The 56,960-nt window shown below is 71.1% G+C and carries 50 protein-coding genes (1 of these 50 running past the window's edge); 30 read left to right on the forward strand and 20 right to left on the reverse strand.

All coding sequences use genetic code 11. From position 1 onward, the window contains the following. Window positions 1-116: 116 nt before the first annotated feature. Entirely contained in the window at window positions 117-557 is a 441-nt protein-coding gene (locus ACIOHC_RS08455) for a MarR family transcriptional regulator (RefSeq protein WP_327273742.1), read from the reverse strand. Between the two features lie 145 nt (window positions 558-702). On the opposite strand from ACIOHC_RS08455, the gene ACIOHC_RS08460 reads away from it, so the two are divergent. Continuing rightward, window positions 703-918, forward strand: a complete 216-nt coding sequence (locus ACIOHC_RS08460; protein WP_351072354.1) for a ribbon-helix-helix protein, CopG family — start codon at window positions 703-705, stop codon at window positions 916-918. Here ACIOHC_RS08460 and ACIOHC_RS08465 read toward each other — a convergent pair. Next, window positions 911-2,365, reverse strand: coding sequence for an NCS2 family permease (locus ACIOHC_RS08465; RefSeq protein ID WP_351072353.1), 1,455 nt, complete (start codon window positions 2,363-2,365; stop codon window positions 911-913). The two genes, ACIOHC_RS08460 and ACIOHC_RS08465, sit on opposite strands and share 8 nt — an antisense overlap. A gap of 219 nt (window positions 2,366-2,584) precedes the next feature. Between ACIOHC_RS08465 and ACIOHC_RS08470 the strand changes: the two genes are divergently transcribed. Both ACIOHC_RS08470 and ACIOHC_RS08475 read left to right on the forward strand, forming a co-directional pair. Beyond that, entirely contained in the window at window positions 2,585-2,908 is a 324-nt protein-coding gene (locus tag ACIOHC_RS08470; protein WP_351072351.1) for a DUF2530 domain-containing protein, read from the forward strand. A 205-nt stretch (window positions 2,909-3,113) separates the two neighbouring features. Then, window positions 3,114-5,594, forward strand: coding sequence for a cation-translocating P-type ATPase (locus ACIOHC_RS08475; protein WP_401842011.1), 2,481 nt, complete (start codon window positions 3,114-3,116; stop codon window positions 5,592-5,594). Between the two features lie 111 nt (window positions 5,595-5,705). Here the strand turns inward: ACIOHC_RS08475 and ACIOHC_RS08480 are convergent, their stop codons facing one another. From ACIOHC_RS08480 to ACIOHC_RS08495, 4 genes are all read right to left on the reverse strand, one after another. Further along, complete coding sequence (locus ACIOHC_RS08480) at window positions 5,706-6,590, reverse strand: DUF5707 domain-containing protein (protein ID WP_389636516.1); 885 nt, start codon at window positions 6,588-6,590, stop codon at window positions 5,706-5,708. A gap of 246 nt (window positions 6,591-6,836) precedes the next feature. Next, the gene (locus ACIOHC_RS08485) at window positions 6,837-7,769 is read right to left on the reverse strand and encodes a hypothetical protein (protein ID WP_401842014.1); all 933 of its coding nucleotides are present in this window, start codon (window positions 7,767-7,769) and stop codon (window positions 6,837-6,839) included. Window positions 7,770-7,958: 189 nt separating this feature from the next. Then, window positions 7,959-11,162, reverse strand: a complete 3,204-nt coding sequence (locus tag ACIOHC_RS08490; RefSeq protein WP_401842191.1) for a sacsin N-terminal ATP-binding-like domain-containing protein — start codon at window positions 11,160-11,162, stop codon at window positions 7,959-7,961. A 422-nt stretch (window positions 11,163-11,584) separates the two neighbouring features. Continuing rightward, the gene (locus ACIOHC_RS08495) at window positions 11,585-12,520 is read right to left on the reverse strand and encodes a DUF3027 domain-containing protein (RefSeq protein ID WP_351081906.1); all 936 of its coding nucleotides are present in this window, start codon (window positions 12,518-12,520) and stop codon (window positions 11,585-11,587) included. A gap of 432 nt (window positions 12,521-12,952) precedes the next feature. Between ACIOHC_RS08495 and ACIOHC_RS08500 the strand changes: the two genes are divergently transcribed. The 4 genes from ACIOHC_RS08500 to ACIOHC_RS08515 are packed head-to-tail and all read left to right on the forward strand — an operon-like array spanning window position 12,953 to window position 16,501. Then, window positions 12,953-14,374, forward strand: coding sequence for an MFS transporter (locus tag ACIOHC_RS08500; protein WP_351081904.1), 1,422 nt, complete (start codon window positions 12,953-12,955; stop codon window positions 14,372-14,374). A gap of 27 nt (window positions 14,375-14,401) precedes the next feature. Beyond that, complete coding sequence (locus ACIOHC_RS08505) at window positions 14,402-14,881, forward strand: DUF2771 domain-containing protein (RefSeq protein WP_351081902.1); 480 nt, start codon at window positions 14,402-14,404, stop codon at window positions 14,879-14,881. 38 nt (window positions 14,882-14,919) lie between these two features. Further along, window positions 14,920-15,654 carry a futalosine hydrolase gene (locus ACIOHC_RS08510; RefSeq protein ID WP_401842018.1) on the forward strand — a complete coding sequence of 245 codons (735 nt, stop codon included), beginning with the start codon at window positions 14,920-14,922 and terminating at the stop codon, window positions 15,652-15,654. Further along, a complete protein-coding gene (locus ACIOHC_RS08515; RefSeq protein WP_401842021.1) occupies window positions 15,635-16,501 on the forward strand; it encodes a 1,4-dihydroxy-6-naphthoate synthase in 867 nt (288 codons plus the stop codon). Before ACIOHC_RS08510 ends, ACIOHC_RS08515 begins: the two co-directional genes overlap by 20 nt. A 32-nt stretch (window positions 16,502-16,533) precedes the next feature. Here ACIOHC_RS08515 and ACIOHC_RS08520 read toward each other — a convergent pair whose 3' ends face one another. Next, entirely contained in the window at window positions 16,534-16,917 is a 384-nt protein-coding gene (locus ACIOHC_RS08520) for a cold-shock protein (protein ID WP_351081896.1), read from the reverse strand. Window positions 16,918-17,126: 209 nt separating this feature from the next. Here ACIOHC_RS08520 and ACIOHC_RS08525 point away from each other — a divergent pair, with 209 nt between their 5' ends. Next, window positions 17,127-17,351 carry a hypothetical protein gene (locus tag ACIOHC_RS08525; protein WP_351081894.1) on the forward strand — a complete coding sequence of 75 codons (225 nt, stop codon included), beginning with the start codon at window positions 17,127-17,129 and terminating at the stop codon, window positions 17,349-17,351. Window positions 17,352-17,484: 133 nt separating this feature from the next. On the opposite strand, the gene ACIOHC_RS08530 is transcribed toward ACIOHC_RS08525, so the two are convergent. Together ACIOHC_RS08530 and ACIOHC_RS08535 are read right to left on the reverse strand one after the other, a co-directional pair. Continuing rightward, the gene (locus ACIOHC_RS08530) at window positions 17,485-18,084 is read right to left on the reverse strand and encodes a cysteine hydrolase (protein WP_351081892.1); all 600 of its coding nucleotides are present in this window, start codon (window positions 18,082-18,084) and stop codon (window positions 17,485-17,487) included. A 98-nt stretch (window positions 18,085-18,182) separates the two neighbouring features. Next, complete coding sequence (locus tag ACIOHC_RS08535) at window positions 18,183-19,427, reverse strand: MFS transporter (RefSeq protein WP_351081890.1); 1,245 nt, start codon at window positions 19,425-19,427, stop codon at window positions 18,183-18,185. A 134-nt stretch (window positions 19,428-19,561) separates the two neighbouring features. Here ACIOHC_RS08535 and ACIOHC_RS08540 point away from each other — a divergent pair, with 134 nt between their 5' ends. From ACIOHC_RS08540 to ACIOHC_RS08570, 7 genes are all read left to right on the forward strand, one after another. Beyond that, entirely contained in the window at window positions 19,562-20,497 is a 936-nt protein-coding gene (locus ACIOHC_RS08540; protein WP_365689757.1) for a LysR family transcriptional regulator, read from the forward strand. Window positions 20,498-20,839: 342 nt separating this feature from the next. After that, a complete protein-coding gene (locus ACIOHC_RS08545) occupies window positions 20,840-21,253 on the forward strand; it encodes a DUF6507 family protein (protein ID WP_401842025.1) in 414 nt (137 codons plus the stop codon). 5 nt (window positions 21,254-21,258) lie between these two features. After that, complete coding sequence (locus ACIOHC_RS08550) at window positions 21,259-23,550, forward strand: hypothetical protein (RefSeq protein WP_365689750.1); 2,292 nt, start codon at window positions 21,259-21,261, stop codon at window positions 23,548-23,550. A 14-nt stretch (window positions 23,551-23,564) separates the two neighbouring features. After that, on the forward strand, window positions 23,565-24,560 hold the full coding sequence (locus ACIOHC_RS08555) for a hypothetical protein (protein WP_351081883.1): 996 nt from the start codon (window positions 23,565-23,567) through the stop codon (window positions 24,558-24,560). 87 nt (window positions 24,561-24,647) lie between these two features. Beyond that, window positions 24,648-26,051, forward strand: a complete 1,404-nt coding sequence (locus tag ACIOHC_RS08560) for a DUF6177 family protein (protein ID WP_365689748.1) — start codon at window positions 24,648-24,650, stop codon at window positions 26,049-26,051. After that, window positions 26,048-26,530, forward strand: a complete 483-nt coding sequence (locus ACIOHC_RS08565; RefSeq protein WP_351081879.1) for a hypothetical protein — start codon at window positions 26,048-26,050, stop codon at window positions 26,528-26,530. The genes ACIOHC_RS08560 and ACIOHC_RS08565 overlap by 4 nt, the downstream gene beginning before the upstream one ends. A 398-nt stretch (window positions 26,531-26,928) precedes the next feature. Next, on the forward strand, window positions 26,929-27,816 hold the full coding sequence (locus ACIOHC_RS08570; RefSeq protein ID WP_365689746.1) for an alpha/beta hydrolase: 888 nt from the start codon (window positions 26,929-26,931) through the stop codon (window positions 27,814-27,816). Window positions 27,817-27,845: 29 nt separating this feature from the next. Here ACIOHC_RS08570 and ACIOHC_RS08575 read toward each other — a convergent pair whose 3' ends face one another. The 5 genes from ACIOHC_RS08575 to ACIOHC_RS08595 form a co-directional block, all read right to left on the reverse strand. Continuing rightward, a complete protein-coding gene (locus ACIOHC_RS08575) occupies window positions 27,846-28,250 on the reverse strand; it encodes a hypothetical protein (protein ID WP_351081875.1) in 405 nt (134 codons plus the stop codon). A gap of 149 nt (window positions 28,251-28,399) precedes the next feature. Continuing rightward, window positions 28,400-31,315 carry a hypothetical protein gene (locus tag ACIOHC_RS08580; protein WP_401842030.1) on the reverse strand — a complete coding sequence of 972 codons (2,916 nt, stop codon included), beginning with the start codon at window positions 31,313-31,315 and terminating at the stop codon, window positions 28,400-28,402. Between the two features lie 81 nt (window positions 31,316-31,396). Beyond that, window positions 31,397-31,642 carry a DUF397 domain-containing protein gene (locus tag ACIOHC_RS08585; protein WP_351081871.1) on the reverse strand — a complete coding sequence of 82 codons (246 nt, stop codon included), beginning with the start codon at window positions 31,640-31,642 and terminating at the stop codon, window positions 31,397-31,399. Further along, the gene (locus tag ACIOHC_RS08590) at window positions 31,635-31,823 is read right to left on the reverse strand and encodes a DUF397 domain-containing protein (RefSeq protein ID WP_351081869.1); all 189 of its coding nucleotides are present in this window, start codon (window positions 31,821-31,823) and stop codon (window positions 31,635-31,637) included. The genes ACIOHC_RS08585 and ACIOHC_RS08590 overlap by 8 nt, the downstream gene beginning before the upstream one ends. A gap of 11 nt (window positions 31,824-31,834) precedes the next feature. Further along, the gene (locus ACIOHC_RS08595; RefSeq protein ID WP_365689742.1) at window positions 31,835-32,686 is read right to left on the reverse strand and encodes a helix-turn-helix transcriptional regulator; all 852 of its coding nucleotides are present in this window, start codon (window positions 32,684-32,686) and stop codon (window positions 31,835-31,837) included. 212 nt (window positions 32,687-32,898) lie between these two features. On the opposite strand from ACIOHC_RS08595, the gene ACIOHC_RS08600 reads away from it, so the two are divergent. After that, window positions 32,899-33,360, forward strand: coding sequence for an ATP-binding protein (locus ACIOHC_RS08600; RefSeq protein WP_365689740.1), 462 nt, complete (start codon window positions 32,899-32,901; stop codon window positions 33,358-33,360). Window positions 33,361-33,497: 137 nt separating this feature from the next. Here ACIOHC_RS08600 and ACIOHC_RS08605 read toward each other — a convergent pair whose 3' ends face one another. Continuing rightward, a complete protein-coding gene (locus ACIOHC_RS08605; RefSeq protein ID WP_365689739.1) occupies window positions 33,498-35,456 on the reverse strand; it encodes a transglycosylase domain-containing protein in 1,959 nt (652 codons plus the stop codon). A gap of 229 nt (window positions 35,457-35,685) precedes the next feature. After that, the gene (locus tag ACIOHC_RS08610; protein ID WP_365689737.1) at window positions 35,686-36,312 is read right to left on the reverse strand and encodes an HAD family hydrolase; all 627 of its coding nucleotides are present in this window, start codon (window positions 36,310-36,312) and stop codon (window positions 35,686-35,688) included. Between the two features lie 119 nt (window positions 36,313-36,431). Here ACIOHC_RS08610 and ACIOHC_RS08615 point away from each other — a divergent pair, with 119 nt between their 5' ends. The 4 genes from ACIOHC_RS08615 to ACIOHC_RS08630 all read left to right on the forward strand — a co-directional run bounded on the left by ACIOHC_RS08615 (window position 36,432) and on the right by ACIOHC_RS08630 (window position 40,479). Then, window positions 36,432-37,442, forward strand: a complete 1,011-nt coding sequence (locus ACIOHC_RS08615; protein ID WP_351081859.1) for an iron ABC transporter permease — start codon at window positions 36,432-36,434, stop codon at window positions 37,440-37,442. Further along, entirely contained in the window at window positions 37,439-38,518 is a 1,080-nt protein-coding gene (locus tag ACIOHC_RS08620) for an iron ABC transporter permease (protein WP_351081857.1), read from the forward strand. The genes ACIOHC_RS08615 and ACIOHC_RS08620 overlap by 4 nt, the downstream gene beginning before the upstream one ends. Continuing rightward, window positions 38,515-39,387, forward strand: a complete 873-nt coding sequence (locus tag ACIOHC_RS08625) for an ABC transporter ATP-binding protein (protein ID WP_351081855.1) — start codon at window positions 38,515-38,517, stop codon at window positions 39,385-39,387. Before ACIOHC_RS08620 ends, ACIOHC_RS08625 begins: the two co-directional genes overlap by 4 nt. 120 nt (window positions 39,388-39,507) lie before the next feature. Then, window positions 39,508-40,479: an iron-siderophore ABC transporter substrate-binding protein gene (locus tag ACIOHC_RS08630; RefSeq protein ID WP_351081853.1), complete on the forward strand. Its 972-nt coding sequence runs from the start codon at window positions 39,508-39,510 to the stop codon at window positions 40,477-40,479. A 206-nt stretch (window positions 40,480-40,685) separates the two neighbouring features. Here ACIOHC_RS08630 and ACIOHC_RS08635 read toward each other — a convergent pair whose 3' ends face one another. Then, entirely contained in the window at window positions 40,686-41,801 is a 1,116-nt protein-coding gene (locus ACIOHC_RS08635; protein WP_351081851.1) for a hypothetical protein, read from the reverse strand. A gap of 75 nt (window positions 41,802-41,876) precedes the next feature. Here ACIOHC_RS08635 and ACIOHC_RS08640 point away from each other — a divergent pair, with 75 nt between their 5' ends. Both ACIOHC_RS08640 and ACIOHC_RS08645 read left to right on the forward strand, forming a co-directional pair. Next, window positions 41,877-44,336, forward strand: coding sequence for a helicase C-terminal domain-containing protein (locus ACIOHC_RS08640; protein ID WP_351081849.1), 2,460 nt, complete (start codon window positions 41,877-41,879; stop codon window positions 44,334-44,336). Between the two features lie 176 nt (window positions 44,337-44,512). Next, entirely contained in the window at window positions 44,513-46,156 is a 1,644-nt protein-coding gene (locus ACIOHC_RS08645) for a DNA repair helicase XPB (RefSeq protein WP_351081847.1), read from the forward strand. Window positions 46,157-46,390: 234 nt separating this feature from the next. On the opposite strand, the gene ACIOHC_RS08650 is transcribed toward ACIOHC_RS08645, so the two are convergent. Further along, window positions 46,391-46,537, reverse strand: coding sequence for a hypothetical protein (locus tag ACIOHC_RS08650; RefSeq protein WP_365689732.1), 147 nt, complete (start codon window positions 46,535-46,537; stop codon window positions 46,391-46,393). Between the two features lie 29 nt (window positions 46,538-46,566). Here ACIOHC_RS08650 and ACIOHC_RS08655 point away from each other — a divergent pair, with 29 nt between their 5' ends. Next, a complete protein-coding gene (locus ACIOHC_RS08655) occupies window positions 46,567-46,788 on the forward strand; it encodes a hypothetical protein (RefSeq protein WP_365689731.1) in 222 nt (73 codons plus the stop codon). Between the two features lie 100 nt (window positions 46,789-46,888). Here the strand turns inward: ACIOHC_RS08655 and ACIOHC_RS08660 are convergent, their stop codons facing one another. Next, entirely contained in the window at window positions 46,889-47,080 is a 192-nt protein-coding gene (locus tag ACIOHC_RS08660) for a hypothetical protein (RefSeq protein WP_351081843.1), read from the reverse strand. Between the two features lie 393 nt (window positions 47,081-47,473). Here ACIOHC_RS08660 and ACIOHC_RS08665 point away from each other — a divergent pair, with 393 nt between their 5' ends. The 6 genes from ACIOHC_RS08665 to ACIOHC_RS08690 all read left to right on the forward strand — a co-directional run bounded on the left by ACIOHC_RS08665 (window position 47,474) and on the right by ACIOHC_RS08690 (window position 54,038). Beyond that, window positions 47,474-49,615, forward strand: a complete 2,142-nt coding sequence (locus ACIOHC_RS08665; protein ID WP_351081841.1) for a UvrD-helicase domain-containing protein — start codon at window positions 47,474-47,476, stop codon at window positions 49,613-49,615. 251 nt (window positions 49,616-49,866) lie between these two features. Further along, window positions 49,867-50,427 carry an RNA polymerase sigma factor gene (locus tag ACIOHC_RS08670; RefSeq protein WP_351081839.1) on the forward strand — a complete coding sequence of 187 codons (561 nt, stop codon included), beginning with the start codon at window positions 49,867-49,869 and terminating at the stop codon, window positions 50,425-50,427. Further along, complete coding sequence (locus ACIOHC_RS08675) at window positions 50,424-51,242, forward strand: zf-HC2 domain-containing protein (protein ID WP_401842039.1); 819 nt, start codon at window positions 50,424-50,426, stop codon at window positions 51,240-51,242. The genes ACIOHC_RS08670 and ACIOHC_RS08675 overlap by 4 nt, the downstream gene beginning before the upstream one ends. Next, window positions 51,239-52,072 carry an ABC transporter ATP-binding protein gene (locus tag ACIOHC_RS08680; protein ID WP_351081835.1) on the forward strand — a complete coding sequence of 278 codons (834 nt, stop codon included), beginning with the start codon at window positions 51,239-51,241 and terminating at the stop codon, window positions 52,070-52,072. Before ACIOHC_RS08675 ends, ACIOHC_RS08680 begins: the two co-directional genes overlap by 4 nt. Beyond that, window positions 52,069-53,466, forward strand: a complete 1,398-nt coding sequence (locus tag ACIOHC_RS08685) for a hypothetical protein (RefSeq protein WP_351081910.1) — start codon at window positions 52,069-52,071, stop codon at window positions 53,464-53,466. The genes ACIOHC_RS08680 and ACIOHC_RS08685 overlap by 4 nt, the downstream gene beginning before the upstream one ends. Continuing rightward, window positions 53,463-54,038 (forward strand): hypothetical protein, encoded by a 576-nt coding sequence (locus ACIOHC_RS08690; protein ID WP_351081833.1) that lies wholly within the window; start codon window positions 53,463-53,465, stop codon window positions 54,036-54,038. Before ACIOHC_RS08685 ends, ACIOHC_RS08690 begins: the two co-directional genes overlap by 4 nt. Window positions 54,039-54,135: 97 nt before the next feature. Here the strand turns inward: ACIOHC_RS08690 and ACIOHC_RS08695 are convergent, their stop codons facing one another. Continuing rightward, window positions 54,136-54,825, reverse strand: coding sequence for a copper homeostasis protein CutC (locus tag ACIOHC_RS08695; protein WP_401842042.1), 690 nt, complete (start codon window positions 54,823-54,825; stop codon window positions 54,136-54,138). A 249-nt stretch (window positions 54,826-55,074) separates the two neighbouring features. On the opposite strand from ACIOHC_RS08695, the gene ACIOHC_RS08700 reads away from it, so the two are divergent. Then, on the forward strand, window positions 55,075-56,960 hold the 5' portion of the coding sequence (locus tag ACIOHC_RS08700; RefSeq protein ID WP_401842045.1) for a heavy metal translocating P-type ATPase. The gene runs 403 nt beyond the window's last position; 1,886 of the gene's 2,289 nt are visible here — the first part of the coding sequence; its start codon is at window positions 55,075-55,077; its stop codon lies off the right edge, out of view.

A 56,960-nucleotide genomic window follows, 5' to 3' on the forward strand; every position in this document is an offset into this window, starting at 1 on the left:
TCGCCACCCCCACATTCCATGGGGGCGCGCCCCTTGTTTTTTTGTGGGGGGGGGGGGGGGGGGGGGGGGGGGGGGGGGGGGGGGGGGCCGCGGCCCCCCCCCCCCCCCCCCCACCGCTACAGGTGGGCGAGCTTCTCCAGCACGGGCGCCGCCTTGCGCAGCGTCTCCCACTCGTCCTCGTCCAGGCCCTCGGCGAGGGTGGTCAGCCAGGCGTTCCGCTTGGAGCGGCTCTCTTCGAGCATGGCTTCCGCCTGCTCGGTCTGGCTGACCATCTTCTGGCGACGGTCATCGGGGTGCGGTTCGAGTCTGACCAGTCCCTTCGCCTCCAGCAGCGCGACGATGCGAGTCATCGACGGAGGCTGCACATGCTCCTTGCGGGCCAGCTCACCGGGCGTGGCCGAACCGCAGCGGGCGAGCGTGCCGAGCACCGACATCTCGGTGGGGCTCAGCGACTCGTCGACGCGCTGGTGCTTCAGGCGTCGGCCGAGCAGCATCACGGCGGAGCGTAGGGAGCTCACGGCGGCCGCACTGTCGCCGTCGTGGATCAGGTCAGGCATGTTTATTAGGGTAACTCATTACCTACCCTAAAGACCATTCGTGTTACACGCGCGAGAGGCAGATCACCTGATCGATCACCCGAACGAGTGAGTCGGCTCCGGAAAGTGACGCGAAACGACCTCCTGGGCCGTAACCCTGCTTGCCATGGGATCGACTGTGCTCAGCCTGCGGATAGACGGTGAGCTGCTCGACCGGCTCCGGCAGCATGCCGCCAAACGCGGAATGAGCGTCCAGGACTATGTGGTCCGGACGCTCATTCGCGATGACTTCGACGAGCGCTTCAAGGCGGCCGTCGACGAGACGGAGAAGTTCTACGGCCCGGAAGGGACCGCGGGAGTCAGGGCGGAAGGGGTCACGTGAGGCCGAGGGCCGGCATCGCGTAGTAGAAGACGAAGACCGCCGACACCACGTACATGGCGAGCGGCACCTCGCGCCAGCGCCCCGCCACCACCCGCAGCACGGAGAAGGCGATGAAGCCGATGCCGATGCCGTTGGTGATCGAGTAGGTGAACGGCATCATCAGCATGGCCAGGAACGCCGGGATGGCGAGCGTGTAGTCGCTCCAGTCGATGTCGCGGACCGAACCCGAGATGATCAGGAAGCCGACCGCCAGCAGAGCCGGGGTGGCCGCCTGCGACGGGACCATGGTCGCCAGCGGCGTCAGGAACAGCGCGGCCGTGAACAGCAGACCCGTCACGATGCTCGCGAGACCGGTGCGGGCCCCCTCGCCGACACCCGCGGTGGACTCCACGAAGCAGGTGCCCGCGGAGGCGGAACTCGCACCGCCCGCGGCGACCGCGATGCCGTCCACGAACAGCACCTTGTTGATGCCGGGGAAGTTGCCGTCCTTGTCGGTCAGCTTGGCCTCGTCGCCGACACCCAGGATGGTGCCCATCGCGTCGAAGAAGCAGGACAGCAGCACGGTGAAGACGAACAGGATGCCGGTGAGGACGCCGACCTTGTGGAAGCCGCCGAACAGGCTGACCTGGCCGAGCAGCCCGAAGTCCGGGGTGGAGACCGGGTTGCCCGGCCACTGCGGGACGGTCAGGCCCCACGCCTCGCCCGGCAGGCCGGCGATCGCGTTGATAATCAGCGCCACCGCCGTCATCGCGACGATGGAGATCAGGATGGCGCCCGACACCTTGCGGACGATCAGCGCGAGGGTGAGCAGCGCGCCGAGGACGAAGACGAGGACCGGCCAGCCGTTGAGGTGGCCGTCGCCGCCGAGCTGAAGCGGAACGGTGGTGTGCGCGGCGTCCGGTATGCGGGAGACGAAGCCCGAGTCGACCAGGCCGATCAGCAGGATGAAGAGACCGATACCGATCGCGATGCCCTTGCGGAGCGACTTCGGTACGGCGTGCATCACGCGTTCCCGCAGCCCCGTCGCGACCAGCAGCATGACCACGATGCCCGCGAGGACGACCATGCCCATCGCGTCCGGCCAGGTCATCTTCGGGGCGAGCTGGAGGGCGACGACCGTGTTGACGCCGAGCCCGGCGGCCAGCGCGATCGGCACATTGCCGATGACACCCATGAGGAGGGTGGAGAAGGCCGCGGTCACCACGGTGGCGGTGACCAGCTGACCATGACTGAGGTAGTGATCGTTTATGTCTTTCGCGCTACCGAGAATGATCGGGTTCAGCACGATGATGTACGCCATGGCGAAGAACGTGGCGAATCCGCCGCGGATCTCACGTGCGACCGACGAGCCCCGCTCGGAGATCTTGAAGAAACGATCCAGGCCGCCGTGCGGCTGAGGGGCCGTGGAGGGGGTGGAATCGACCGGAGCGGTGGCCGAGGGGGACATGTATGACCTCAGTCGTACGTAGAGGGAGTTAAAAGTGGTCAGCTTTGGACTTTCACACGAATAAATCGAGACATCCGTAAGCAGATTCAGTATGAATACATAAGGCGAAGATCGCTATCTCCGCGCGTAGACCCTTGGGCCGACCGGCCCGACGGCCTTATTCATGCCGCCCTTACGGGCTACGGGAGGGCGCGACAGGGCGCGCCATACACTGAGGCCATGGCGAAGTGGACACCGAAGCACGAGGCACCCGAGCCCCTGGAGGGGCCCGTCGTCGCCACCATCACCGGCGGCACGATCCTCTGGTTCGTCCTCTTCCTGGTCCAGTTGCCGTTCTACGGCTGGTTCGACGATCACGGACACCTGTGGTGGGTCTGGACCTGCCTGGCCGGTGCCGGACTCGGCCTGATCGGCATCTGGTACGTACGGGGGCGCGACGCGGCGCTCAAGCGGGCCGCCGCGGCGGCCGGGGCCGAGGCCTCCGACACCTCCGCGCCGGGCGCCGGGACGGACACCGGAGGCACGTCCGGCGCCACGGCCTGACCGACCGGCCCCGCCCGCACACCCTCCGGCGCCGCGCGCACACCGTGCGGCATCACCCGCCGCCGCCCGGAACCGCGCTCGTAGCGCCCCGCGCCGGGGTCCGCATACCACCGCAGGACCATTCGCCTCCGTTCCCCTCCTCCCCCGGTCTGATCTTCGGACCCCCAGTGGGTGAATCGGACCATCCACCCGTACCGTCGGAACCATGACGCAGCGGGCACCCCATTCCTCCGGCGAGCAGACCCCCGAGACTTCCGGCTCCGTCGGCCTTCCCCGGCCGGCCATGATCGACGCCGGATCCGAACTCGACCCGGTCCACCCGATGAAGCTGCCGGCCGCGGCCCTGAGCACCCGTGGGCTGACCGCGGCCGAGGTGGCCGAACGGATCGCCCGCGGTGAGGTCAACGACGTACCCGTCCGCTCGTCCCGCTCCGTCCGCGAGATCGTCCGCGCCAACGTCTTCACCCGGTTCAACCTGATCATCGGCGTGCTCTGGCTGATCATGCTGTTCGTCGCGCCGATCCAGGACAGCCTCTTCGGCTTCGTGATCATCGCCAACACCGGCATCGGCATCATCCAGGAGTGGCGGGCCAAGAAGACGCTGGACAGCCTCGCGGTCATCGGCGAGGCCAAACCCACGGTGCGGCGCGACGGTGTCTCGGCCGAGATCTCCACCTCCGAGATCGTCCTCGGTGATCTCGTCGAACTGGGACCCGGGGACAAGGTCGTCGTGGACGGCACGGTCGCCGAGGCCGACAGCCTGGAGATCGACGAATCGCTGCTCACCGGCGAGGCCGACCCGGTGCTGAAGCAGCCCGGCGATCACGTGATGTCCGGCAGCTTCGTCGTCGCGGGCGGCGGATCGTTCGCCGCCACGAAGGTCGGCCGCGAGGCCTACGCCGCACAGCTCGCCGAGGAGGCGTCCCGCTTCACCCTCGTCCAGTCCGAGCTGCGCACCGGCATCTCCACCATCCTCAAGTACGTCACCTGGATGATGGTGCCGACCGCGATCGGCCTCATCATCAGCCAGCTCGTCGTGAACAACAACGACTTCAAGGGGTCGGTCGCCCGGACAGTCGGCGGCATCGTCCCGATGATCCCGGAGGGCCTGGTGCTGCTCACCTCGGTCGCCTTCGCGATCGGGGTCGTACGGCTCGGCCGCAAGCAGTGCCTGGTGCAGGAGCTCCCCGCCATCGAGGGACTGGCCCGCGTCGACGTCGTCTGCCTGGACAAGACGGGCACCCTCACCGAGGGCGGCATGGACGTCACCGAGGTGCGGATGCTGAGCGGTGCGGACGACACCTACATCCACCGCGTGCTGGGCGCCCTCGGCGCCTCCGACCCGCGGCCCAACGCCAGCCTGCAGGCCATCGTCGACGCCTACCCGGACGGCGAGGAGTGGCGGTGCACGCAGTCGCTGCCGTTCTCCTCGGCCCGCAAGTACAGCGGTGCCGCGTTCGACGAGGGCGGCGGCCGGGCGTCGGCCTGGCTGCTCGGCGCGCCCGACGTGCTGCTGCCCGACCAGGACCCGGCGCTCACCGAGATCGAACAGCTCAACGAGCAGGGGCTGCGGGTGCTGCTGCTGGCGCGTGCGCAGGGCGCGCTCGAAGGGCCGGACATGGCCACCGGGGCCGTACCGAGCGCGCTGGTCGTACTGGAGCAGCGGCTGCGGCCCGACGCCGGGGAGACGCTGGCCTACTTCGCCGACCAGCGGGTCGCCACCAAGGTCATCTCCGGCGACAACGCGGTCTCCGTCGGCGCGGTCGCCGGAAAGCTCGGCCTGCCGGGCGCCGAGAACACCCTGGACGCCCGTCGGCTGCCCACCGACCCGGACGACATGGCCACGGCCATGGAGGAGAACGCGGTCTTCGGCCGGGTCACCCCGCAGCAGAAGCGGGACATGGTCGCCGCGCTCCAGTCCCGCGGCCACACCGTCGCGATGACCGGTGACGGCGTCAACGACGTGCTGGCGCTGAAGGACGCCGACATCGGTGTCTCCATGGGTTCCGGCTCCGAGGCGACCCGGGCCGTCGCCCAGATCGTGCTGCTCAACAACAGCTTCGCGACACTGCCGTCCGTCGTCGCCGAGGGCCGCCGGGTGATCGGCAACATCACCCGCGTCGCCACCCTGTTCCTGACCAAGACCGTCTACTCGGTGCTGCTGGCGATCCTGGTGGTCTGCTTCCAGGTCGACTACCCGTTCCTGCCGCGCCACCTGACCCTGCTGTCGACGCTGACGATCGGCGTCCCGGCGTTCTTCCTCGCGCTGGCCCCCAACAAGGAACGGGCCCATCCGCACTTCGTGCGCCGCGTCATGCGGTACGCGATCCCGTCGGGCACCATCGCGGCCGTCGCCACCTTCGTGACGTATCTGTTGGCCCGGCAGTACTACTCCGGTACGGATGCGCTGGGCGCGGAGACCAGCGTGGCCACACTCACACTGTTCCTGATCTCGATGTGGGTCCTGGCGATCATCGCCCGTCCGTACACCTGGTGGCGGATCTGCCTGGTGGTGGCGATGGGCGTGGCGTTCCTGGTCGTGCTGGTGGTGCCGTGGCTGCAGAACTTCTTCGCGCTCAAGCTGGTGGGAGCGACGATGCCGTGGACCGCGGTGGGGATCGCCGTGGTGGCATCGGTCGTCCTGGAGTACGCCTGGCGGCTGGTCGGCCGCCGCTTCCCGGCGTAACGCCCCGCCCCTCGAACGCGAACGGGCCGTGCCCGGGAGGACGGAAGCCCCCCCGGCACGGCCCGGAGCGTTACGCGGTGGTGCGCGGTGGCACCTGTGCGTACGGAGGTACTACTTCACGGCGACGAAGTCGCCCGCGGCGTTGACGGCCGGGGTGGTGGACGTACCGGCGAAGCTGTAGCGCCAGTAACCGTCGACCGTGGCCTTGGACGTGGTCTTCAGGTTGCCGGTGCTGTTCGTCTTGATGGTCTTGATGGTGGTGTAGGTGGAGCTGGTCTTCTTGCGGAACTGGAGCTTCACCGACTGTCCGGTGTAGCCCTGGTACTTGAAGGTCTCCCAGTTGGCCCGCGAGAGCTTGCCGGTGATCGTGATCGTCCCGCCCTTCTTGACGGGCTCCGGGGCGGCGTTCACCGTCAGCTTCGACAGCCGCTGCACGCGGGCGGTGCTGTAGAAGTCGGTGTAGGCGATGTCGTTTCCGTTACCGGCGAGCGCAGCCGCGGTGACGTGCCAGGTGCCGGCCAGGGAGTTCTTGTACAGGTCGTAGCGCGGGTAGATCGTGAAGGTCAACTTGCAGGTCGAGGTCGTCGCGTTGACCTTGGTGCACTTCGCCTCGTCCTCGTTCGGCAGGATGGCCCCGTCGATGGTGTTCTCGGAGGACGGGTCCGTGCCGTGCCACAGGTCGACGTAGGCGTCGGCGACACCGGACGCGTGCGACGCGGTGACCGAAACGGAGATCGTCTTCGCGGCCGTGGTGCCCAGGACGATGTCCTTGCCGCCGTTGACGACGACCTTCGAGATGACGGGTTCCGCCGTGGCCGCGCGGGTGGCCGCGGCGGCCTTCGACGATCCCTTGGCGGCGGTGCCGAATACCTCGGCACCCGAAGTCGGCTTGTGCAGGTTCGCAGCAGAGTGGTCGCCCGCCTGGGCGGCCGGAACGGCCAGAGCGGACAGGGCCAGGGCGCCGGAGACGGCAGCAACAGTGGCACGAATGCGCATATGTTTCCCCAGTGGAGAAAGGGGCCCCGCGGGTACGTGGTGCGGCCCGGGCGGGGCTCGTTGGGTCTGAGAGTCTGCTGACTCGAAAGACCAGACCTCTTACGCATGTGAAGGGTTGTACGCAAAGTGGAGTTCTTGTGTGTCGTCCCGCGGTGAGAAACGCGTCGACCCACGCGGAGGGCCGTGCCCGGGGACGGAAACCGTCCCCGGGCACGGCCCGAAGTGGTGCATGTGGCGCGACGGAAATTACTTCACGTCGACGAAGTCACCCGCGGCCGAGACGGCCGGGGTGGTGGACGTACCGGCGAAGCTGTAGCGCCAGTAACCGTCGACCGACGCCTTGACCGTGGTCTTCAGGGTGCCGGTGCTGCTCGACTTGATCGTCTTGATCGTGGTGTACGTGGAGCTGGTCTTCTTACGGAACTGGAGCTTCACCGGCTGCGTGGCGTAGCCGTGGTATTTCAGGTCGTCGAAGTTCGCCCGCGACAGCTTGCCGGTGACCGTGATCGTCCCGCCCTTCTTCACGGGCTCCGGAGCGGCGTCGACCGTCAGCTTCGACAGCCGCTGCACACGGGCCGTGCCCAAGCCGTCCTGCAGCGCGAAGCCGATCTTGCTGACGTCGGGGTTCCTCGGGTCCTGGCCGTTGTAGTCGACGGCGAAGCCCATCGCCTTCCACGTCGTGGCGTCGGCGTTGCCGATCAGGTCGACCTGCGGCCAGATGGCGATCTGGCCCTTGCAGGTGGCGACCGTGGAGGAGACGGCCTTGCAGGTGGGGGCGGCATCGCCGTAGAGCTCGTTCGTCGGGCCGTCGAACGAGCCGCGGTAGAGCTCGACATCGAGCGCGAAGTCCGAGGCGAAGATGTTCACATCGGCGGCGTGCGTCACGGTGAACGTGGTCGGCACGGTCTTCGTGGCGGTGGTGCCCACGGCGATCGGCTTGCCGCCGTTCACCGTGAACTTGGAGAAGGTGAGGTCGAGCTGACCGGGGGTGCTCTCGGCCGCGAGGGAGCGCGCGCCGGACTCGGCGCCGGAGCCGGCAGCGGCAGTGGACTGAGCGGCACGCGCGACGTCACTGACGGTCGAGCGGTGCGTGTCGTCGGCCTGGGCCGCCGACGGAATGACAAGGGCGGAGAGAGCCAGGGCGCCGGTCACGGCGGCCACGGTGGCACGAATGCGCATGTTCATTCCCCAACAGGAGAAGGGGCCCACGGAGGTCGTCCGCCAACAGGCCCAAGATCGTCTGTGAAGCCTGATGGCTTCAGCAGGAGAGACCACCGGGACATGTGAACGGTTGTGCGCCTGTTGGGGATTTCTCGTGCAATCGCCCCGTGCTCCGGCACGGATGCACTTCGGCCCCGCACCGGCCGGTCAGTCGAACCAGCGGTCCCGGGCCAGTTCCTCCGTACGGGACGGGTCCTCCAGCAGCGCCGCGACCTCGAAGCGGCGCGGCCACTGACCGGCCGCCCAGGCCAGCCCCGCCGCGACCCCTTCCAGCGTGGCGGCGTGCACGGTCCCGTCGGGGGTGCGGCGCCAGTCCAGTTCGACGCCGCCCGCGCGCAGTTCGGCGTGTTCGAGGTACGAGTCCGGGGTTCCGGCGCCGAGCAGCACCCGTACCGAATCCGGCACGCGGTGCTCCTCGCCCTCCGTCGTCACCTCCGCCTCGACGCTCTCGCCGAGCCGCCGCACCTGGAAGAGCTCGGCCAGATCGGCCGCGCGCGTCGGGGCGACCGGCAGCAGCGGAAGCCCGCCGGTGAGCGGAAGCAGGTCAGGGGCGTCCGCGATCACGGCGTCCGCCGCGTCGACCACCCGGGCCTCGCCGTCGACCACGGCCCGCAGTTCGTCGGGGAGCGTGACCTGTTCCGGGTCGAGATCGGCCAGCGCCGTGTACAGGGAGTGCAGTTGTACGGGGCCGACCTCACGGTCCTCGTCCGCGAGCCGGCCGAGGAGTTCGGCGGCGCCGCCGGGCTCGTCGAGGAGTGCGGCCACGGACGTCCGTACGCCGAGGGCGCGCAGCACCTGGGCGTCGTCGAAACCGGTCGCGTCGGCGGAGTCGTACAGCCCGGCCAGCCGCGGGTCGCCGGACGCCGCCCGCAGACCGGCCGGGCGACGGCCGTCGAGCACGGGGTGGTCGCGCAGCCACCAGGCCGTGTACGGGCGGACGGACTGCGTCGTGCCGTCGGGCAGCAGCACCCGCACCGGCTGGGTGAGCGCGTCGCGCAACGGCGGCTGGGCGAGCAGCGCGAGCGCCTGCGGCCAGGCGTCGTCGTCGACGAGGTCCAGGTCGCGGACGGCGACGAGTTCGGTGGCGACCGGCGGCACGGGCGAATCCGGCAGCTGGTCGAGGACGTCCTCGCACCACACGTCCACGGCGTCGAGCAGACCGGCGTCGTCGGGCTCGGCGAAATCGCCGTCGCGGGGCTCCAGTTCGTCCGGGTCCAGGACGACGTCGGCGGCCCGCACCAGGGCGAAGGTGGCGAGCACCCCGCAGGCGGTGAGCGGCTGCGCTCCCCAGCGGTCGGTCAGTTCCTGGTCGCAGAGGGCGAGTTCCCCCTCCCGCATGATGGCTGCGAACGGACTTCCGGGCAGCACGAGTTCACCGGCGGGCGCCGGCTCGCCGTCCTCGTCGGGAAGGGCGAGCGCGCCGAGCCAGGGTTCGTCGCCGGGTGCCAGTTCGGCGTCCCGTACGAGGGTGAGGACGGTCTCGGCGAGTTCCTCGGCGTCCAGCGCGTCCTCGTCCCAGATCTCGCCCACGTCGAGCGATCCGGCGACGGCGGCCCGCACCTGCGGGGTCGTCAGCACGGCGCGGGGCGTGGCGGGCAGGGCGCCCAGCTTCTCCAGCAACGGATGAGCGGCGTCCGGGTGGGCGACCTTCAGACCGAGCCGGGCGAGGCGCTCCAGGACCGGGCCGGTGAGGGCGTCCGGGAGCGGGAGGAGGACCTGGCGGGGGCCGATGGCGGTGCGAGGGGAGGCCGGGGTCCCGGCGTCCACCGCCTGCGCACCGGCGAGTGGGACCGGCAGGCCGGACAGACGGTCCGGGTCGATGCCGGACAGGCTGTCGTACAGCCGCCGCCACCAGCCGGGGTCGCGTTCCAGCCCGGCGAGCCGGTCGATCGCCTCGGTCAGCGGGACGCGGGCGACACCGAGGGTGCGCAGTTCGCTGCGGCGCTCCAGTCCGGCGGGCAGCAGGCACGGCAGGACCTCGGCGAGCACCCGTACGGTCTCGGCGCCGACGCCCTCCAGCACTTCGGCCTCAATGGGGCGCAGCGCGGTGGGGGCCGCCTCGCGGATGCCGCCCGCCGCCGCGTCCCAGCTGTCCCACCCGTCCGCTTCGGCGGCGGGGTCGCGCGGGGCGGCGGGTTCCAGGAACGCGATGCGCGGCAGCCGCTCCAGGATCGCGCCGCGCAGGGCGCCGTCCAGTTCGCCCTTGCCGAGCGGCCCGGGGACGAGGTCGATGGTGTCGATGGACAGCGGCTGCCAGCCGGCGAGCAGTTCGGCGTACGCGTCGGCCGCGCGCTGCACCAGGAAGTCGGTGAGCGGCCCGGGGGCGGGGTGACGGCGGGTGGTGTCGAGCGGCAGCGACGCGATGAGCAGCGCGGGGATGCCGAGGGGTTCGTCGGTGGGGGTCGGCGCGTGGACGACGGGGGCGGTGCGGGGGCGTACCGGGGCGCCCTCCGCGTCCACCGGGACCGCCCAGGTGACCGACCAGTGCGGGCGGAGCCGTTCCTCACGGGGCCGGTCGGCGAGCAGGGCGGGCTCGACGGCACCGTGCCGGACGGCGGTCCGCCAGCGGTGCGTGCCGTGCGCGGAGTCCTCGACGTGGGTGTACGGGCCGTGCTGCGAACGGCGCAGCGTCCGCACGGCGTCCGGGGTCTCGATCACGACCTCGTCGAGACCGCGCAGGGTGAGCAGGAGCGCGTCGTCGACCGCGGTGAGCAGCCGGACGACGAGGTCCTCGGCGCCGCCGTCGCGCAGCGGAAGGACGACGACGGTGTCGTACCCGTCGGGTGCGGTGCCCTCGGCGGGCAGCGGGAGCCGCAGCAGTGGTACGTGGCCGTCGCGGCGGCGGAGCTCGTCGCCGAGGCCGGGACTGGCGACGGCCGCCCGTGCGGCGAGGTCGCGGGCCTCGGCGAGGGACCAGCGGACGCCGCCGTGCCGGCCGACGACGGCGGGCTCGTCGCTCACGGCGAGCACGGCGGCGAACCCGACGCCGAACCTGCCGACGGCGCCCTCGTGGCCCTCGCGCTTGGCGGAGGCGCGCAGGGTGGAGAGCGATTCCACGCCGGTGGCGTCGAGAGGGGCGCCGGTGTTGGCGGCGGCGAGTACGGCGGGGGCGTCCGCGGTCGCCGCGTGCAGGGTCAGGCGGAGCCGGCCGGGGACCTGTGCGCGGGCGGCGGCGTCGGCGGCGTTCTGGGCCAGCTCGACGACGAGGCGGTCGCGGTAGCCGCCGAGCGCGAGGTCCTCCTCGGCGTTGGCGTCCTCACGGAACCTGGCGGGGCCGGCACCCCAGGCGTCGAGCACACCGCGTCGCAGCCGTGCGGTCCCGAACGGATCGGCCCCCTCGGTCGCATTCATGCTCACGCTCTGACTCCGCTCTTCTCCGGTTACACGTTGCTCGTGCCGCCAAGTGTGCGCCTGAAGGTACCGGGTCCTCTCACCGGACGGGGCGCCGCGAACGGCACTCCACGCGGGGGATGGCGCATCTGCCCCACTCAGGGGGCCGGGTTCCGTCCTCGAACGCCGGACGGACCGGGGTGCGGGCCGACCAGGGGCCTCTCGTCCGGATCAGCCCGGATGGGCAAAGGACCGTCCTCACGCGCCGGGGTGCTCCCCCGGCCGAGGCCGCCCTTGCGGGCCGGGGCGTCCCAGTGCGGGGACGGCCGGATCGGGCCCGTCCGGCGATCGTGGACGGAACCGGTGCGCCGGGGGGGCCCGCAGGCTCACCCGGAGCGCGCCGGAGCGCCCCGCAGCCCCGCGCAATGCGCACCGCGCCCCGCTCAGGAGTGACCGAGATCCTCCGTGGGGGTGTCCGCTTCCGCCGGGACCGAGCCGGAGTCCCGAGCCGGGCGCAACGGGTACTCGTCGACCTGCATCGTGTCCAGCGCGTGCGGCGCCGGCTTCGGCGGCTTCGGCATCACCGCCGCCTCCGAATGCCCGCCGCACCCGTACGACAGCGACACCACATGTCCGTCCGCCGGACCGAACTCGTTCGCGCACACCCCGAACGCCTGCTTCAGCGAGCCCGCCAGCGGCACCAGGAACGCGCAGGTCACACACGAGGCCGGGGCCGCCTGGGCCATCGGCGTCTTCGCGCCGAACGCCTCGTCCCACCGGTCGGCCGCCGCATGCAGCCCGTACCGCGAGAGCACCCGCGCCCGCCGCATGCCGAGCTCGTCCGCGACCGCCGCGATCGAGCCCCGGCTCGTCGTCGCGGGGCGCGTCGTCAGTTCCGCGTCCTCCACGTCGACGAGGTCGGTCATCTCCTGCGACATCTCGGAGACCGCGGAGTTCGGCGGCGGCTCGTCCTCGCCGGTGTAGCCGGGCTCCAGGCGGATGTCGTCCGCCTCGGTGGGCAGCAGATCGCCGGGCCCCATGTCCCCGGGGCGCAGCCGCTCGCTCCACGGCACCCACTCGGGGGCGAGGAGCGCGTCGCTGCCGGGCAGCAGCACCGTCTCGTCGAGGGTGACGTTCTTCGCGCGGGAGGCGCGCGCCACGGTCACCGCCCAGCGCCAGCCCCGGTAGCCCGGCTCCTTGCACTCGAAGAAGTGCGTGACGACCCGGTCTCCCTCGGAGACCACGGCCACATGCTCACCGACGACCCCCGGCGCGGCTGCTTCCTCGGCCGCGGCGCGGGCGAGGTCTACCGCCTCGGCGCACAGACGGTCGGGGACAGGGGTACGGGCCGTACGGCTTCGCGTCGTCGCAGCATTCACAGGTCTCGCTTCTCTCCTACGCCAGTCTCACGAGTGCGCCAGCACATCCATCGATTTCGGCCATGACGGATGGGGGCGGAGCGGACCTGGGGGCCGCGTCGACGTCCACACCCGTTGTGCCTGCCTCGGGCGCACCTTCTGCCATCCATTCTGCGGGATCGCCGATAGGCGCGCGGCCGAGGACAACCGCCGGTGGCGCGCTACGCACGCTACCCTCTCTGCCGCCCCCCGCCCACCTGCCCGTCCCAAACAGGCCGTATCCGGCTCCGGGGCCGGGCGGGGACCGCCCCGGAACGCCCGACGGCCACCGGTCGGTTCCACCGGGCCCGCCCGGCCCGGACCGGGCGGAAGACTGGCCCGACAGGGCGGAGTGTGTCCGTGCCCCGCACCGGTCCCGGTTCGTCGGTGTCATGACTGGGGCACTATGACGAAGTGACTTCCGCCAGGTCGCACAAGGATTCCGGCCCGCTCCGCAGGACGGGCCGGACGATCGGTCGTGCCCTGCGGACCCCGTTCACCGGCACCGCGAGAGGAATCCGGAAGGCGACGCACGCCCACGGTGCGGGCGAATCCGGGCTCGGCAAGCTGATCGAGCTGCACGCCGTGAACGGCGCGGGCGATGTGATGATCACGATCGCGCTCGCCTCGACGGTGTTCTTCTCCGTACCGACGGACGAGGCCCGCGGCCGTGTCGCGCTCTACCTCGCCGTCACCATGGCGCCCTTCACCCTGCTCGCCCCCGTGATCGGCCCGCTCCTGGACCATCTGCCGCACGGCCGCCGGGCCGCGATGGCCGGCGCGATGCTGGCCCGCGCGGTGCTCGCGCTCACCATGGCGGGCGCGGTCGCCACCGGCGGTCTGGAGCTGTATCCGGCCGCGCTGGGCGTCCTGGTCTGCTCGAAGGCGTACGGGGTGGTGCGCAGCGCGGTCGTGCCACGCCTGCTGCCGCCCCGCTTCTCCCTGGTGAAGGCGAACTCCCGGGTCACCCTGGCCGGGCTCCTGGCGACCGGTGTCGCCGCCCCGATCGGGGCGGGGCTGCAGACCATCGGCTCCGGCTGGCCGCTGTACGGCGCGTGCGCGATCTTCGTCGGGGGAACCGTCCTCGCCTTCACGCTGCCGCACAAGGTCGACTCCGCCAAGGGCGAGCGGAAGGCCCGGCTGGTGCTGCCGCAAGGCATGACGGCCGCCCGGCCCGCGACGAAGCGGAACGGAAGGGGCGGCGGCGCGGGGCGCCGGGAGAGGAACGGGGAGAGGCGGCCCGGCCTGCGGTCGGTGGGGCCGTCCGTGCTCAACGGGCTCCAGGCCAACACCGCGCATCGCGCGCTCTCCGGCTTCCTGATCTTCTTCCTGGCGTTCCTGCTGCGCGAGCAGCCGCTCTCCGGGCAGAGCGCCGCCGTCTCGCTCGGCATCGTCGGCGTGGCGGCCGGTGCGGGAAACGCGATCGGTACGGCGGTCGGCTCCTGGCTCCGGGCGCGCGGCCCCGAGGCGATCGTCGCCGCGGTGCTGGCCCTGGCCCTGGCCATCGCCGTGCTCGCCGCCCTGTTCTTCAGCACCGTCATGGTCGCCGCGCTCAGCGCGACGGCGGGCTTCACCCAGGCCCTGTCGAAGCTCTCACTGGACGCGATGATCCAGCGCGACGTGCCGGAGGAGGTGCGGACATCCGCGTTCGCGCGCTCCGAGACCGTGCTCCAGATGGCGTGGGTGATCGGCGGCGGAATCGGCATCGCCCTCCCCCTCAACGGCGTACTGGGCATGTCGGTCGCCGCGGGCATCCTCGCCCTGGGTGCGGCCACGTCCGTACGGGGTCTGCTGAGCGCCGCTCGGCGCGGCTCGCCGCACCCCCGCGTGGCGTGAACCGGAGCGACCGATAGCCTTCGGCCCATGACCGTTGCGTTCTTCTCCGGTAAGGGCCGTCGAATCGGCGTCGCTCTCGGTGCCGTGTCCGCAGGACTCCTCGTCCTCTCCGCCTGCAGCAAGCCGACGCCGCTCGCGACCGTAACGGTCGGCGGCAACTCGGTGAGCACCGAGGCGGCCTGCTACAACGACGGCAAGCCCCTCAAGACGTCCGAGTACCAGAGCTGCCTGAACAAGAAGGCGGAGAAGTCCGTCGAGGTCGCGATGGACGACAAGGTCCGCTTCGGCGTCGACCCGGAGATCGCGGACAACGGCTGGACGCTGTTCATCAACGGTCAGCAGGCCGAGCAGGAGCCGTACAAGAGGACCTACCGGTCCATCCCGGGCAGCGCCTTCTTCTCCAGCCAGACCGGCGAGACCACGAACAAGACGCAGATCAGCATCGTGGAGACCAAGGGCAAGCAGCTCACGGGCGTCTGGCACTTCGAGCTGAAGAAGACTTCCTGACCCTCGCCCGCCCCTCCTGACCTCGGAGGATCCGCCCCGTGCGTGTGCTCGTCGTGACCGCTGTCCCAGCAGAACGGGACGCGGTCACGCGTGCGTTCGGGGACGGGCCGGAGGTGGCCGTGCACCATGCGCCCGGTGCCGAGCTCCACCGTGTGGGCGACCCCGGCGGCGACAGCGTCGTCGATGTCCTCGCGGGCGGCGCCGGACCGGCCGCGGCCGCCGCTGCCACCGCCTTCGGCCTCGCCGCCGGCCACGCGTCCGGGCCGTACGACCTCGTCATCTCGGCCGGGATCGGCGGCGGCTTCGCACCCGTGGCGCCGGTCGGCTCGCTGGTCGTCGCGAGCGGCATCGTCGCCGCCGATCTGGGCGCGGAGACGCCCGAGGGCTTCGTGCCCGTCACCGCGCTCGGCTTCGGCCGGAACCGGCACCTCCCGCCCCGGTCGCTGGTACGGGACGTGGCCGCCGCCACCGGCGCGCTCACCGGCGAGATCCTCACCGTCTCGACCGTGACGGGCAGCGCCGAGCGCGCCGCCGCCCTGCGCGCCGCGCACCCGCGGGCCGCCGCCGAGGCCATGGAGGGCTTCGGCGTCGCCGAGGCCGCCGAACGGTCGGGCGCGGCGGTGCTGGAACTGAGGGCGGTCTCTAACGCCGTCGGCCCGCGCGACCGGGACGCGTGGCGCATCGGCGACGCGCTCGCCGCGCTCACCGGGGCGTTCGGGAAGCTCGTACCCGTACTGGAAGGTTGGACCCACCATGACCGACACGACACATGAGCCGTCGAACCCGTTGCACATCGCGTTCTCGCCGTGCCCGAACGACACCTTCGTCTTCGACGCCTGGGCGCACGGAAGGGTCCCCAGCGCGCCCGCCCTCGATGTCACCTTCGCCGACATCGACATCACCAACGGAATGGCCGAGCGCGGCGAACTGGACGTCCTCAAGGTCTCGTACGCGGTCCTGCCCTGGGTGCTGGAGGAGTACGCGCTGCTGCCGTGCGGCGGGGCGCTCGGACGGGGCTGCGGACCGCTCGTCCTCACCAAGGACGCGGGCACGGATCTGACGGGCAAGTCCGTCGCCGTGCCGAGCGAGCGCTCCACGGCGTATCTGCTGTTCCGGCTCTGGGCGGCGGAAGTGGTGCCGGGCGGGGTCGGCGAGATCGTCGTCATGCCGTTCGACGAGATCATGCCCGCCGTGCGCGACGGGAAGGTGGACGCCGGTCTCGTCATCCACGAGGCCCGTTTCACGTACCAGAACTACGGGCTGCACAACCTCGCCGACATGGGCCGGCACTGGGAGGAGACGACCGGGCTGCCGATCCCGCTCGGCGCGATCATCGCCAGGCGGTCGCTGGGCGCGGAGACGCTGAAGCTGCTCGCCGAGTCCGTGCGCACCTCGGTACGGATGGCCTGGGACGACCCGGAGGCGTCACGGCCCTACGTGCTGGAGCACGCCCAGGAGATGGACCCGGCCGTGGCGGACCAGCACATCGGTCTGTACGTCAACGAGTTCACCGCCGACCTCGGCGAGGACGGCTACGCGGCGATCCGCGGACTGCTGACCCGCGCCGCGGCCGAGGGGCTGGTACCGCCCCTCGGCCCGGACGCGCTGTCGTTCGTCTGAGAACCGACGGAAGGCCGGGGCCCTACCCGGCCCTACACGTCGAGCTGATCGGCGACCGCGCGCAGCAGGCTGCCGATCTTCTTGCCGGCCGCCTTGTCGGGGTAGCGGCCGCGCTCCAGCATCGGCGTGATGTTCTCCAGCAGGGTGGTCAGATCCTGCACGATGGACGCGAGCTCGTCCGGCTTGCGGCGCTGTGCGGCCGCGACGGACGGGGTCGGGTCCAGGACCGCCACCGAGAGCGCCTGGTCTCCGCGCTGACCTGCCACGACACCGAATTCCACACGCTGGCCGGGCTTGAGTGCGTCGACGCCGTCGGGAAGCACCGAGGAGTGCACGAAGACGTCACCGCCGTCGTCGCGGGAGAGAAAGCCGAAGCCCTTCTCACTGTTGAACCATTTGACCTTGCCAGTCGGCAAAGCACGCACCCCATCTCAACCCGTATGCCGGAACAAAGCCTCAGCAGGTCAGGCTATCCAGTGGTGGTGCTCCCCTGCTGGCAGAAGCCTCCCCAGGTGAAGTACCCCTCGTCAAGCCTGGTCATCCGGACTGTGTCCAGAAACGGTGCCTGCGCCACGCGTGGCCTGCCGCGGGGCGTTTCGCCGGCGCCGGCAACTACCCTGGCGGGGTGAGCACTACTCCTTCTGGCGCAGGTGACCGGCTCGTCCGGATCGGCGCGATCGTCTTCTTCGTCGGCGCACTGTCCACCCTGGCCACCATGGCCCCCCTCTTCCTCGGCACCCATCCGCTTCCGCCCATCGCGTGGTCGCTGTGCATGCTGATGGGCGTGGGCTTCCTGATCGCCGCGGCGGGCGTGGTGCGGTCGGTACGGGCGGGGGCGCCGAAGCGGTAGGGCCGGGGGCGCCCGGCGGACCGTATCGGCCTCGCGCCGGACGGGTCCCGGCTGCTGGGCCGGGCTCTGGGGTGCGGGTGGCAGCCGCACCGGGCGGGTGCGGCGGCCTCGGGGATCGGCTCGGCGGTTCGGGTCAGTCGGCCCGGAGCAGGGTGTGCAGTTCGGCGGTGTCGATGATGTGGGCCCGTGCGGGGAAGACTCGATGGAGCAGGACGTCGTGGACTTCGGTGTCGGGGTCGGCGACGCCGTCGGACAGGACGTAGAGCCGGTAGTCGCGGTCGGCCGCGTCGATCACGGTGGACAGGACGACGCCGCTGGTACTGATGCCGGAGACGACCAGAGTGGTGATGCCGCGCTCGCGCAGCCGCTGGTCGAGGTCGGTGGTGGACAGGCCGCCGTGGCGGATCTTGCGCACCGTGATGTCGCCGTCCTGGGGAGCCAGTCGTTCGTGGACGGCAGCGGCAGGGTCCTCGTGGTGCATGACACGGTGCCGGGCCACCGGGGCGAAGGACTTGTTGGTGGCCGGGATCGCGTCCCAGTCGGCCTCGGTGAAGCCGACGCGGACGTAGGCGATGGTGCCGCCGTTGGCGCGGACGTCGGCGATGGCCCCTTCCATGCGGCCGAGCAGGGCTTCGCGGTCCCCGCCCTCGGGCAGAAGTGCCAGCATCGCGGGCTGGTAGTCCATGACGAGAAGAGCGGTGCGGGCGGGGTCGAGCGCGGGGGCGGTGCTCACGCGAGTGTTCTCCTTGTTGGTGGTACGTCTGGTCGGCGCGGACGCGCGCCGGCGGACCAGCTGCGGCCTTGCGGGCCTCAGTGGCGAGTCGCGGTCTCTCATGTGTGGCTGCCGGCGGGCTCCGGCTCGGCGAGGGGCGCCGCGGCGCGTCGGGGGAGCAGCAGCGGGGTCGCCAGCAGGAGCACGCCGGCCAGGCCGATGGCCGTGCGCGGGCCGAGCAGGGCGCCCAGCACGCCCCATGCGGCCGTCAGGAGCGCGGTGGAGGCCTTGGTCGTCACCGACCAGGCGGTCAGGGTGCGGGTGACCCGCTCGGCCGGGGTGCGCTCAAGGCGGTGGGTGGCCTGGACGGGGTTGAAGACCCCGCAGCAGAAGATCAGCCCGAGCTCGACGCCCATCACCAGCAGCAGCCCTCCGGCCCCCGGCCCCGGGAAGGCCAGGCCCACGGACCAGACCGCGCGCAGCGCCCCGGCCGCGACCAGGACCCGGTGCTGCCCGAACCGGGTGACGAGCGGCCGGGCCAGCCGCGAACCGAGCAGCCCGCCGATCGCGGGCGCGGCGAAGGCGAGGCCGTACTGCCATGGTGCGAAACCGAGTTGGCCGAGCATCAGGACGGCCATCAGCGGCTGGGTGGCCATCACCAGGCCGTTGAACAGGGCGGTGTTGAAGAACAGCGGACGCAGCGTCGCGTCGGCGAGGATGTACCGCCAGCCGTCGAGCAGGTCCCCGGCCCGCATGCGCGCGGCCTCCCGGCGCTCGGGCCGTGGCTCCTGGCCGCCCGTCGCGCGGATGCCCAGGGCCGAGAGCAGGTAGCTGACCGCGTCGGCCACCACCGTCGCCACCGGACCGAGCAGCCCGATCGCCGCGCCGCCCAGCGGGGGGCCGATGATCGTGGTCGTCCAGGTCGTCGACTCGAACCGGGCGTTGGCGACGAGCAGGTCCTCGGGCGGCAGCAGCGTCTTCAGATACGCGCCCGAGGCGGCGCGGAAGCCGATGTCGGCCGCCGCGACGACGACCGAGACCAGCAGGAGCTGGACGAAGGTGAGCACGCCGAGCGCGACCGCGGCGGGGATCGTCAGCAGCGCCGCGAACCGCACCAGGTCCATCCCGATCAGCACCGGCCGCTTGCGGCGGAACTCCACCCACGGGCCGAGCGGCACCGCCACGGCGGCGCCCACCGCCGCCCCCGCGGAGGACAGTGCCGCGACCTCCGCCGGCCCGGCGTGCAGCACCCGGATGGCGATCAGCGGGAACGCGCCGAAGGCGAGCCATGTGCCGAGCGCACTGGTCCCGTACGCCCCCCAGAGCCAGCCGAACTGTCGCCCCAACCGATGCCCGTCCCTCATGTCCGACGCCCCTCGTCGCTCACCCGCACAACCGATCCGTGATCGGAAGCATCAAAGCGAGCACCGTGCCCGGGGATCAAACAACCACGGGGCCACCAGGCCACAACCAACGGTTGTGCCCATAGGGTGTCGGCATGGACCTCGAAACCGTCCGGACCTTCGTCGCCGTCGTGGAAGCGGGGCAGTTCCAGGAGGCCGCCGCCGAGCTGGCGGTCACCCAGCAGGCCGTCTCCAAGCGCATCGCCGCGCTGGAGCGCGACCTCGGCGTACGGCTGTTCACCCGCACCCCGCGCGGCGCCGAGCTCACCATCGACGGGCAGGCGTTCCTGCCCCACGCGCGCGAGCTGCTGCGCGTCGCCGAGCGTGCGGTCACGTCCGTGCGCACCGGCCACCGCCCGCTGCGCATCGACGTGATCGCCTCGCGCAGCGCACAGTCGGGCCTGATGCGCGGCTTCCACCGCGCGCACCCCGAGATCGACCTCGACGTGGTGATGCTGTTCGACATCGAGACGGCCGTCGCCGCCATCCGGTCCGGCACGATCGACGCGTCCTTCCGTGCCGTCGCCGCGCCCGGCCGGCCCCTTCCCGAGGACATCGAGTCCGTCCGTGTGCTCGACGAGCCGCTCCAGCTCCTCACCGGCCCCGCCCACGCGCTGGCGCGCGCCCGGTCGGTGCCGCTCACTCAGCTCGCCGGGCACCGGATCTGGATGCCCGGCATCGTCCCCGGTACCGAGTGGGCCGCCTACTACGACGACCTCGTCGCCGAGTTCGGCCTCACCATCGAGGCGACCGGCCCCAACTTCGGCTCCGACGCGCTGCTCGACACCATCGCCGACACTCCGGCCCTCGCCACCTTCATGAGCGAACAGACCCGCCTCATCTGGCCTGCGGGCCACGGCCTGCGCCGCATCCCGGTGACCGACCCGACACCCGTCTACCCGCACTCGCTCCTCTGGCACCGCGACAACTCCCACCCCGCGCTGGCCACCCTCCGCGCCCACCTCGCCACCACAACGGCCCGCCACGACGCCGCCGGGACCTGGATGCCGGGCTGGGTGATTCCGCGCTGAAGGCCGCCGCGTCCGCGATCACCGTGGCCGGACCGACGGACGGCGGCGTCGGCAGGCCGGCGCCGGCTTGTTGACCGCAAACATCAGGAGCCCCACCCTGCTGCCGCCCGATCCTCGCCTCACGGGACAGCGGCAGGAACCGAAAAGGGCAGCACAAGCCACCCGTCAGGCAATGCTTCCCGATCGCCACACACCCCGGCAGCAACGCTGCACGCCCACCGCAACATGCGTTTGGCTTGAAATGCGTTGCAAATGCTACGAGTGCGTTGATACAGATGAAGATCCTGCTGTCAGTGGCACGTGTGGTGCCGGACGCAGCTGACGGGGCGTATCAGCCGGGGGATGCGGGGGGTTGGCGTGACGGGGTGGGACATCAGGCCGAGCGGGGTGGAGTCCGTTCTGTCGTTGGTGGGGCTGGCGGCCGAGGATCTGAGCAAGGGCGTCAGGGGTTACGGCGAGAGCGTGGAGGACGCCGCGCTGCACGCCGGGACGATCAGTGGCCCGTACTGCGGTGAGGCGCCCGCGGGGCCGGTGGGGGCCGCGGTGGTGAACTTCGTCGCCGACACCCAGCAGCGGATCAGGTTCATGGCGGCGCGTACGAAGAAGTCGATGGACGGCACGGTCAAGGCCACCACCGAGTACATCGAGGGCGACCTGGCCATGGCCGCCCAGGCCCAGCGCGACGCGGCCAAGGCGCCCACCCCCGCCGAGATCAGGGCGGTCGGGCAGAAGCCCGGCCACCGGGGCGGGGAGTAGCCGGCGTGATCGAACCGGGTGGGATACCGCAGTACACGGGTGACTTCGGTCAGCTGGAGAAGGCCGCGTCCAGCCTGCGTACGCATGCCACGGGCATCCGGACCGGGGGGAAGGACGTCCACTCCCGCTTCCAGGCGACGGCCGCCTATTACAAGGCTCCCGAGGCCGACAAGCTGTTCTCGTCCACGCAGCCGGTGATGGATACGGCGGAGGAGTTCGCCGGGGACATCGAGTCGCTGGCCGATGCCCTGGACACGTTCATCTTCGAGGCCAAGCCGCACGCGGACCGACTCAAGCAATTGAAGCTGGACGCGTTCACCTTCGTCGACAGCGTCCGGGGTGATGACGACTGGACCAAGGACCAGACCAAGGTCGACGCGCATCAGGCTTTGCTGGATGGCGTAGTGGCGGCGCGTGAGGCCTTCCAGGAGGCCGAGCGCAACGCCGCCAACAAGATCAACGCGATCAGTCCGGGTATGTGCCGCCCGCAGTGGGTGGTGGACGACGGTACGCACGGACTCGGCATGTACGGCCAGAACGCCGACGCGCTCAAGGACGTGAAGGATCTGCCGTGGGGCAGCCCCGAGGGCCGCACCTACGAGCGCTGGAGTCTGGGGTGGTGGGGACACGGGGCCAAGAGCTGGGTGTGGGACGGCATCGCCAAGGACAGCATCTGGGGCGGTATCGACGGCCTGGGCACCTTGGCCGGCTTCCACGGGGCGCAGGAGCGCGACCAGGCCTGGGACGGGCTGAGGCGCACCGTCGTCGGCGGCTACGCCTACGGCATGGACCTGTTCGGACAGGACGAGCACCTGACCGGCTGGCAGCGCGACAGCAAGGTGTACGCGAAGGAGTTCGGAAAGCAGTTCATCGCGTACGACACCTGGGAGGAGGATCCCGCTCGCGCTCACGCCGTGGTCTCCTTCAACCTGCTCACACTCGCCTCCGGCCCGTTGGCCGCCGCCTCGAAGCTCGGCAAGGGCGGCACGTTCGCAAGGGCGGCCGGCACGGTGGCGAAGATCGGCGATGCCCTCGACCCGCTCGGCGGCGCCTTCAAGGCCGCCAAAGCGCTTTCGGACCTGCCCAAGGTCTCCCAGGTCCTGGCCAACGTCAGCGACCACCTCCAGATCCCGAAGACCAAGTTCCCGGACGGCGCCCTCGACCTCAGCGACCGCTACCGCGTCGACAAGGACGGCAACTTCATCCCACTGGACCGGGACGGCACACCCAATCTGGACCCGGCCAGGCACGAACCCTCGGCAGCCGAACGGGGTGTCGGCCAACCGCACGGCGATCGTGAACCGGTCGGCGTGGGCGGGCGGGCGCCCGGAGCTACCGCCCACACGGGCGACGGCCTGCCGCCGCGCGGCGGCCACGACGCGGGAAACGCGTCACATGGACCGAGGGGTGAGGGCGACCATGGCGCTGCGGGGCAGCACGGCCCCGGGGATAGCCGCGGCGCCGGACCAGGCGAACATTCAAGCGGCGGCGGCCACTGGGGTGAAACTGCAGATTCCAGCCATGGGGATGCTGCGCACGTGGACACCCCAGCGGCAGGTGGTGGCGGAGACGGTGCAGGGCACGCCGATAGCCATCACGGATCCGGCACCCCCTCCGGACCGGTCGATTCCGGGCCCATGGAGTTGGGAGGGGAGGCCGAGCGTCGATTCCGCGAAGGTATGCGCAACATTCCCAATAACAACATCAAGCCCAAGGTTCTAGAAAAGATCGTCGCGCGAATGGGAACTTATCCTCAGGGTCGGGAGATCGCCGATATAATCACCTCCGGACATCTCTCGCAAACACGTAAATTCAGAGACGTCGTATCCATGCTGGGATCCGGTGTTCGCGGCCAGGACCTTCGGGCTATTGATCAAATCCGACTCGGCGACCAGTTCTACAGGAGCGGGCTGCGCGACATCGAGTTCGAGATCAAGAACCAGACCTTCAAGGCAGATCTGGACGTTCGAGTGACTGACGCGAACGGAGAAAGCTACGGATATCAAATGAAGCGACTGGAAAACCCCAAGAACCCGTTTGAATCGATCGCGAAGGCAGATCATCTGGGCCAGCTATCGAAGTCGACTGCCGATCACAAGATCATGCTCGTGGACGGGCAGGGGACCGTAGCCGAGTGGCAGGCAAGAGGAATCCCCGAAGAACTGCTTCAGGTTCACCGGGGCGAACACGCCATCAAGAGCGGAAAGGGGCGTGGCATCCTGTTCGTCATCCGGCTCGACGACGGGACGATCACGATCCCTCCGGGCGCCAAGGCCGATCCGCGAGGTGTCCTGTGATTACAACAAACCCTGTGGGTAGCTGGTCCTGGGAGACCAAGGAGGAAAAACCGGGGCAAGACCTCGCGCTGCGTTGTGGCCGTACGGCCCTCCAGGCATGGGCGGCGATGCACGCTCTCGGTATCGTCGACGGAGACGCGACAGCTGACGTCACCATGCGCGCCGAGGACGACCATTCCGTCTTGTTCACGCGCAAGCGAGTACCCGTGGCCCTGGCCGACGCCGCGGATGGCAGTCAACTCTTCGCCGTCCTGAGGTCAACAGACCTGGAGCGGGCAGGCATGGTGGAGATCAACCTGGCCACGTCTGGCACCTGCGTGCGCAATAGGGAACTTCACCGGGTCGAGAAGCTCTTCATGATTTCGGTCGAAGAGTGGGCAAGCGGCGCTGGAACGGTAACACTTGACACGTACAGCGATGCCTGGATGTCTCATGACCTGCGCGGCCATCGGCAACCCGGAATTCAGAAGGAGAATGCTCCACGCCTCAAGGCTGCACTCACCGCGATTACACAAATGGTCGGGGTTGAGGTCGTCGCCTCGGACTTCACCTCCTACGGAATCCCAACCAAGGACGGGTTCGAAGACCTTCCAGACGAGGACCCAGACGTTCTGGACTCCTGGTATATGGCGGAAATTCCGCGTCGGACCGAGTGGCTCCAGTCACGCCTGCCGCCAAACTCACCCCGCTTTGAGGCGGAGACCGATGCACCGGTCAGCTTCGTCGAAGTGGCTAAGGGCAGACGGACAGTCGGCTATCTCTGGGCGGCAGAGGATGAGGTTGCGGCGGGGTTTGAACCTCGCACCCCGGCCGGTGATGAGGCACTCGACGCCGGACGAGATTGGCTGATGCGTCTCAGCGAGGCGAAGCAGCGTGGGCTGACGCCTGCCCAAGCGGTGCGTGAATTGGCGTCCTGGCCCGGCAACGCTCGTTCTGGAACTGTTGTGCCTGGGACTCAACAAGAAGCCTCCTCGTTGGAGGACTTGCAGGACCTCTCAGGACGCGAGTGATGCTCCGACACTAGAAGCAAGAAGCCTGGACTGCTCACGAGGGCAACCAGCTCCCTCATCTCCTGGATCCGTCTGTACGGAGCACACATGACTCAGGACGTCATAGCCCTCACCCCGCAGATGCCGGACACCAAGACGCTGCTGGCCGGGCTCCACGCCGGTGGCCCCGATCTGCTCGTGAACCGGGCCGGGGGTGGGTCCGTCGTTCAGTTGTGCACCGCTGCCGGGCAGGCGTTGGTGTCGGTCGAAGCGCCCAGGTACCTCCAAGTCCCGGGTGAAGTGGACCGATTGCTCGGGTCAAGCGTGCATGCGGACTCGCCCGTGTGGTGGACCGAGGCGCGGGCGACCACGGCTGTGGAGGAGGCAGGGCGGCTGGCCGGGTCCGTCGCCGGGCGCCTGACGGCTGTACTCGGGGGCAGCGTCTGGCCGCGCGAGGCCGGCCATACCGACGTCGTGACCGACCTCGCCGAAGCCACCACAACGGCAGCGCCGATGGGTGTCGACATGCTCACCGACACGGCCGCCGTCGTCATCCAGGGCCGCCCCGTCGTCGCTGCCACGACCTGGCTGACCGACGTGGTGCGCGACACGGTCCGGACTGGGCGTGAACTGCAGATCCTCACCCCGCCCGGCACTCGGCTCACTTTTCCCGCCCGCACACTGCTCGACGGGGTGCCCTCCCGCTGGGTCGTCCGCGACCCCGGGTGCGGCTACTACGACGGGCTCTCCGGAGCCGTACTGCACTGGCACGACGGCCGATTCGCCCCGGTCGTCGCCGACGGCCCCCGGATCGCGGACGCCTTCCGGCCCCGTCCGGGCCTTGAGGGAGGACGGCAACTGCTGCTCGCCATCCGTACGATCCACCCGGCCGACGAGCGGCTCGTCCTGGGCGGCGCCCTGGAACAGGCATGGCGCACGCTCACCGGAGCCCCGCCCGCCGGGTGGGCCACCGCCGAACCCGTCAACGTTCCCTGGTCGCCACGGCAGTTCACCGACCTTGCGCGCACCCGCGCCCAACAGTCCCTGCCCACCTGGATCGCCGCCGTCGGCGCCCCCGACCGCCCGGCGATCGCCACCGTGCGCACGGCCCGTACTCAGGCCGGCGTCGAGGAGCACATCACGCTGGCCGTCGGCTGCGTTGCAGACCAGAGCACTCCGGTGGACGCCCTGCCCGAGCTCGCCGAGGCCCTGACGGCCAGGCACAACCTCGCCACGATGGTCACCCAACTGCGCACCGCACGCGCGGATCTGACCACCCCGGCCCACTACGAGCCGCCCCCGGTACCGCTCTCCTTCACGCTAGGCCCCGACGCCGTCGCCGACCTCGGGCTCGACCACGCCCGCAAGGCCCTCACCAATGCCGCACCCGCCCAACTCGGCCCAGCCACCCGACCCGCCCTGCACTACACACTCGGCGACGGCACCGACCCCGCCGCCTGGCAGCACCTGCGGCATATCCACGACCACGTGAACGGTGCCCGACAGAAGTGAAAGTCACCAACGAACCGCTGCGGGCTCGTACCCGTCTGGGATTGCCGGACGACGCAGATGCCTTCAAGGAGATACGGGGGCTATCCGCCGAGCGGCAAGAATTGGATTCCATGATGAACCAGGTGCATCGCATCGACATCGATGACCCTGATGTCGATATGGACATGAGTCATCGCATGCTCTATCGAAGCGAGTTGTTCACGGGAGAGGTCGCAGAATATCAGGGCGGGCAAATGGTCTGCCTTGATACCTACGTCGATGGAATCAGGAACGGATCGTCCCAGATGTGGCATCCGGATGGCTCTTTGAGGTTGCAGGGAACTGTCATCAATGGCGTCGCATCAGAGGAGTTTCTAGAATGGCACCCCAACGGCGCCCTGAAGTCCAGAAAGTTTTTCGATAACGAAATCTATTCGCTCCGAGAAGAGACCACTTGGGACGAGAAAGGTAACGCTGTCCGCGACTGGCATCGCGAATAGGAGCCGGTTCGGGCACCTCTCCCACTCCCCAAGAAAAGTGTGACTGGCGGGCACCTGCTTCCATCCTGCGGCACGGAGGGCGGGAGCGTCCGTGGTCCACCGAGTCGCACTCAGGAGCAGCGCACCCGCGCCGGAGTCGAAGAGAACATCACTCTGGCCATCGGGCATGGCGCGTGCCAGAGCATTCAGGTGGACGCCCCGCGCGAGCTGGACGAGTCCCTGGCGACCGGGCACAACCTCGCCCGCCCGGCAGCGCCTCCAGCGGATCAACGACCACCTGAACGACGCCCGACAGAAGGGATGAGCAGGGTCTCGACGACCTGCGTGGAGGAAGTAACGGTCGAGCGCGGCCGATAGTCGGGGTGTGCTCCGACAGCGGATGCTGGGAAACTCCAGGCATGCCGATTGTTGAAGTCTCGCCCGGAGTGTCCATCGCGTACGAAACCTTCGGTGACCCCTCCGACGCACCTGTCCTGCTGGTGACGGGTTTCAGCGCTCAGATGATCGCCTGGCACGAGGACTTCTGCCGCGCACTCGCCCATCGTGGCCGCTACGTGATCCGGTACGACAACCGCGACTGCGGGCTGTCCACCAAGTTCGATGGTCATCCCGTCGATACGGGCCGGGTCATCGACGCTGTGAGCTCGGGAGACATTCCGTCCGCTCTCGCGATGGTTCCCTACACGGTTCAGGACATGGCCGACGACGGCCTCGCCCTGCTCACGGCGCTCGGAATCGAACGCGCTCACGTGGTCGGATCCTCGATGGGCGGAATGCTCGCCCAGACGATGGCCATCAGTCGGCCGACGCGGGTGCTGACCCTGACGTCGATGATGTCCTCGACCGGCGAACCCGAATACGGCCGGTCCACTCCCGAAGCCCAGGCGGTGATCTCCAGTCCGAAGCCGGCGGACCGCGAGGGATACATCGCAGCGGCGGAGCGAGACCTGGTGTGGGCCTCCAAGCGCTACGGCGACCCCGCAGCCCTTCGTGAGCTGGCTGCCACCAGTTACGACCGCGCGTACTGCCCAGCCGGAGTCGGACGTCAACTCGGAGCACTGATCCTCAGTGGTTCACGCGCACAAGCGCTCCGGGAGCTTCGGGTCCCGACCTTGGTGATCCATGGACTGGACGACACACTGATCGACCCCAGCGGCGGGGAACGCACCGCAGATCTCGTGCCCGGAGCGAAGCTCCTGCTGATCCCCGATATGGGCCACGACCGCCCCCGCGAGCTCTGGCCCGAGATCAACGACGCCATCGAGGCGCACACCAACCGCGAATGAAGGACGCGTGAGCGGCAGCCCCGCCACGGTCACGCCGCTCCGCCGTAGAGCGCCCGGAAGCGCAGCAGCGCCTGATGGTCCGAGTCGGATTCCGTGAGCACGTAGTCGTCCTCAAGGACACCGTTCTCATCCCACTGCTTCGCCCACAACGCAATGCCGTACTCGTACTCGCCGTCCTCCGCGAGCTGCCCGTTCCTGTGCCACTCCCGAGCCCGTCCGTGCAGCGCCCCTCGCGTGAAAGTCGAGTCCACCATGGGCTGCCCCGACGGGTACCACTCCTTCGTCGACCCCCACTTCAGACCCTCGCGGTAGGTCGCCTCGGACCTGAGGGCGCCATCCTTCTCCGTGAACGCGACCCCGGTGAAGGGCATGCCGTCCAGGTAGCGGAGGCCGTCGTCCTGGTGGTCGACTCGGTCTGCCGGTGCTCGATCCATGGAGGCTTCCTCGCTGTCCTGCCGTCTGGTTCGACGGGCACATTCTGTCGGCTGCCGGTCCGCAAGTTCCGCCTGCTGCCCGTGACTTGCGATATCCGGTCCAGTCCGATTCTGCCAAAGCGGTGGCCCGCGGCAGGTGGGCGTGTGCGTCAGCGGGGGGACAGGACGGCGGCCTCGCAGCCGAATCCGGCAACCAGTCGTCCGTCCGGCGCCACCATCGCCGCATGCACCGGCGAGGGGAACACCAGCTGCGGGCCGTCCTGCCGGCCGGTGGCCAGGTCCCACACCCGTACCGTCGCATCGGCGCTGCCGGTGACGGCGACGGTCCGGCCGTCCAGTACTGCTGTCGCCACCGCCAACACCCCGCGGGTGTGACCGGCCAAGGGCTCACCGACCTGCCGACCGGAAGCCAGGTCCCACACCCGCACCGTGGCATCGACGCTGCCGGTGACCGCGACCGGCCGCCCGTCCAGTACTGCTGTCGCCACCGCATTCACCGCGCGGGTGTGGCCGGTGAACGGCTCGCTGATGGGCTGACCGGTGGCCAGGTCCCATGTGCGGCCCGTCCCGCCGGCACAGATGACAACCGTTGGGTGACCGTCCAGGACAGCCGCAGCGACCCGGCCGGCGGCCAGGGGCTCGCCCACGGGTTGCCCGGTGGCCAGATCGTGGACACGCACCGAACTTTCACAGCCGGCGAGGACGACCGGCCGGCCGTCCAGTACAGCGGTGATCAACTGGCTCACGAAGCCGTCCCCCGTGGCGATGGGAGGGCCGACGGGCTCCCCGGTCTCCAGATACTGCGCTCGAAGGACGCCGTCGAGATCGGCGGTGATGACCACGGTTCGGCCGTTCAACACGGTGGTCGCCTGTGCGACGGGAGTGTTGCTGACGAAGCAGGGCCGGCCCACCGGTTCTCCGGTGGACACGTCCGATACGCGAATCACCTCCTTCTCCTCGTGATCGCCGCAGGTGAGCACGACCACGCGACCGTCCAGCACTGTCGTCACGGGGTCTACGAGGGCGCTGATGCGCCGGGCCGGCGGCGCTTCGACGCTCTGCGTGATGGCCAGGTCCCATACACGTGCGAGTCTGTCGTCGCCGGAGCCGGTGACGGCGGTCGGCCGACCGTCGACGATCGATGCTGCCAACGTGTACAACGAGGATCGGTGGGTGATGAGCGGCGTGCCGATCTGTGTTGCGGTGGCCAGGTCCCACATTCGGACCGTGCCGTCGTTACTGCCGGTGACCGCGCTGGGGCGCCCGGCCACGTCGATCGTGGCGATCACGGTCACATCGCGGGTGTGGCCGGTGAGAGGCCGGCCGACGAGTTGACGGGTAGCCAGGTCCCACACCCGAATCGTTTCGTACTCGCTGGTGACGGCGACCGGCCGCCCGTCGAGCACGGCTGTGGCAATAGCTGATGGGCCGGACGAATAGCGGTCCGTGTGGAGAACACCTGCTTGTTCTCCGGATATCAGGTCCCACACCACTGCCGGGCTTCCATGCCTGCCGGTTGCGGTGATGGCCATGGGCCTCCCGTCCAGCACGGCCATCGCCACCGACACCACCTCGCCCTCCAGGCCGCCGAGGGGAGCGCACAGCGGTTGCCCGGTGTTCACGTCCCACGCTCGCGCGGTCCTGTCGGCGCCGCCCGTGACCACGACAGGGCGCCCGTCCACCACCATCGCCGCAACCGTCCGCACCCCGTGGGTATGACCGGTGAGGAACTGGTTGATCTGCTCATGCGTGGTCAGGTCCCATACCCGCACCACCCCCTCACCGTCGCCCGTGACCGCGATGGGGCGCCCCTCGACGACCACCGCCGCCACCGCACGTACCGGGCCGACGTGGCCGGTGAACGGGTCGCCGAGCTGCCGACCGGTGGCCACCTCCCACACCCGCGTGTCACTGCCGCTGGTGACGGCGAGGGTACGGCCGCCCACCACTACCGTCGCCGCCGCCAGCACCGCACCCGCGTGGCCGGTGAAGGGGTGACGGAACCGTGAATCGACCTGGTGGCCGAGCGCCCAGTCGACGCGCCATCCGCCGGCCGGTTCGTCCGGCACGGGAACCGCGGAAATCTGCGCGGACAGGTGGCGGTCCCCGTAGCGAGCCGCGTCCAGGGCCAGCAACTGCCGACGCGTCGTCGGCCCCGCATCATGATGCAGGTGCGCCGAGGCCCGGTACACGGCCGAAGCCGATCGCGCCTGCGAACTCACTGCCCGGTCCAAAAGCGCCGCGACCCGCGCCGGATCCGCCATCGCCAGAAATCGCGGATCGCTCAGCCGGTCATCCGCGTCGAGAGCGCTTGAGCGCGGTCCGCTGTCATCAGGTCGATGTCCGGAGATGGTCCCCGTCCACGCCTGCTCCAAGGCCGCTTCCGCCTCCGCCGGGCCGTCCTGCGGATACCCGGTCGTCTCCACCCGCTCGCCCAGCCGCTCCAGAGTCACAGCAGGGTTCAGCGCCGAGACCACCTCGGGTGTGAGCGGCCGCAGCGCATAGCAGTGCCGCACGGCCGAAAGATCCACCGGACGCCCGTAGTAACTCTCGGCCCAGTTCTGGTACGCCTGGGGAGTTCCATCGGTCAGGAGCTGGAAGAGCCAGTCGGCCCCGTCCGCATCGTGCAGGCCGCCGGGGAACTCGACGCTTCCCGTGTGCCAGGGCTCGTCGCCGGTCTCCCGCCACAGGCAGGCGGTCACCCGGGCACAACCGTCCCCGCCGAATGCGAGTTGCCGGACGTAGGGCTGGAACGCCTCCGGGACCGATTCGAGCACCCCCGGCCACGGGCTGCCGTCCACGCGATCGTACGGGCTCATCGTCGACTCGTGGTCAAACCCTTGGAGGTACGCCCCGGCCTCGGAGAACACGATGCAATACGCATCCCCTGCTCCGTTGTCCATCGAGGCCAGCCCCTGGGTCCCCTGCCAACGGGCATCGAAGCGGTGCCGCGGCTCACCGACCGGGTCCGGGTCGAGGATCGCGTCGAGCATGGCGATCGATCGGCAGAGGTCTCGAAGGGTGGGAGTGTCGGGCAGCCGGCGTGCGACGTCATGAGCACTCATGCGACGACCCAACCACAGCCCTCTGACAACACCCGTAAGCCGTTACGGGAGTTGAGTAGTTCCAGGCGTTGTCCAGAGATATCAGGACGAGGCGTCCGGGCCCTCGCCGTCGAGTTCGGCGAAGTGGTCGAACTCGCCGGCCACGACGCCCTTGGTGAAGGCGTCCCATTTCGTCGTGGTCGTCGTCACGACGTTCTCGGGGTCACTGGTCTCCCGGAGGTAGACGAGTTCGTCCGGGCCGAAGGCGATCTCGATCCAGGGGCCGGGGCCCTCCTCGCCCTCGGGGGCGGCGCGGGTCCAGGTGAGGTCGGCGGGGATGTCAGCCATGGGTGCGGTTCTCCTTGAGCGTGCGCACGAGGGCGGCCCACGCGGCAGGGGTGGTGTGGAGTATCGCTCCGGTGGGGTCGCTGCTCTCGGTGAGTTCGACCGTGTTGTGGCCCGCAGCGACGTGCACGCAGGATTCGCCCTGCCCGCAGTACGAGGACCTCTGCCATGAGTACTGGTGCATATCCAGATCCTTCACTGGTCGGCGATCAGACTGTGGATGAACTCCCGGGACTTGTCCGGCGCCAGCGCCACGGCCTCCATGCGTGCCAGCAGGAGGCGGTAGGCCTCCAACTCCGCCTCGGCATCCACCAGGACAGGGCCGTGCGACTGATCCAGCGAAACCGTGTCGAGGCGGGGCACCGAGCCGTGCACGTACAGAATGGTCTGCCCGGACCCGGGATAGGCGCCGATGGCGAACGGGATCACCTGGACCGCGATGTGTTCCCGTTCGCCCTGCTCAAGCAGATGTCGAAGCTGGTTCCTGGCGACGGCGGGGCCACCGACCGGCACGCGGAGAGCAGCTTCATGAATGACTGCCCGGTACGTCGGCGGGTTTGGTCGGTCAAGGAGGGCCTGGCGCTGGAGTCGGTGACTCACGCGGTGCTCGATGTCCGAACGAGAGAACTCCGGCACCACCTGCCGGAAGATCTCGCGGGCATGGTCCGTGGTCTGGAGAAGACCGGGAACATGGGACGTGTTGGCGGACCTCAGCGCGGTCGCGTGGTGCTCCAGTTCTGCGATGTCCAGCAAGGGGGAGGGCAGGACCTCGCGGAACGTCTCCCACCAGCCCGATGCGCGTTCCCCGGCGAGATCGAGCAGTCCTGCGATGTACGCGGAGTCCGAGCAGCGATAGTTGCGAGCCAGTGCCCGGAGCCGTTCCGCGCTCACACCGAAACGGCTCGCCTCGATGTTGCTGAGCTGGGCCTGGCTGATCCCGAGCAGCCGCGCGCCTTCAGTGGCTGTGAGCCCAGCGCGTTCTCGCAACCGACGCAACTCGGTCCCAAGGCGCAGGCGTCGCACGCTGGGGATGCTTCTGGACGCCATGTGTCAACTCTCTTTGATCAGGAACGTGTTGGCAACGTCACCCATGCGAGTGCATATCTCAATCGATTGCCGATCTCGCAAATATTTTATGTCTCATGTCGTTAATTTGGACCCAGGCCACTCGCCCGGAAGTACCCCGCTCGACGGAGCGGCCTCGTCACCGGGCAACCGGAAACCCGTGATTCAACTTCCCTCCGTGATCGGAGACTTCCATGGTCAGTGCCACGGTATCCCCGCCCTGGGCGTACACCCTCCAACTCCCGCAGGATCCCCGCGCCCCCGGCGTGGCCCGCTCCACCCTCCGCACCATCCTGCGCGTGCACGGCATGCGCGAACTCACCGAGATCGCGGAGCTGTTGGCGAGCGAACTGGTCACCAACGCGTACCTGTACTCCTCCGGGGCCTACTCCCTGCGCCTGCGCGACGCCGGGCGCAGCCGTGTCCGGCTGAGCGTGTGGGACACCAACCCGCACATCCCCGCCCCCTTCCGATGGAGTGCCGAAGCACCGGAGGAACTCGCCGAACGCGGACGCGGGCTCTACCTCGTCACCCTCTACGCGGAGAGCTGGGGCGCCCACCCCATGGGAACCGGACTACCGGGACAGGGCGGCAAACTCCTCTGGGTGGAATGCGCGGCCAAGACGGAGGAGGCTTCGCCGTACAGCACTCAGTGATCTGGAACCGAAACGGGGGACGGGCCCGGCCTACGCGCGGGGCGCCTTCAGGGGACGCCCAGCAGCCGGAGTCGTCCCGGCACCTCATTGGTCGCACCACGCGATCAACCGGCTGCGGATCGCGTACGCGAGTGGGCCTACGTCCCCGTGACGTAAGCGTTCCAGATCCGGAGCGGGAAGACATTGCCGCGCCCCGAATCGGGTCCGCCCACGCCCTGCATTCCCAGCAGTTGAGGGGTGCCCGGCTTGTTGCGGAACATCGTGACGGCCGTGGTCAGCCCTTGGGTGTGGCCGATGAACCAGGCCGACTTCATCCGGTCGTCCTCGCCGGTCGCGCCCGCCGAGAGGTCGCCGGCAGCCTTGGTCCTGGCGAACGTGCCGAACTTCCCGTCCTGACCCAGCCGCGTCCAGGCCACCATCCCCAGGGTGTTGTTCACATCGTTGGCCACCGAGGCATCCATCGCGCGCCGCGGCTCGGGCTTCCCGAAGCCCTCGATCGCCTCGCCGTCCCGGGTCATCCCGGTAACCGAGTAGGGATCGGCCCTCATACCTTCGTTACCGAAGGCGGTGTACGCGTCCGCCATCCTGACCGCGCTCGGTGTGGACGTACCGAGGGGAAAGGACTTGTCCAGGCGGGCCAGGCTCTCCTTGTGCAGCCCGGCCGATACCGCCAGTTCCTTCACCTTCTTCAGCCCGATGTCCTTGCCGAGCAGAGTGAAGGTGGCGTTGGACGACTTGATCAGCGCATCGCGCAGGGGCGTCGGCGCCGTGACCATCACCTGGCCGGGACCGGCACCCGGCGGCGCGGGGAGCGCCGCGTACGGGCCGTCCTTGATCAGACGCCCCTCACTGTCGTAGCCGCTGTCCAGGGTGATCCCGTCGCCGTGCTGAAGGGCCGCGGCCAGCACGAAGGGCTTGAAGGCCGAGCCGACGGGGACGCCCGCGGTGTCGGCGTTGTTGGCGAAGTGGGTGACCGCGTCGGCTCCGCCGTACACCGCGACCACGGCCCCGTCGGACCGCACGGATGCGGCGCCGACCTCGACGTACTTGTCCTCGGGGCGCTTCTTGGGGTCGAGGTCGCGCTTGCGCACGCTCCGCACGGCCCGTTCCAACTGCCCCACCCTGGCCTTGTCGAAGGTGGTGTGCACCCGGTAGCCGCCCCGGAAGAGGTCCTTGTCGGTGAGGCCCGAGCGCTTCCTGATGTACTTGTTGGCGATGTCGACGAGATAGCCGGTCTGGCCGCCGAGGCTGGTCGGCTTGGCGGCCGACCTCGGCTCGGGGAACTTCTGGTACGCGGCCCGCTCGGCCTTCGTCATCGTGCCGATCTCCACCTGCCGGTCGAGGATCCACTCCCAGCGGTCGACGGCGCGTTCGTGGTTGCCTTTGCCGCCTGCGGGGTCGTACTGCTCCGCCCCCTTGAGCAGGGACGCGAGCAGCGCCGCCTGGCTGGGGTCGAGGTCCTTCGCGGGGATTCCGTAGTACGCGTGCGCCGCTGCCTGGATGCCGTAGGCGCCGCGGCCGAACCAGCTGGTGTTCAGATATCCCTGGAGGATCTCCTCCTTGCTCTGCTTGTTGCTCAGCTTCAGCGAGATGAAGAACTCCTTGAACTTCCGGGTGGCCGACTGCTCCTGGCTGAGATAGGTGTTCTTCACGTACTGCTGGGTGATGGTGGAGCCGCCCTGGGTCTCACCGCCTTCGACCATGCTGACGGCCGCGCGGGCGATCCCCTTCGCCGATACCCCCGAGTCGGAGTAGAAGGTCTCGTTCTCGGCGGCGATGACCGCGTGCTCCACCGAGTCGGGTATGTCGGCGAGCGTGACGTTCTGCCGATCGACCGCGCCCACGCTCACCATCTGGCTGCCGTCCGCCCAGTAGTAGACGGTGCCCTGCCTGCGCGCCTCGGCGTTCTCGTCCGGGATGTCGACGGATGCGTAGACCACGGCGAACAGCCCGGCCAGCGCTCCGGATCCGAGCAGGATCCCGCTCAGCGCCTGCCGCCACGAAGGGACCCAGCGGCGCCAGTTGCTTCTCCCCCGGCGGGGGTAGTCGACACGGAGCCCGCGAAGGCGGGTCGGGCGGATGGGGCGTCGGGCCATGCTCCGGCTCCTCGTTCACCGTCCCGCACCGGTGTGGTGCGGGCTTGTGAGAGGAGATGTTCCGGATCGCGATCGGGTTGTCTCGGAGCCCCGTCCGACACGGGTGGCGAACCGAGGACAAAGCACAACGGCCGTCGGCAGCCGGGTGGATCGGGGTCGTCAGCCCGCCGCAGGAGCGTGCGTAGGCATGGTCGCCCGGCGCTCAGTGGATCCGCCCCCGCCGAAGGCCCTACGCCGCGTCCCCGTCCAGGTACGCGTCGAGCCAGGACGGGAACTCCGCCAGCGACGACAGGACGACGTCCGCGCCCGCCGCCCGGAGCTCCTGCGCGTCGCACGGGCCCGTGGCGACCGCGACCGACAGCGCCCCTGCCGTACGGGCGCCGCGTACGTCGCCGGTGTGGTCGCCCACGTACACGTGCGCGCCGTGCTCGCGCAGTGCCTGGCCCTTGGCCTCCGCCCACAGGCCGCCGATCACCGCGTCGGGCTCGATCCCGAGGTGGGCGAGGTGGAGCTCCGCACTCGGCCGGTGCTTGGCCGTGACGACTATCGCCCGGCCGCCCCGCTCACGGATCGCCGCGACCGACTCCCGGGCGCCCGGCAGCGCGGGGCTCGGGGTGATGGCGTATGTGGGATAGATCTCCCGGTAGCGGTCGGCGGTGGCGGCCACCGCGTCGGCCGGGAACCAGTTGCGCAGTTCGTCGTCGACGGGCGGCCCGAGCCTGCTCACCACCAGGTCCGCGTCGATCGGCGTCCCCGTCTCGGCGGAAAGCGCCAGGTAGGCGGCCTTGATGCCGGGCCGGGTGTCGATGAGCGTCATGTCGAGGTCGAAGCCGACCGTCAGCGGGTGCGAAGGCATGAAGCCCATTGTCGCGCGCGGCGGGTGCCGGGCGTCGGCGGTACGGGCCCTCGGTCGCCGAACCGGCGGTGCTTAGACTTAGCCAAGCCTAACTTTGCTTCGCCTTTCGATTGGGTCCCATGTCAGCCGCCGCACCACGCCGCCCCAGACGCGCACTCGCGACGGCGGCGGCCGTTGCGGCGCTGCTGGTGGCGGTCCTTCTCAGTCTCGCCGTGGGGGCCCGTTCCATACCCCCCTCCGAGGTGATCGACGCCCTGCTGCACGGCGGGCACTCCGACTCCGCCGAAGTCATCCGGAACATGCGGGTACCGCGCACCCTGATCGGGCTGATGGTCGGCGCGGCACTGGCCCTCGCGGGCACGGTGCTCCAGGGCATCACCCGTAACCCCATCGCCGACCCCGGCATCCTCGGCATCAGCCAGGGCGCCTCGGTGGGGGTGGTGCTGGCCATCGCGTACGCCGGGGTCCACACGCTGACCGGATACGTGTGGTTCGCGTTCGCGGGCGCGGCGATCGCTTCCGTCGCCGTGTACGCCGTCGCGTCCAGCGGGCGCGGGGGTGCCACCCCCGTGAAGCTCGCCCTCGGCGGCGCCGCGATCAACGCGCTGCTGGTGTCGGTGACGACGGGGGTGCTGACGACCAAGGCGTCCGCGCTGGACGAGTTCCGCTTCTGGCAGGTCGGCTCCATCGGCGGGCGCGAGGCCGATGTGGCCCAGCAGATCTGGCCGTTCATGCTGGTCGGGACCGTGCTCGTGCTGTCCGTCGCCCGGGGGCTGGACGCGCTGGCGCTCGGCGAGGACGTGGCGAAGGGCCTCGGGCAGAAGGTCGCCACGGTACGGATCGTCGGCGGCATCGGGGCCACCGTGCTGACCGGTGTCGGTGTCGCGGCGGCCGGTCCGATCGCGTTCATCGGGCTCGCCGTCCCGCACATCGCCCGCGCGATCGTCGGCGGCGACCACCGCTGGGTGCTGCCGATGGCGGCGCTGATCGGACCCGTCATGCTGCTCGTCTCCGATGTCGTCGGCCGTGTCCTCTTCCCGCCGAGCGAGGTGCCGGCGGGCGTGATGACGGCACTGATCGGTGTTCCGTTCCTGGTCGTGCTGGTGCGCAGGAAGGCGGTGCCCGCATGAGCGGCACCACGGTCCGGGTGCGGCCCGCCGGGTACCACGTCGTACGGATCGGGACGCGGGGCCGGTTCCTGCTGCACCGACGCGCGGCCGTCGTCGCCGCGGCCCTCCTCGTCGCGCTGGCCGCCCTCTGTGTCGCGTATCTCTGCGTCGGCGAGAGCTTCGTCGCGCCCGGCGAGGTCGTGAAGGTGATCCTCGGGCAGCCGTCCCCCGACGAGCTGGTCGTCGGCACGCTGCGACTGCCGCGGATGGTCGTGGGGCTGCTGGTCGGCGCGGCGTTCGGGATCGCCGGTGCGCTGATCCAGACCGTCGCCCGCAATCCGCTGGCCAGCCCCGACATCATCGGCATCAGCCAGGGGGCGAGCGCGCTCACGGTCGGCGCGATGACCTTCGGCGTCACCTCGTACACCGTGCTGCCGTATCTGTCCGTCATCGGCGGGGTGGCCGCGGCGGCGCTGGTGTACGTCTTCGCCTGGCGCGGCGGGCTGCACGCCACCCGCTTCGTCCTCATCGGTATCGGCTTCGCCATCGCGCTGCGGTCGGTGACCACGCTGTTCATGACGAAGGGCGACTATCTGGTCGCCCAGCAGGCGCAGGTCTGGATGACCGGCTCGCTCAACGGCCGCGGCTGGTCCGAGGCCGCGCCGATCGGCTGGACGCTGCTGATCCTCCTGCCGGCCGTCCTGTGGGCCGCGCGGGCCCAGCGCACCGTCTCGATGGACGACGACACCGCGACGGCGCTCGGGGTGCGCCTGGGACGCGTACGGCTGGGGCTCGTCGCCCTCGGCGTGATCCTGGCGTCCGTGGCGACGGGGACGGCCGGACCGGTCGACTTCGTGGCGCTGCTCGCCCCGCAGATCGCCCGCCGGATGACCCGCACCGCGCAGATCCCGCTGTTCTGCTCGGCGCTGCTCGGCGCGGTGATCGTGGTCTTCGCGGATCTGCTGGCACGCAGGCTCTTCTCGCCCACCGAGCTTCCGGTGGGCGTTCTGACGGCGGCGGTCGGCGCCCCGTATCTGATCTGGCTGATCGTCCGAGGTCACGGCGGCGGTCGCGGCCGTAGTGGAGGCACCGCATGAGCTCGACCCGTACGTCCGACGCGCCGGACGCGCCCGAAGCCGCGGCGACCGCGGCCGGCCGGCTCACCGCACGGGAGCTGACCCTCGCGTACGAGGACCGCACCGTCGTGCGCGAACTGGACCTCGACGTGCCCGACGGACGGGTCACCGTGATCGTCGGGCCGAACGCCTGCGGCAAGTCGACCACCCTGCGCGCGCTCGGCCGGCTCCTCAAGCCGCGCGGCGGGGCGGTGCTCCTGGACGGCACCGAGCTGTCGAGGATCCCCACGCGGAGGATCGCCCAGTCGATCGGGCTGCTGCCGCAGACCCCGGTCGCCCCCGAGGCGATCACGGTCTCCGACCTCGTCGCCCGCGGCCGACAGCCTCATCAGCACTGGTGGCAGCAGTGGTCGGAGGAGGACGAGCGGGCGGTGACGGAGGCGATGGAGCGTACGGACGTCACCGCGCTCGGCGAACGGTCGGTGGACGAGCTGTCCGGCGGGCAGCGCCAGCGGGTCTGGATCGCGATGGCGCTCGCCCAGGAGACCGATCTGCTGCTGCTCGACGAGCCGACCACCTACCTCGACATCGCGCATCAGGTGGAAGTCCTCGACCTGGTACGCCGGCTGACCGCCCCGGCGGCGGACGGCACCCGCGGCCGGACCGTCGTCACCGTGCTCCACGACCTCAACCAGGCCGCCCGGTACGCGGACCACCTGGTCGCCATGAAGGCGGGCCGGATCGTCGCCGAGGGCCACCCGGACGACATCGTGACCGCCGATCTCGTGCGCGAGGTCTTCGGCCTGGACGCGGTGATCGTCCCGTGCCCGGTGACGGGTTCGCCGCTCGTGGTGCCGGGTGCGCCGTGGCAGGCCTCGCCGACGGCGTGAACCGTGCCCCGCTCCCGGCCCGGGCGGGTGTCCGGCGGGCCCGGGGCCCGGCTGCCCGCAACGGCTCACCGCCGGCACACCCGTGACCGAGCACCCGGCCCCACCGACGAAAGGCAGTCCATGACCACCTTCACCCGCCGCCGCGGCCTCACCGTCGGCGCCCTCGCCCTGTCCGGCGCGCTCGCGCTCTGCGCCTGCGGTTCCTCGGACCCCGGCAAGGACTCCGGTGCCGGCACCCCCAGGACCCGCACCGTCAAGACGGTCATGGGCGACGTCGAGGTCCCCGTGGCCCCCCGACGCGTCGTGGTCCTCGACACCGGTGAGCTGGACTCCGCACTCAGCCTCGGCGTACGGCCCGTCGGGGCGACGCACTCGGCGACGGAGGACGGCTTCCCCTCCTACCTGCCCGAGAGCCGCACGAAGGGCATCAAGGAGGTCGGCGACATCGCCAACCCCAACATGGAGACCGTCGCCTCGCTGAAGCCGGACCTCATCCTCACCAGCAAGGTCCGTGACGGTGACCGTTACGAGCAGCTCAGCGCCATCGCCCCCACCGTGATGACGGAGTCCACCGGATCCGCCTGGAAGGAGAACTTCCGGCTGCACGCGGACGCGCTCGGCAAGCAGGCCGAGGCGAAGAAGGTCATCGCCTCGTACGACGCCCATGTCGCGAAGGTGACCGCGGCGATCGGCGGCAAGGAGAAGGCGGCCGCCACGGATGTCAACTTCGTCCGCTTCGTCGAGGGCGCCGACATCCGCATCTACGGCAGGCAGAACTACATCGGCTCGATCCTCGCCGACGTCGGCATGGGCCGCCCCGCGATCACCGACAAGGCCAAGGACGGCTTCTCGTACGACGTGTCCCCCGAGAAGATCGACCTCGCGGACGCCGATGTCGTCTTCACGTCGACGTACGGCGACCCGGACAAGGCGGGTGCGACGAAGACGATGAGCGGCGGCCTGTGGAAGGGGCTGACGGCGTCCAGGAACGGAAGGGTCTTCGAGGTCGACGACCGCCTGTGGATCGCGGGCATCGGCTACACCGCCGCGGACAGGATCCTCGACGAGCTGCGGACCGATCTGACGAAGTGAGAGGCGGCGTGCGGGACCCGTCCGTCGAGCGTCCGGGCGGGTACCGGTCGGCGGTCCGGCGGGAGCGCCGGCCCCCCTTCGCCCACGGCCGCTGTCGGGGGTGGCACGGGTGGCAGGACGGGCGCCGACGGTGGGCCGGACACCGAACCCGACACCCCGGGACGAAACGCAGTCCACGGGATGGAACACCGAGGGACAACGGCCTCTCAGCCCGCGCGCCTCCGCGCCCGCCACACCAGGAACACCGCCGACGCCACGGCGGCCGTTTTTACCACCACCGGCCAGACCCCGCTCAGCGCCTGCGCCATCCCGTCCTGTGGGACGGGTTCGCCCCAGCGGCCCGTCGTCCGACCCCACAACCAGACCAGGGCGCCCGCCACGACCACGCCCGGCAGCCCCATCGCGGCCCACTTCGCCTCCGCGCGGGACAGCTTGCGCGAGCTGTACGCCAGCAGCCAGCCGCCGGCCAGGGCCGGCCAGGAGCCCGTCACGGCACCCGCGAGCAGCAGCACGGCGGCGAGCAGCAGCAAGGGGTGGGAGAAGCCGCGGCCCGTCGCACCGCCCTCGCGCGCGGCGCGGCGGCCGAGCCCCGGGAACCGTCGGCGGCGCGGGGCCTCGCCGGGACCGTCGTCCTCGGGGGGACCGTCACCGTCGTCCGGCTCGTCGTACTCCGGTTCACCGTCACCCGTGCGCGGACGCGGCACGGCGCCCCCGCCCGGGGGCGGCGGCTTCATCATGTCCGGGATCTCGACACCGCCGACGAACCCCGGTACATCGACCGCGTCACCGAACGGCGTCGGCTCGACGCGCCACCAGTCGGGCTCGTTGCCGGACCGGCCCAGCTCGTCCGAACCGGCCATGTGCGGCGGCGAGGGCACCCGCCCGGCCGGTTCCGGGGCCGCGGACGGTGCGGACTCGTCGGCGCGCCCCGGCTCCGCGTCGGACAACTCCGCGTCCGGGGTCTCCGCCCGCACCGGCGACGCGCCCCGGCCGGAACCGTCTTTCCGGAGCATTCCCCGGCGCGGCCGGGGGATGCCGCCGCCCTCCCCCGCGACGGGTCCCGGCCCCTGCGGCAGCTCCACCGTGCCGTCCGCCGACGCGGCCGCCGCGGCGACCAGTTCGTCCGGCGTGCCGAGCCTCCCGATGATGCGGCGGACCGCCGCCGGAGCGTCCCCGGACTGCTTCTCGCGCTGCCGGTCGATCTCGCCCCGGAGCGTCGCGACGAGCCTCATCCGGGCCCCCGATGACAGCTGTTGCTGCTGCGCCAGGTCCCCGACCCGGCTCAGATAGTCGTAGACGAGCTGGTCGCTCTCGATGCCCACGTGACGGTTCCCCTCTGCGGCCCTGCACCGACGGTAGCGCCCTCGGGCCTGCCCGGAACGACTACCGTGGGACGGATGGGGACGACCACACCACCGCGGACGCTCGCCGAGGCCCTCCGCGCCCGGGACGACGAATCGCTGGCGGGGCTGCTGCGCGCCCGCCCCGATCTCCTCAACCCCGTGCCGGGCGACATCACCCAGCTCGCGACGAGAGCCGGCACGCGTGCCTCCGTCGTACGCGCGCTGGAGCACCTCGACCGGTTCGCCCTGCAGACCGCCGAGGCGCTCGCCGTGGCTCCCGACCCCGCCCCGTACGAGACGCTGCTCGGCCTCCTCACCGGCGACGGCCGGGACGACGGCGAGCACCGGGGCGGCGCGGACACGGCGATCGGGGACGCGCTGCCCGCCGTCCTGGACACGCTGCGCGAACAGGCCCTCGTCTGGGGCGAGAACGACCGCCTGCGACTGGTGCGCACCGCGCGCGAACTCCTCGCGCCGTCCCCGCAGCACCCCTCCCCCACCGGCCTGGGCCCGACCGTCGCGGAGGCGACCGCCGGGATGTCGCCGGGCCGCCTCCAGGAGATCCTGGCGGCGGCCGGTCTGCCCACCACCCACGATCCGGTCTCCGCGGTGACGTCCCTGTCGGCGCTCTTCACCGACCGGGCCAGGATGGGCGAGCTGCTGGACACCGCCCCCGCCGAGGCCCTGTCCGTGCTGGACCGGCTGGTGTGGGGGCCGCCGTACGGGGAAGTGACCCCGAACCCCACCCCGCCGGTGAAATGGCTGCGCGACCACGGGCTGCTGCTGCCCGTGTCGACCCGCACCGTGGTGCTGCCGCGCGAGGCCGCCCTGCATCTGCGGGCCGGGCGCGCCCACCGGGTGCCGGAACCACGCCCGCCGGCCGTGGAGGCGGTCGCCACCCGTGATCCCCAGGCTGTGGACAGCACCGCGGCCGGCCAGGCGTTCCTGGCGGTGGGCACCGTCGAGGAGCTGCTGAAGAGCTGGAACGGCGGCGGGCCCGCGATACTGCGGGCCGGCGGCCTCAGTGTCCGCGACCTGAAGCGGACCGCCACCGCCCTCGACGTCTCCGAGCCGATCGCCGCGTTCTGGACCGAACTCGCCTACGCGGCCGGGCTGCTGGCCTCCGACGGCGAGGCCGACGAACGGTACGCGCCGACGCCCGCCTACGACGACTGGGCCGAACTCCCCGCCCAGGACCGCTGGGCGCGCCTCGCCGCCGCCTGGCTCGCCGCGACCCGTACGCCCGGACTGGTCGGCGGCCAGGACGCCAAGGGCCGGGCCCTGTCCGCCCTCGGCCCCGACCTCGACCGCTCCGCCGCGCCCGAGGTCCGCCACCGGGTCCTGGCCCTCCTCGCCTCCCTGGAGCCGGGCAGCGCCCCCGACCCGGAGACCGTGCTCGCCCGGCTCCGCTGGGAACGCCCGCTGCGCGGCGCGTCCGCCTCCGCCGGGGACACCACCGACCTCCGGTCCCGGATCGCCCTGTGGACGCTCAACGAGTCCGAACTCCTCGGCATCACCGGCCGCGGCGCACTCGCCGCGCACACCCGCGCCCTGCTCGACTCCGGCCCCGCCGAGGCCGCCGCGCTGCTCGCGCCCCTCATCCCGGAGCCCCTCGACCACGTCCTGCTCCAGGCCGACCTGACGGCCGTCGCCCCCGGTCCGCTGGAGCGCCCGCTGGCGGACATGCTCTCCGCCCTCGCGGACATCGAGTCGAAGGGCGGCGCGACGGTCTACCGCTTCACCCCCGGCTCCGTGCGCCGGGCCCTGGACGCCGGACAGTCCGCGGCCGATCTGCACGCCTTCCTCGCCACCCACAGCCGCACGCCGGTGCCGCAGCCGCTCAGCTACCTCATCGACGATGTCGCCCGCCGCCACGGTCATCTGCGGATCGGCGCCGCCTCCTCGTACGTGCGCTGCGACGACGAGGCCGTGCTGAACGAGATCCTCGCCGACCGGCGCTCGGCCACACTGCGCCTGCGCCGCCTGGCACCGACGGCCCTGGCCGCCCAGGTCGACCCGGCGTCCCTGCTCGAAGGGCTGCGCGAGATGGGCTACGCGCCGGCCGCCGAGTCCGCCGAGGGAGACGTCCTGATCACCCGGGCGGGCGCCCGTCGCACGCCGCCCCGCACACCTCCCGTCCCCGTGCCCGAGGGCCCTCCGGTCCCGGACGCGACCCTGCTCGGCGCGGCGGTCCGGGCGGTCCGCGCCGGGGACACGGCCGCCACGGTGGTCCGCAAGGACCCGGCCGACGCGCCCGCCACCACGCCCGGCTCCCTGCCCCGTACGACCTCCGCCGAGACCCTCGCCACCGTCCAGGCCGCCGCGATGACCGGCTCGGCGCTCTGGATCGGCTACGTCAACGCGGACGGCGCGGCCAGCCAGCGCGTCATCGCCCCGGTCCGGGTCGAGGGCGGCTTCGTCACGGCGTACGACCACACGGCGGACGAGGTCCGCACATACCCGCTGCACCGGATCACCGGAGTCGCCGAACTGGCCGACGACGCCGCACACTGAGCCCGGAGCCCTGCGCCCCCGCACGGGCGCCGCCCGTCCGCGGCGACCTTGGCCGTGGCATTCCGCCGGGCCGACGACCCCGTGCCCGGCGACGCGGGGCGCCCGCACCGCCGGATGCGGCACACTGGACGTTTGGCCGTTCCCGGCCGTCCCCGCAGCAGAAAGGGCCGACGCGCGTGAGTGGACCCCTCATCGTCCAAAGCGACAAGACACTGCTCCTGGAAGTCGACCACGACCAGGCCGATGCCTGTCGGCGGGCCATCGCGCCCTTCGCCGAGCTGGAGCGGGCGCCCGAGCACATCCACACCTACCGGCTGACCCCGCTCGGGCTGTGGAACGCGCGCGCCGCGGGGCACGACGCCGAGCAGGTCGTCGACGCGCTCGTGCAGTACTCGCGCTACCCCGTTCCGCACGCGTTGCTCGTCGACATCGCCGAGACGATGGCCAGGTACGGCCGCCTCACGCTCTCCAAGGATCCGGTGCACGGTCTGGTGCTGACCTCCACCGACCGGCCCGTGCTGGAGGAGATCCTCCGGTCGAAGAAGGTCCAGCCGCTGGTAGGGGCGCGGATCGACCCGGACACCGTCGCCGTGCACCCCTCGGAGCGCGGACAGATCAAGCAGACGCTGCTGAAGCTGGGCTGGCCCGCCGAGGACCTCGCGGGCTATGTGGACGGCGAGGCGCACGCCATCGAGCTCGCGGAGGACGGCTGGGCGCTGCGGCCGTACCAGAAGCAGGCCGTCGAGGGTTTCTGGCACGGTGGCTCGGGCGTCGTCGTACTGCCCTGCGGTGCGGGCAAGACGCTGGTCGGGGCCGGTGCGATGGCGCGGGCCAAGGCGACCACGCTGATCCTGGTGACGAACACCGTCTCGGCCCGGCAGTGGAAGCACGAGCTGGTGAAGCGGACCTCGCTGACCGAGGACGAGATCGGTGAGTACAGCGGTACGCGCAAGGAGATCCGGCCGGTCACCATCGCCACGTACCAGGTGCTGACGACCCGCCGGAAGGGCGTCTACCCGCATCTGGAGCTGTTCGACTCCCGCGACTGGGGTCTGGTGATCTACGACGAGGTGCATCTGCTGCCCGCGCCCGTCTTCAAGTTCACCGCCGATCTGCAGGCCCGCCGGCGCCTCGGCCTCACCGCGACGCTGGTGCGTGAGGACGGCCGCGAGTCGGACGTCTTCTCGCTGATCGGGCCCAAGCGGTTCGACGCCCCGTGGAAGGAGATCGAGGCGCAGGGCTACATCGCGCCCGCCGACTGTGTCGAGGTGCGGGTCAATCTGACGGACTCGGAGCGGCTCGCGTACGCGACGGCGGAGACCGAGGAGAAGTACCGGTTCTGCGCGACGACGGCGACGAAGCGGAACGTGACGGAGTCTCTGGTCCGCAGGCACCGGGGCGAGCAGACCCTGGTCATCGGGCAGTACATCGACCAGCTCGACGAGCTGGGTGAGCATCTGGACGCCCCGGTGATCAAGGGCGAGACGAGCAACGCCCAGCGCGAGAAGCTCTTCGACGCGTTCCGCGAGGGCGAGATCAGCGTCCTCGTGGTGTCGAAGGTCGCGAACTTCTCCATCGACCTGCCGGAGGCGACCGTCGCCATTCAGGTGTCGGGGACGTTCGGTTCGCGGCAGGAGGAGGCGCAGCGGCTCGGCCGGGTGCTGCGGCCCAAGGCCGACGGGCACGAGGCGCGCTTCTACTCGGTGGTCGCCCGCGACACGATCGACCAGGACTTCGCGGCGCACCGCCAGCGCTTCCTGGCCGAGCAGGGGTACGCGTACCGGATCGTGGACGCGGACGAGCTGCTGGCCGACGGCTGAGGACGGTGGCCGGTCCGCGTACGCGGGTCACTGACTGAGGATCAGCAGCGGCAGCGGATCCGCGGCGATCACCGCGTGCGGCAGCAGCGCGAAGGCCGCGGCCCGTCGACGGGCCGCGGCCTTGCGCGAGCGCCATGGCAGAACCCGGGTGCCGAGCAGGCCCGGAGGCGTGGCGTACGCAACCGCACGGGCGGCGGGCGAGGGTCCGGACGGCGAAGGCGTGTCATGGCGGGGTCAGCCTCCGAGCGTCAGGAGCAGGGCCAGGCCGCCCACGGCCGTCAGCCCCGGCAGCACCGCGATCACCGCCGCCCACCGGCGGGCGACGGCCCAGCCGGGACGCCATGACAGTACCCAGGCGGCAATCAGGGCGAGCGGCGTCACCGAACGGGGCCGCGTACACCCCGTAGCCCATGAGGCCCAGGGGAACCGTGATGTCCGACGGGCAGTTGTCCGGGCCGCAGCTGTCGGTGGCCATCGCCGCGAAGCCGATGGCGAACATGCCGAAGCAGGTCAGGAAGAAGGAGAGGACCGTGGCGAGCATGGGGACGATCCAGGCGTTCGGGCCGCGTGCGGGGACGACGGGACGCGTGGGGACGGAGCCGGCCGGGGCTTGCGGGACGGCGAAGGCGTGAACGTGGTTGCGCTCCGTGCCGCCACCCCATCGTGACGCAGGGCCGCACCGCCTCCGGTCATCTGCTCATACCGGGACTCATGCGGGGAGGTGGCGCGTACTCAGTGCTCGCGACGGTGGACGCCTGCCTCCTCCGCGTACTCGCCGAGGACGACGACGCCGAACGCGGCGCGGGCGTAGACCTTGACGGCGCGCAGGGCGTCGCCGACGTGGTGGGTGTACGGGTGACCGGTGGCCGCCGTCGCGCCGTGCGCGGGACCGGTCCTGCGGGGGTTCAGGGTGACGGTGCTCATGTAATCCATGGTCCTGCGCCCGGCCCGCGACGGCATCGATCCACGGACGGAATCCGGGAGCGGTGCGCGTAGGTCTCCGGTCGCATGCCGTCCCCTACGGGGTGGACCCGGCAGCGGGCCGGAGTGAGCCCGGTGTCGGCCGGGCGTCAAATCCGTTCGACCCCGACGGCGGCGGTCGTTACAATCGCCGGTCTGCCCGCCTCCCGCACCGTGGTACCGGCCTTCGCCGGCAGCCGGGGGAGCGCCGCCGACCGGACGGAAACCGGCCGACAGCCGTACGTGCGCCCGCGCGCGTATCCCGTGATCGATCCCGAGCGGACCGCATCGCCCCGAGCCGTGGCCGGGAGCGAGACGCGGTCCGCCGTCCTGCGTTGAAAAGCCGGAGGCAACACCGTGCCCGCGCACGAACACGAAAGCGACACCACCACCGATCCCCTGGATCGTGAACGCGCCCATCTCACCGCGTCCCGCGCCGCGTTGCGCGCCATGCGCGAGGACGCCCAGGCCCTCGACATCCGTGACGTCACCGCGAACTGGGTGAACGCGGCCGTTCTGCAGGCCCAGATCGACGAGCGCATCAAGTCGCTCGCCGATCTCGCCCATACACCGCTCTTCTTCGGGCGCCTGGACTATCAGCACGCGGTCGGTGCGGAACAGGCCGAGGGTGCATCGGAAGGGGCGGCGCGCAGCGCCTCCGCCAAGGGTGGTGGTGGGCGACGGGAGGGCCAGTTCTACATCGGGCGACGCCATGTCCATGACGCCGACGGCGACCCGATGGTCATCGACTGGCGCGCGCCCGTCTCGCAGCCGTTCTACCGGGCGTCCAGGAAGGATCCCCAGGACGTCGGCCGGCGCCGCCGCTTCGGCTACACCGGCGGTGAGCTGACCGCGTACGAGGACGAGCACCTCAGCGACCCCACCGAGGCCGAGCGGACCAGCAAGCTCCTCCAGGCGGAGATCGAACGGCCGCGTGTCGGTCCGATGCGTGACATCGTCGCGACGATCCAGCCGGAGCAGGACGAGATCGTCCGTAGCGGTCTCGGCGGGTCCGTCTGCGTGCAAGGAGGGCCCGGCACCGGCAAGACGGCCGTCGGCCTGCACCGGGTCGCGTATCTGCTGTACGCGCACCGCGAGCGGCTCGCCCGTACCGGCACGCTGGTCATCGGCCCGAACCGGTCCTTCCTCCACTACATCGAGCAGGTGCTCCCGGCCCTCGGTGAGCTGGAGGTGAAGCAGGCGACCGTCGACGATCTGGTGACGGCGGGCATCGAGGTGCGCGGCACGGACTCGGCGGCCGCCGCCGTCGTCAAGGGCGACGCCAGGATGGCCCAGGTGCTGCGGCGGGCGATCCGCTCGCATGTGACGCCGCCGACGGAGCCGGTGATGGTGGTGCGCGGCTCGCGCCGCTGGCGGGTGCCGGCGTACGAGCTGGAGGAGATCGTCACCGAACTGCTGGCCCGGGACATGCGGTACGGGGCCGCCCACGAGGCGCTTCCGCAGCGGATCGCGCACTCCGTCCTGGTGCGGATGGAGGAGGCGGGCGAGGCGCCCGACGACCGGGTGCAGAACGCGGTGGCCCGCAACCCCGCCGTGAAGGCGGCCGTGAAGGCCATCTGGCCTGCCGTCGAACCGGCCAAGCTGGTGCTGCGGCTGCTCGTCGACGCGGAGTTCCTGGCCGCGCACGCGGCGGGGCTGCTCACCGAGGACGAGCAGAAGACGATCCTGTGGACCAAGCCCGTCCGGAGCGTGAAGTCGGCGAAGTGGTCGGCGGCGGACGCGGTGCTGATCGACGAGGCGAGCGATCTGGTGGCGCGTACGCACTCGCTCGGCCATGTCGTGCTCGACGAGGCGCAGGACCTGTCCCCCATGCAGTACCGGGCGGTGGGCCGCCGTTGCACGACGGGTTCGGCGACGGTCCTCGGCGATCTCGCGCAGGGCACGACGCCGTGGTCGACGGAGAGCTGGGCGCAGGCGCTGCACCACCTGGGCAAGCCGGACGCGGTGGTGGAGGAGCTGACGGCGGGCTTCCGTGTGCCGCGCGAGGTGATCGCGTACGCGTCCCGGCTGCTGCCGGAGATCTCTCCGGGGCTCGCGGCGGTGGAGTCGGTGCGCGAGTCGCCGGGTTCGCTGGAGGTACGGCAGGTGGCCGGGCCGGCGGATCTGGACGCGGCGGTGCTGGCGGCGTGCGAGGAGTCGCTGACGCGGGAGGGGTCGATCGGCCTGATCGCTGCCGATGCGCGTGTTCCTGCGCTGGCGGACGCGCTGACCGCGGCGGGCCACGCGTATCTCTCCCCCGGTGAGGAGACGACCGCCGAGTCCCGGCTGACGCTGGTCCCGGCATCGCTGGCGAAGGGCCTGGAGTACGACTACGTGGTGCTGGACGAGCCGGCCGCGGTGGTGGACGGCGAACCGGACGAGCGCACGGGGCTGCGCCGGCTGTACGTGGCGCTGACGCGTGCGGTGTCGGGGCTGACGGTGGTGCACGCGGCAGGGTTGCCGGGAGAGCTGGCGCCCGCCGGCCACACCGGCGTCTGAGGTCCGGGGCCCGGGGGGCGACGCCCCCGGGCCCCGGAAGGGGCGGGCGGGGGAACAGCCCCACCGGGCCCGGGTCGAGGCGCGGGCGCACCCGGGACGGACGCGGCCGGCCGGCTCGGTGCCGACGCTCGTGGTGCGGGGCAGCACGTAACGGCGAATCTTCGGTCGAGTGGAGCCCACGGACTTTCCCGCATGTGACGGGGATCACATAGAGGGGAAAACCTGCGGCCCTGCTCGGGCGTCTAGCCGGTGTGAGATCAGTCAGGAAGGCACCGGGCGCGCTGGACGAGGAGCGCCTCGTCCGGCTGGTGGCCAGGGGTGACCGCGCGGCGTTCGAGGAGCTGTACCGGCGCACCGCGCCGTGGATGGCGTTGCGGCTGCGCCGTCGCTGCGCCGACGAGCAGATCGTCGCCGAGGTCATGCAGGAGACGTATCTGGCGGTGTGGCGCGCGGCGGGCGCGTTCGCGGGGTCCTCGGCGGGCGGTACGGCCGCCGGATGGCTGTGGACGATCGCGGCACGCCGCCTCGTGGACGCCTTCCGGCGCAGGGCCCACCACGCCGAGCCGCCGGCGGCCGCGGCCCTCCCCGACGCGGCGCCCGCCGCCGAGGAGGAGGCGCTCGCGACGACCGTCGGCGGTGACGTCGGCGACGCGCTGCGGCGCCTCGCGCCGGAACTCAGACAGGTACTGCAGGCCATGGTGCTCGACGGGCTGTCCGTCCGGGAGACCTCGGTCCTGCTCGGGCTGCCCGAGGGCACGGTCAAGACCCGTGCCCGCAGGGCCCGGATCGCGATGCGGAGGGCGCTGGTATGAGCGTGGAACACGCGTCGATGCGGATCATCGACGGTTACGCACGCGGCGACACGGACATCGCCGCCGACGAGGTGTGGGCCCTGGAGGCCCATCTGCAGGCGTGCGGGGTGTGCCGTGACCGGCTGTCGGCCGCCGTCACCGCCGAGGCGCCCGCCGTGGCGGCGCTGGTCGGCACCGTGTGGTCCGACCTCGAACCCCGGCTGGCCGCCACCGCCACGATGCCGCGCCAACGGCGCTGGTCGGCGTGGCTGTCGAGGTGGATGACGCCCACGATGGTGCCGTGGCTGGCCATGGTCGTGAGCGTGACACTGCTCGCCCTCCTGCTCGACCTGGCCGACACCGGCTTCGGCGAGGTGTCGCTGGTGCTGCTGCTCGCCCCGATCCTGCCCGTCCTCGGCGTCGCGGCGTCGTGGTCGCGCGGCCTGGACCCGGCGTACGAGCTGACGGCCTCCGCGCCGAGGGCGGGACTGTATCTGGTGCTGCGGCGCACCACGTCCGTGCTCGCCGTGGTCGTCCCCGCGCTGCTGGTGGCCGGATGGGCGACCGGTGTGACGGCCGCGCAGTGGCTGCTGCCCTGTCTGGCCTTCACCTCGACGACCCTGGCGCTCGGCGGCGTCGTCGGCGTGACCCGCGCCGCTGTCGCGTTGGCGGCCGTGTGGGCCGCCGCGGTCGTGGCGCCGACCCTGGTCACCAGCCGTACGGCCGTCGCCCTGCAGACGGGCAGCCTGCCCGTGTGGGCACTGGTCCTCGTGCTCGGTAGCGCTGTCGTGATCGCACGCAGGGGCGCGTACTCCGTGTTGGGAGCCCATCGATGACCAACGGAAAGGAACACCACATCATGTCCGCGGCAAGCGCGGCCGACATCGCACCGACGGCCTACGCCTGGCAGATCCGGGCCACCGGACTGAAGGTCAGGGTCGGCAGGAAACGGATGGCCGTCAACGGGCTCGACCTGTCGCTGGGCACCGGCGTACACGGTCTCCTCGGCCCCAACGGGGCGGGCAAGACCACCCTCATCCGGACACTGGCCACCGTACTGCGCCCCACCGAGGGCAGTCTGGAGCTGCTCGGCGAGTCCGCGGGCGGCATGCGCGAGCACCGGGCGCTGCGCCGCCGGATCGGCTATCTGCCGCAGGAGTTCGGCTACTACAGGCGCTTCACGGTGCGCGAGTTCGTCGAGTACATGGCGTGGCTGAAGGAGGTGCCCAAGGCGGACGTCCCCGCCGCCGTGCAGCGCGCCGTGGAGAGGGTGGGCCTGGCGGACCGCGCCGACGAGAGGATGAAGGCCCTGTCGGGTGGCATGGTACGCAGGGTCGGCATCGCCCAGGCCATCGTCAACGACCCGGCGATCCTGCTGCTGGACGAGCCGACGGTCGGCCTGGACCCGGCGCAGCGGCTGCGCTTCCGTGAGCTGCTGCAGGAGTTGGGTACGGACACCTGCGTGCTCGTCTCGACCCATCTGGTGGAGGACGTCGCCGCCGCCTGCACCGACGTGGTGGTCTTCGCCGAGGGGCGGCTGGTCTTCCAGGGCCCTCCGGACGAGCTGGCCTCGGTGGGCGGCCCCGAGCACGTGGGGGACAGTCCGCTGGAGCGCGGCTACTCGGCGCTGCTGCTCAACCCCGAGCAGGAAAGGGGCACATGGTGAACATCCGCATCCTGCGCATCGAGCTGAAGCGGTCCGTCGCCCCGTGGGCCGGCGCGGTGATCCTGACGAGCGCGCTGGCGATCCTGTACCTGATTCCCGGACCGTGGTGGAACGGCACCGCACGGTGGACGGCCCAGTGGACGCCCATGGCCCTGTGGACCCGCTCCGTGCTGTTCTACCTGTGGCCGCTCGCCGTGGGTCTCGGGGCGCTGCAGGGTCTGCGCGACCACCGTTCGAAGATGTCCGAGCTGCTGACGAGCACGCCGCGGCCCGCCCGGCACCGCGCGGCCACGCTGGCGGGCACGACGGCGATCACGCTGGCCTCGGCCTTTGCGCTCCTCGTCCTCGTGGGCGCGGTCCAGGTGGTCGCCGGCACCGAGTACACGCACCTCGGGTGGCTGCCGATCTCGCTGGTGGGGGCGCTCTCTCTCGTCGCGGGGGCCGTGCTGGGCATGGGGGCCGCGCGGGCCCTGCCGTCCGTACTCACCCCGCCCGCGCTGGCCGTCGGCGCCTTCGTGTTCACGGCCCTCATGCAGATGTCGTTGGGGCGGACGGAGACGACCACGGCGACGGGGCTCCCGAGCACGGAGCCGAACCGGGTCTCCCTGCTGTCACCGGCGGTGCAGGAGGTGCGCGACGCACTCGTCACGCTCTCCGCCTCCGTGCACGTCGGGCAGACGATCTGGCTGCTCGCCATGGCCGCGACCGGCTTCGCGCTGCTGGTCGCCGCGACCCGGCGCGCCCGGCTGGTCGCCCTGACGCCCGTCGTGGCGGGCGCGATGGTCGCCCTGCTCGTCCTTCCCTCCGACCCGCGCCGGATGTATGTCGTCGACGAGGCCGCCGCGGAGCTGGTGTGCGACGGCCCGGTGTGCGTGACGAAGACGCAGCGGGCGCGACTCGCCGACCTCGCGGGTCCGGGCAAGGAGGCGCTGCGCCTGCTGCGTGGCGCCCTGGGCGGCCGGGCGCCGGTCTCGGTCCGGGAGAACACCGCCGTACTGCCGTCGGGCTCCACGCCGCAGTGGTCCCGCACGACCGTGCTCTTCGACTTCGACGACGACATCATCGCCGCCGCGAAGGGCGAGGAGCTGACCCGGGCCCTGATCGCCAAAGGCATGGTGCCGGGGTGCTCCCCCGTCGGCTGGAGCAGCTTCGGGAATGATGAATTCGCGCGGACCGTCGCGGTGGGCTGGGTCCTCGGGGACCTCAGGCCGCTTCCCGGCACCTTGCCGGCAGGTTTGCGCCGCGAGGTCGACGCCGAGTCCCGCCCTGCGTGGAAGGAACTCAGGGCGCTGCCGCGGGCCGAGCAGCTCTCGCGGATCGACGCGATGCGCGCCGCCGCGTTCTCCTGCAAGGGCGACGCGTTCGACGCGCTGAGCAGCGGTGCGTCCCGGTGAGATGGCTGACGCTGTACGCACGCTCGCGTCGGATACCCGCGTCGCTCGCCGCGGTGGTGATCAGCACGGTGGCGGTGTGGGCGCTCGCCCGGGACGGCGGCGAGGGGCCCGGTGATCCGCGGCTGCCCGTGCTCGTCCTCGCCGCGGGGGCGATGGCAGCTTCGATCGGGCTCAGCGGGCAGGACCTCGCGCTGGACCGAACGGCCGCGATCCGCTGGGTGCCCCGCAGAGCGGCACATGTGCTGCTCTGCGGGGCGGTCGTCGGCACGGTGCTGCTGACCGTGCAGGCGATGGGCGAGTCCATGGCCACCACCGCGTTCGTCGTCCGGGACAGCGCGGGCCTGATGGGACTGGTCGCCCTGGGCGCGGCGCTCTCGGGCGGCCCGTACGCCTGGACGCTGCCGTTCGCCTGGCTCTCGCTCTCGTTCCTCGCCCCGCCCCCGACGAGTGCGCCGATGCAGGTGGCGAGCTGGATGCTGCTGCCGCCCGGCACGGCGGCGGGCACCTGGACGGCCCTGGTCCTCGCGGTCGTCGGCACCGCGGCCTACGCCGTCGCGGGACCGGGACGGTGACGACTGCGGCGCGGTCGCGTGCGGCACGCGTACGCATCTGATCGAGCACCCACCACGCGGCGACCGGGGCCCACCGCGGGCGCCCCGCCCCGCCCCACTACGCGTCGAGCATCGTGCGCCATTCCCGTACCGCCGTCGCGTCCACCGGGCCCGACCAGCCGTGCGGTCGGGCCGCGCCGCCGATGTGCACCGCGTCGAGGCCCGCGGCCAGCAGCTCCGGCAAGTGGTCCAGGCGGAGCCCGCCGCCCACCAGGATCTGGGGCTCGTACCCGGCCTCGCCCTTGCGGGCCGCCTCCGCGAGCAGGGTCGGGATGCCGTCGTCCACGCCCTTCGGTGAGCCCGCGGTGAGGTACGTGTCGAGGCCCGGCATGTCCGCCAGCTGCTTGCGCAGGGCGTCGCGGTCGGCGGCCCGGTCGATCGCGCGGTGGAAGGTCCAGGGGCAGCCGTCCAGCTCGGCGACGAGCCGTTCGACGGCTACCAGGTCCGGATGCCCTTCGGCGTCGAGGAAGCCCAGGACGAACTCCTCGGCGCCCTCCGCACGCAGTTCGCGCGCCTTGTCCACGAGCACATCGATGTCTCCGGCCGCGAAGCCGCCCGCCACCCTGAGCATCACCCGCAGCGGAATGTCCACCGCTGCCCGGATCTCCGCGAAGGTCGCACAGGACGGGGTCAGGCCGTCCGCCGCCATGTCGGTGACCAGCTCAAGGCGGTCCGCACCACCCGCCTGGGCGGCGACCGCGTCCTCCGCGTCGAGAGCGATCACCTCCAGGACTGCACGGTTGCTCATGGGATCCCAATCCTCCAGGAAGCGGCAATAGGTCTAGTCCAATGGCCAGCCTACGGGTCGGCCGGCCAAGGACGCAGCCTCGATCCGACGTGAAGATACGTGAGGTCGGACGCATCCCGGGGCGCCGGGCGCGGACACTCCGGACCCCGGCGACAGATCCACCCTTGCGTTTTATAGGGGAGGGGGGTATACCTGAACACGCAATGCATACCCCCTAGGGGTATGAACGTCTCTGCCAGGGAGGACATCGTGTCCGCGCACACCGCCACAACCGGCACCGGCTCCGGCACAGCCACCGGCACCACCGCAGAGGTCGAGCTCGCGATCGGCGGCATGACGTGCGCCTCCTGCGCGGCCCGCATCGAGAAGAAGCTCAACCGGATGGACGGCGTAGAGGCCACCGTCAATTACGCCACCGAGAAGGCCAAGGTCAGCTACCGGGGCGAGGACGTCTCCGTACAGGACCTGATCGCCACCGTCGAGAAGACCGGCTACACCGCGCACGAGCCCGCTCCCCCGGTACGGACCGAGCAGGACGCCCCCGAGACCGCCGAGGCCGACGAGCTGCGGCCCCTGCGCCGGCGGCTGCTGACCGCCGTCGCGCTCGCCGTGCCGGTGATCGCGATGTCGATGGTCCCGGCGCTCCAGTTCGACTACTGGCAGTGGCTCTCGCTGACCCTGACGGCACCCGTCGTCACGTACGCCGCATGGCCGTTCCACAAGGCCGCGTTCACCAACGCCCGGCACGGCGCGGCGACGATGGACACCCTGATCTCGGTCGGCACCTCGGCCGCGTTCCTGTGGTCGCTGTGGGCACTGTTCTTCGGCACCGCCGGGATGACCGGCATGACGCACCCCTTCGAGCTGACCATCGGCCGGAGCGACGGCGCGGGCAACATCTACCTGGAGGCCGCCGCCGGCGTCACCGCCTTCATCCTGGCCGGGCGCTACTTCGAGGCCCGCTCCAAGCGGAAGGCGGGCGCCGCCCTCAAGGCGCTGCTGGAACTCGGCGCCAAGGAGGTCACCGTGCTGCGTGGCGGCCGTGAGGCGACCGTGCCGACCGCCGACCTCCAGGTCGGGGACCGGTTCCTGGTCCGGCCCGGCGAGAAGATCGCCACCGACGGCACCGTCGTGGAGGGCGCGTCGGCCGTGGACGCGTCGATGCTCACCGGTGAGTCCGTGCCGGTGGAGGTCTCCGTCGGCGACTCCGTCACCGGCGCCACACTCAACGCGGGCGGCCGGCTCGTCGTCGAGGCCACCCGGATCGGCGCCGACACCCAGCTGGCCCGGATGGCGAAGCTCGTCGAGGACGCGCAGAACGGCAAGGCGGCGGCCCAGCGTCTCGCGGACCGGATCTCGGCCGTCTTCGTCCCCGTCGTCATCGCCCTCGCGCTCGGCACGCTCGGCTTCTGGCTCGGCAACGGCGCGGGCCTGACCGCCGCGTTCACCGCCGCCGTCGCCGTACTGATCATCGCCTGCCCCTGCGCCCTGGGCCTCGCCACTCCGACCGCCCTCATGGTCGGCACCGGCCGCGGAGCCCAGCTCGGCATCCTGATCAAGGGCCCGGAGGTCCTGGAGACCACCCGCCGCGTCGACACGATCGTCCTCGACAAGACCGGCACCGTCACCACCGGCCGGATGACCCTGCTGGACGTGCACACGGCGGACGGTACGGACGAGCGCGATGTGCTGCGGCTCGCGGGCGCCCTGGAGCACTCCTCGGAACACCCCATCGCCCAGGCCGTCGCCGCCGGCGCCGCCGAGCGCACCGGCGCCCCCCTGCCCGCCCCCGAGGACTTCGCCGACATCGCGGGGCTCGGCGTCCAGGGTGTCGTCGAGGGGCACGCCGTCCTCGTCGGCCGTGAGCAGCTGCTGGCCGAGTGGGAGATCCACCTGCCGGTGGAGCTGGCCCGGCACAAGGCCGCGGCGGAGGCCGCCGGCCGGACGGCCGTCGCGGTCGCCCGGGACGGCGAGGCACGGGCGGTCCTCGAAGTTGCCGACGCGGTGAAGGACACCAGCGCGGAGGCCGTTCGACGGCTGCGGGCCCTGGGGCTGACCCCGATCCTGCTCACCGGTGACAACCGGGCGGTGGCCGAGGCGGTCGCGGCCGAGGTCGGGATCGAGAAGGTGTACGC

Origin of the sequence: Streptomyces sp. NPDC088252, from assembly GCF_044740965.1 — a bacterium.
In the GTDB taxonomy this organism is placed as follows: Bacteria; Actinomycetota; Actinomycetes; order Streptomycetales; family Streptomycetaceae; genus Streptomyces.

Bases quoted from the DNA above. Each gene is read 5' to 3' on its own strand.
- ACIOHC_RS08570 (WP_365689746.1), top strand. From the start codon at position 26,929: ATGCCGATTGTTGAAGTCTCGCCCGGAGTGTCCATCGCGTACGAAACC.
- ACIOHC_RS08545 (WP_401842025.1), top strand. From the start codon at position 20,840: ATGCGGGGGGTTGGCGTGACGGGGTGGGACATCAGGCCGAGCGGGGTG.
- ACIOHC_RS08475 (WP_401842011.1), top strand. From the start codon at position 3,114: ATGACGCAGCGGGCACCCCATTCCTCCGGCGAGCAGACCCCCGAGACT.
- ACIOHC_RS08695 (WP_401842042.1), bottom strand. From the start codon at position 54,825: ATGAGCAACCGTGCAGTCCTGGAGGTGATCGCTCTCGACGCGGAGGAC.
- ACIOHC_RS08465 (WP_351072353.1), bottom strand. From the start codon at position 2,365: ATGTCCCCCTCGGCCACCGCTCCGGTCGATTCCACCCCCTCCACGGCC.
- ACIOHC_RS08600 (WP_365689740.1), top strand. From the start codon at position 32,899: ATGGTCAGTGCCACGGTATCCCCGCCCTGGGCGTACACCCTCCAACTC.
- ACIOHC_RS08480 (WP_389636516.1), bottom strand. From the start codon at position 6,590: ATGCGCATTCGTGCCACTGTTGCTGCCGTCTCCGGCGCCCTGGCCCTG.
- ACIOHC_RS08640 (WP_351081849.1), top strand. From the start codon at position 41,877: ATGGGGACGACCACACCACCGCGGACGCTCGCCGAGGCCCTCCGCGCC.
- ACIOHC_RS08585 (WP_351081871.1), bottom strand. From the start codon at position 31,642: ATGGCTGACATCCCCGCCGACCTCACCTGGACCCGCGCCGCCCCCGAG.
- ACIOHC_RS08490 (WP_401842191.1), bottom strand. From the start codon at position 11,162: ATGAATGCGACCGAGGGGGCCGATCCGTTCGGGACCGCACGGCTGCGA.
- ACIOHC_RS08680 (WP_351081835.1), top strand. From the start codon at position 51,239: ATGACCAACGGAAAGGAACACCACATCATGTCCGCGGCAAGCGCGGCC.
- ACIOHC_RS08535 (WP_351081890.1), bottom strand. From the start codon at position 19,427: ATGAGGGACGGGCATCGGTTGGGGCGACAGTTCGGCTGGCTCTGGGGG.
- ACIOHC_RS08630 (WP_351081853.1), top strand. From the start codon at position 39,508: ATGACCACCTTCACCCGCCGCCGCGGCCTCACCGTCGGCGCCCTCGCC.
- ACIOHC_RS08580 (WP_401842030.1), bottom strand. From the start codon at position 31,315: ATGAGTGCTCATGACGTCGCACGCCGGCTGCCCGACACTCCCACCCTT.
- ACIOHC_RS08575 (WP_351081875.1), bottom strand. From the start codon at position 28,250: ATGGATCGAGCACCGGCAGACCGAGTCGACCACCAGGACGACGGCCTC.
- ACIOHC_RS08625 (WP_351081855.1), top strand. From the start codon at position 38,515: ATGAGCTCGACCCGTACGTCCGACGCGCCGGACGCGCCCGAAGCCGCG.
- ACIOHC_RS08660 (WP_351081843.1), bottom strand. From the start codon at position 47,080: ATGAGCACCGTCACCCTGAACCCCCGCAGGACCGGTCCCGCGCACGGC.
- ACIOHC_RS08590 (WP_351081869.1), bottom strand. From the start codon at position 31,823: ATGCACCAGTACTCATGGCAGAGGTCCTCGTACTGCGGGCAGGGCGAA.
- ACIOHC_RS08675 (WP_401842039.1), top strand. From the start codon at position 50,424: ATGAGCGTGGAACACGCGTCGATGCGGATCATCGACGGTTACGCACGC.
- ACIOHC_RS08485 (WP_401842014.1), bottom strand. From the start codon at position 7,769: ATGCGCATTCGTGCCACCGTGGCCGCCGTGACCGGCGCCCTGGCTCTC.
- ACIOHC_RS08460 (WP_351072354.1), top strand. From the start codon at position 703: ATGGGATCGACTGTGCTCAGCCTGCGGATAGACGGTGAGCTGCTCGAC.
- ACIOHC_RS08505 (WP_351081902.1), top strand. From the start codon at position 14,402: ATGACCGTTGCGTTCTTCTCCGGTAAGGGCCGTCGAATCGGCGTCGCT.
- ACIOHC_RS08515 (WP_401842021.1), top strand. From the start codon at position 15,635: ATGACCGACACGACACATGAGCCGTCGAACCCGTTGCACATCGCGTTC.
- ACIOHC_RS08655 (WP_365689731.1), top strand. From the start codon at position 46,567: ATGAGGCCCAGGGGAACCGTGATGTCCGACGGGCAGTTGTCCGGGCCG.
- ACIOHC_RS08610 (WP_365689737.1), bottom strand. From the start codon at position 36,312: ATGCCTTCGCACCCGCTGACGGTCGGCTTCGACCTCGACATGACGCTC.
- ACIOHC_RS08455 (WP_327273742.1), bottom strand. From the start codon at position 557: ATGCCTGACCTGATCCACGACGGCGACAGTGCGGCCGCCGTGAGCTCC.
- ACIOHC_RS08615 (WP_351081859.1), top strand. From the start codon at position 36,432: ATGTCAGCCGCCGCACCACGCCGCCCCAGACGCGCACTCGCGACGGCG.
- ACIOHC_RS08540 (WP_365689757.1), top strand. From the start codon at position 19,562: ATGGACCTCGAAACCGTCCGGACCTTCGTCGCCGTCGTGGAAGCGGGG.
- ACIOHC_RS08470 (WP_351072351.1), top strand. From the start codon at position 2,585: ATGGCGAAGTGGACACCGAAGCACGAGGCACCCGAGCCCCTGGAGGGG.
- ACIOHC_RS08595 (WP_365689742.1), bottom strand. From the start codon at position 32,686: ATGGCGTCCAGAAGCATCCCCAGCGTGCGACGCCTGCGCCTTGGGACC.
- ACIOHC_RS08560 (WP_365689748.1), top strand. From the start codon at position 24,648: ATGACTCAGGACGTCATAGCCCTCACCCCGCAGATGCCGGACACCAAG.
- ACIOHC_RS08605 (WP_365689739.1), bottom strand. From the start codon at position 35,456: ATGGCCCGACGCCCCATCCGCCCGACCCGCCTTCGCGGGCTCCGTGTC.
- ACIOHC_RS08620 (WP_351081857.1), top strand. From the start codon at position 37,439: ATGAGCGGCACCACGGTCCGGGTGCGGCCCGCCGGGTACCACGTCGTA.